The following is a 57,671-nucleotide window of genomic DNA, read 5'->3' as shown; positions in this document are numbered from 1 at the left end:
TCACAGGCTATTGATGCCATGAAGGCCGGTAAATACGTGGGCTGCGAAGTTATCGCAGGCCTTACAGTAGAAGATCATTGGGATATTGTGCACACTTCCGAAAAAACAGGCATGCCGTATATGACCCTTGAAAATGTTTGCTATCGCCGTGATGTGATGGCCGCGCTTAACATGGTACGGCAGGACCTTTTTGGTGAGATCATTCATTTGGAAGGTGGTTACCAGCATAATTTAAGATCGGTATTATTTAATGATGGTAAAGGTAGTTACGGCAATACCGGTGTGGAGTATGGCCCCAATGCGTTAAGCGAAGCCCAATGGCGTACCCAGTTTAATATAGATGTGGATGGCGATATTTATCCAACCCATGGAGTAGGTCCTTGTATGCATTATGCCAATATAAACGCGGGTAACCGTTTTACCAACCTGGTATCTTTTAGTTCGAAGGCGCGCGGTTTGGGCACCTACATAGAGGAATTATCGCCCGGCCACCCCAACGCGAAGATCAACTATAAAAATGGAGATGTAACTACCACCATGATCAACTGTTCAAATGGCGAAACGGTGATGCTAAGCCACGATACGCATTTGCCGCGCCCATATTCCTTAGGTTTTAGGGTGCAGGGCACCAAGGGCCTGTGGATGGATGTAAACAAAAGCGTTTATATCGACCATAAATCAAAAGAAGACGACGCCTGGGAGCCTGCACAGCAATGGTTTGATAAGTATGATCATCCACTATGGAAAAAGTACGAAAAACTGGCCCAGGGCGCCGGCCATGGCGGTATGGACTGGTTTGTATTTAACGCCTTTATCGAATCGGTAAAGCAAAAGAAACAAACACCCATTGATGTGTATGATTCTGTAACCATGAGTGTGATCACACCGCTATCAACGCAATCACTCAAAAAAGGAAATGCTTCTATTGAGTTCCCTGATTTTACCAAAGGTAAATGGAAGGATAGAAAAAATACCTTTGCTTTGGATGATAGCGGGTTTTAGATATAAGTTGATACCACGGTGAATCCACGGCCCATATAGCATCTGCTACATGGGCCGTGTTGTTTTTGGTAGCTGCCGCGGGTTTAGCAAAGCGCAACTCGTGGCACACATAATTTAAGTTTCCACAACCAGGGAAAAAGGCATCTGATTGGGTTAACATAACTTAACATATTTCAAAAATATATTTTATAAACATTTAATAATCAGTGTTTTATATTTTAACAAGGTTAACACTAAACTGATGTGTCGTGCAGTTTAGGGGCATCCAAATATTTGTGCCTGTTGGTGCCGAATACAGGTGCCGAATGAACCAGGATCGGGCGATAAAAACAAGGTATCGTTTGATGTTGATATATTCCGACGGTATAAGCTTATTCCGTTTGCTATTATTAAAAACAGCTTATCGCCGTTAACTATTTTGATGCGTTTGCATTGCATCTGTCCAAAACACGCAGAATCTTGGAATTATACATGTTAACAGGCTGTTAAATCGTCTCTAATCGTCATTAAATCACCCCGTTTAGTCAATTGTATAACATGCAATTTGTTATTTATCAAACGTTTGCGTAATGCTTGTTTAGGCTTATGCAAACGTTTGCGCTGTGTAAAAACAAGCCTTTTTAACCTTGTATATCTAACTTCCAATATTCAAACCAAGCACAGAACTAACAAAAATCTAACAATTAATTAATTGATACTAACACCAGAAACGTATGATTAAAGTTTACTCACACCTCGACCCAGGTTTCAGAAGCGTTTTAAAAAAGGGAGGCATTGGCCATTCTCTTTTTAAACTTGCCTGCTGTTTCCTGTTTTTATTGTTGCCTGCACTTGCAAGCGCGCAAACGGTGGTAACCGGTACCGTAAAAGATAAGGACGGGGCCATTATTGGCGCAACCGTAACCGAAAAGGGTATTAAAAATAACACCACAACAGATTTAAACGGAAAGTTTAAACTTACCCTTAAAGGTAGTACTCATGTTTTGGTTATATCTTATATAGGATACAAACCACAGGAAGTTACCGCAGGCAGTGGCGAGATAGCTGTAGTTTTACAGGAAGACCTTAATAAACTAAACGAAGTTGTAGTAGTAGGTTACGGCTCGGTTAAAAAGGGCGACCTTACCGGTTCTGTAAGTTCTATTAAAAGCGATAACCTAACCCTTGGTGGTACCAGTACCAATATTGGGCAAGCCATACAGGGTAAAGCGGCCGGTGTTCAGGTGCAACAAGCAAGCTCGGCTCCGGGTTCTGGCATCAACATTACTGTAAGGGGTGGCAACTCTATTAATACATCAACATCGCCATTGTATGTAATTGATGGTTTTATTAGTGATAATGGCAGCCAGATAAACCCTAATGATGTGGATGACATCCAGGTACTAAAAGATGCTGCCGCTACGGCTATTTATGGTGCAAGGGGTGGTAATGGTGTAGTTTTAATCACCACCAAAAAAGGTAAAAACGGCACGGTTTCTTTAGATGCTGATATTGCCGGAGGTACGCAGTATTTAACCTATAAACCAGGCTTACTAACCGGGCAGCAGTATACCGATATCCAAAACGCTACCGCGCTTGAAGATGGTAAACCACAACCATACCCAACAAGCTTTACGGTAGCCAATACCAATTGGTTAAAACTGGCAACTCAAAATGCAACCGTTCAAAACCGCAGCATTAGCTTAAGCGCGGGCGACCAAACTTCTAAGATATACGCATCTGGTAATTATATAAAACAGGTAGGTGTTTTACAGCACACCGGTTTTGAAAGATATACCGCAAGGATAGGTGCCGAAAAAACAATGAATGAGAATTTGAAGCTAAACGCTAACTTTTACGGCGCCAGTTCAACCTCAACGCTCCAAACATATACAGGCGATATCACCGCGCCGTTGTTTAGTTTGTTAACCGCACCACCAAATGTGCTGCCTTATAACGCCGATGGAACTTATAACTATTATGTTATACAAGGCGGCAAAAGCAATGCTTTGGCTGGTTTGTTGGAGCCAACCAATAATAGTGGCAACAAATTGGTAAACGCCAATATAGGTTTAGATTATAAATTGATAAAAGGCTTAACCTACCACCTAACCGCGGGCAGCGAGTATAGCCAAACTACTGCCGGCCAGTATTTGCCTCAAACAACTATTTCCGGGGCAAAGCAAGGTGGTGTTGCAAGCGAGAAAACTTCATCAACCTTTAGGTGGATAGTAGAGAATTATTTTACCTATAAGTTCAACATCAATAAAGATCATGACTTTACTGTTTTATTAGGTAACTCAAACCAAAAAGATGTTGCAGAATCATTAAACGCCGGTTCGAAAGGTTTTTCAACCGATGCTTTTCTCTACTATAATCTTAACGCCGGTTCATTAAGCAATGGTTATGGCAGCAGTAAAACAGAGGCCTTGCTTACTTCATATTTCACAAGGCTTAACTACAGCTATAAAGATAAGGTATTGGCTACTTTTTCTTACAGGGATGACAGGTCATCAAACTTTGGTGCAAACAAAAGAACAGGCTTTTTCCCATCGGGTGCCGTTGCTTACAAATTTACCGATGAAGACTTTATTAAAAACCTTAATACTTTCTCTAATTTAAAATTGAGGGTTAGTTACGGTATAACCGGTAACGATAGAATCCCGGCCAGTTTATACCTTTCTACTTTTGGTCCGTATAATACAGTTGTTAATACAAGCGGACAGTTACAGCCAGGTATCGAGCCGAAAAGTTTGGCCAACCCTAACCTGAAATGGGAAAGCACAGCGCAGTTTGACGCGGGCTTAGACATGGGATTTGCTAACGGCCGAATTAATGCCACCATTGATTATTATAGCAAAAAAACTACCGATCTTTTAATTCAGATCCCTATTGGGCAGGAGTGGGGCTTTAGCAGCCAGTATGTAAATGGTGGCGCTATCCAAAATAAAGGGATTGAGCTATCTGTAAATACAAACAACATTCACAGCAGCGACTTTTCATGGAATACTAATATAACTTTTGCTTATAATAAACAAAAAGCGCTGGATCTGGGTCGTGGAGTAAGTGTGATCAGCTCAAATACGGCTAATCCAAGCGGCACTGTATCTGCCCAGGAATTTACCAGGCTGGTGCCGGGTATTGAGCTTGGCGAACTTTATGGTTATGTTTATGAAGGTGTGGTTAAAACCGGCGAAAAATACGCGCCGCAACCAAATTCAAAAGCAGGTGATCCTAAATATAAAGATGTTAACGGCGACGGCGTGATCACCCCGGCCGATCGTACTTATCTTGGTAATTCAAACCCGCATTATATGGCTGGTTTTGGTAACGATTTTCATTATAAAGGTATTGATCTGGGCATCTTTTTCCAGGGCGCGTTTGATTATTACCTATACAATATGAATAACATGGTGCTGGAATCAACAACAGGGGTTGCTGCATTAAACAGGTTTGTTGCCGGCAAAAACGAAAATACATCAGTGCCACGTGAAGGTTATTACCTAAGCACCTACGGTAGTTATGTGAATTCACGCTTTGTTGAAAATGCCTCGTATGTACGTTTAAAATCGCTTACGCTGGCTTATAACTTCCCGTCGTCGCTGTTTCAACACATGAAAATAATACAGGGTATCCGGATCTATGGAGAAGCGCAAAATTTGTTTACCATAACCGGTTATAAAGGTACCGACCCGGAAGCGAACGCTCACCCGGTGGCGGGAGTTGATAACTCCACCAATAACCTTGGCGGCGGTTTGGATTTTAACTCTTTCCCTGCATTTAAAACGGTAACATTTGGTATCAAGGTTTCTGTTCATTAATGAAAATCATCCATCAAACGGATCAACAAAAAATAAAGCAAATGAAAAAATATAATATTATACTCCTGGCAGCGGCGGTATTTTCCGCATTTTCCTGCAACAAATCAAGCCTGGAGCCCAAGATCTATAGCAGCTTGACCAGCCAAAACGCTTTTTTAACAAAATCTGATGCTATCGCGGCGGTTAACGCCGTTTATGCCCGGCTTAAAGGTCCTTCGGTAGGCGATAACTTTGATTATTGGACAGTGCGCCACTTTGCGCTTACCGATCTTACAACAGATGTGGCCCATTGCAGTTACACGGGCGATCCTGGTCAGCTTTCCAATATTCAATGGAACTCGGCTAACGGACTTATAGGTGAGGATTACAGGCAGATATATAAACTGGTGGCCAACGCCAATAACGCTATATACAATATATCGGCCATGACCACTATTAGCGCTGCTCAAAAAAGCCAGTTTTTGGCCGAAATGAAATTTCTACGCGCCATCGCTTATTCCGATCTTACCGATTCGTGGGGCCCGGTAATTTTAAATACCGAAAAGGATATTGCCAATCCCAATTATACAGCTAAAACATCGCCATCTCCGGTTGCCGATGTTGATGCCCTGATGATTGCCGATTTGCAAAATGCCATTACCGTATTGCCTGTAGATTACAGCAAGAGCGATATTTACAGTACCAATGATGTTGGCCGGGCCACAAAAGGGGCAGCCACGTTTTTACTGGCAAAAATATACCTGCGTCAACACCAATGGCAAAAAGCGGCCGACTTAACCAAACAGGTAATAGATTTAAATATTTACCAGCTTTACCCAAGCTATGCCGGCTTATTTAAAGAAGCCAATACCTGGTGTTCTGAAAATATTTTTTCGGTATTGAGCGATGCGAATGTGAACGGTACCGAACTGTTAAATCACTTTGGTCCGCTTAGCCATCCCTATCTTACAGATAGGTGGCAGTATTATGCCGTAACCTGGGATTTTTATCACAGCTATGGTGATGAGGACGATCGTAAAAAAATGTTTTTTACCCAATATGATGGTGTGGATGGTTTAACCCATAAAGAAGAGCCATCACCGGGTGCTACAGCCCCTGCCGGTGTATTATATATGCCAGATGTGGCTACCATGAAATATGCCGATCCAAACGGTGCAAACACCTATTATGATGGCCACAGTGTTGATATTTTACGCTATGCCGATGTATTGCTAAGCAGGGCAGAAGCCCTGAACGAACTTGGCGGCCCAACTGCCGAAGCTGTTGCTTTAGTGAACCAGGTAAAAGCCCGCTCACATGCTAAACAACTGGTGGCTTCGACACTTACCCAATCAACATTCCGTGATGCATTGTTACAGGAACGTGGATGGGAGTTATACTATGAGGGTAAAAGAAGAGCCGATTTAAAAAGATTTGGTAAATATGATGTAGTTGTAAACGCCTATCTGAAACGCACAGGCCAAACGCAAACAGTACAACTGCCGCGCGATGAGTTTTTCCCTTATCCGCTTAGCCAAACTCAAATTAATCCTAATTTGAGTAACGCGGGCAGGCAGCAATAAGACTTTTTTGATTGATTGAGTTGTTTGTTAGCGATGGGTGTATGCCCATCGCTATTTTGGAGAGAAGGCATAAACACTATGTCATTGCGAGTTGTAAAATCCGGGGATTTTAAAGTTGTCATGGGTAGGCACGAAGCAAATATAAAACTATGTCATTGCGAGCGCAGCGCGGCAATCTCGTAGTACTACAGGGCGAATAAGCATAACTACGAGATTGCTTCGTTCCTCGCAATGACATAATTGGATTAAAATTAATAAAATGAGATATAGCTTCAGTTATTTTATAGTGTTACTTACTGCGGTGATATTGACAGGCTGTAACGCGCCGGTAACGGTTAAGGAGATCCACTTAGGCCTGCATAAAAATAACGACCTGAAAATCAGGATTGACGTTACCACCACCCGCAAGGCCGATGTTTATGCCGAATATTGGGCCGACAGCAGCGCGGGTAAAAAATACACTTCGGTGGTATCAAAAAACGCGGACGCCCATTCTTTCGTGCTATGCAACATCACCCCCAATACAGCTTACTCTTACGATATTGTAACGGTTGCCGATGGTAAAAAAACGATAAGCAAAATCTACACCTTTAAATCGCATGAGTTGCCGCTTTTTTTGCAGGATCAGTTTAATGCCAAAACAGCCGATAAGGCGGCATTGCCGCCTGTTTTTAAAGATGGTTTAATGCTCATCAACAAACGATATGCCCCCGGTGTTGCTTACCTGGTTGATTATAAAGGCCGCATCAGGTGGTACCATATGATTGACAGGCTCGGTTTTAAGGTGATCAACTTTACAAAAGACAACACCTTGTTATCCATACTTGGCCGTAATGACGAGCCTACCAGCTATGGCAGCGAGATATTAGAAATCGATTTAGCGGGTGATACTTTGTTACATCTCAAAAAGGGTGATGCCGATTTTAAACAAACCATTCACCACGAAATTCTGAAAAATAACAAAGGCCAGTTAGTCACTCTTTTTGTCGATCAAAAGATTATGGATTTAACCAAAGTTGGCGGTAGCAAAAAAGATACTGTTAATGGCGACGGCATTTTGGTGATGGATAAAACGGGTAAAGAAATTTACCGATGGAGTGTGTTCAATGTGCTCGATCCGTTAAAAGACCCACATCTGCTTAAAACAAAAAAAGACTGGATGCACGCCAACAGTCTTAATTATGATACAGACGGTAACTACCTCATGTCGTTTTACAATAACGGGCAGATCTGGAAAATTAATGCCACTACCGGTAAAGTGATCTACAAGTTTGGAAAAGGCGGTGATATTGCCCTGCCTGCCGAATGTAATTTTACCCAGGCGCACGCAGCCCATATTAACCAGCACGGCGACCTGATGTTTTTTGATAACGGTGTTGAAAAGCACCAGAGCGGTGTATTTGCCATGAAAGTGAATGAGCAGGCCAAAACCGCTCAGATAGCTATGCACTTTCAGCTCCCTAAACAGATCTTTAACGGAAGGATGGGGAGCGCATATTTAGTCAACGATACTACCACACTGGTTTGCTGCTCCAAAAGGCACATTATTGTACTGGCCAATACCAAGGGCGTTTTACAATGGACGATGGAAACATCGGTACCAACATATCGTGCCGGGTTTATCAGGTATGCCCAGCTTGATCCTTATTTAAAACCTTTAGCTGATTAACGAATGAAAAAGAGATATACCTATATATTTTTCCTGTTCGGGATATTTGTACTGGCCAACGCCATGCAGCTGTTAAGCTCCTGCAACGGCAACAAAGCCGAAGGGGTTGCAATAGACTCGTTAATTGCCCATGCTGATAGCGTGGTTAGTGTTGATACCTCAAAAATGCCTGGCGGCAAATATGGCGCAGCCGTTAAATATGGTCGCGAGCTGATGTTGCATACGGCGTATTACATTGGTCCGGATGGTATTAATGGTCATTACACAGGCAATAAAATGAATTGTACCAATTGCCACCGCGACGCCGGTGCAAGGCCGTACGCGTTTAACCTGGTGAGGGCGTTTAGGGATTATCCGCAATACCGTGCCCGTGAAGGCAGGATACTGTCATTGGCCGAGCGGATCAACAACTGCGTAATGCGCCCCAATTTAGGCCGGCCATTACCGTTGGATAGCAAGGAAATGATTTCCATTATGGCTTACCTGAAATTTCTGAGTGATTCTACCCAGATAGATGCAAAAACCAAAGGACTTAAAAATATGCTTGTTGAGTTGCCGGATCATGCGGCATCGCCGGAAAATGGCGAAAAACTGTATATTGAGCATTGCCAACGCTGCCATGCCGCCAATGGCGAAGGCAAAATGAGATTTGACCAGGTAACTTACAAGTATCCGCCGGTATGGGGTTTATTGGCTTACAGGCCGGGTTCAAGTATGCACCGTGTGGTTAAACTGGCACAGTGGTTAAAAGGCAACATGCCTTATGATAAAACAACACCGGGCAAACCATTCCTTACCGATGCCGAAGCTTTGGATATTGCCGCTTTTGTAAACGACGATAAAATACACAAACGCCCGGCTGCCAAAACAACCAAGGAGGAAGATTACCCTAATCACGAAGAAAAAGCGATAGATTACGATAAAGGGCCGTTTAAAGACCCTTTCTCAGAACAACAACATAAATACGGCCCATACAAACCCATTATTGATTACTGGGAAGGGAAGGGGATAACGCCGGCCATTTAGGCCAAATAATATGTCATTGCAAGTTGTAAAATCCGGTGGCCTTTGAAGGTGAAAATGACATGTCAAACTATCCTCTCCATCTTGTCATGCTGAGGAACGAAGCATCTATTCGCGAACTTCCAGGGCAAACAGGCATGGCGTAGAATAGATCCTTCGTTCCTCAGGATGACAAACATTTTTCACAAAACATCATAAGAACGAAGCAATGACATAATTGATATAGTAGTTATAAAACGGAAGCCATCCTGAACTTGTTTCAGGACCCTACATGCTAAATATGCGGCATGAAGTAAACCTGTCCTGTGAGATGCCGAAATAAATTCGGCATGACGCGGGTAGATGTAAATACAGAAGTACTGATTAAATTTATACCATGAAAAAACAATTTTTTGCCATCATTTTCCTGTTAGCCGGTTTTACTGCTTCGGCACAAAAAATACCGTATACCAATTGCGACAAATGCTGGCTGCCCGATTCATTAGGAAACCACCGTGTGATAGTGACCTTTAACGGCACAAGTAATATTGCCAAAGTGATCATCCCATGGAGAAGAAGGGATAACGATCCTGAAGGCAAAAGGATCATCATCCAGGATGCGCAAACAAAACGGAAGATCACCAACGTAAAAACGGTTACAATAAACCGCGAATCGGGCGAGATCGTTTTTGAGTCAACGTCGGGTAAGGGTACTTACTACGTGTATTATATGCCTTACAAAAATGAAGGCAGGTCTAATTATCCCAAGGGAGTTTATTTAAAACCCGAAAATACCGCGTCGCAGGACTGGTTGAGCAGAGTAAGCTCTGCCACTAATGTACAAACGGCAATGGTAAAAGAGTTTCAGTCCATAGATGCCTTCAATAGCTTTTACCCAATGGAAGTTATCGCCACAAAAGCAGAAACCGATGCGCTGATCAAAAAGAATAGCTCAACGGCATTCCTGGTTTTTCCGGAGGATAGGCTTAATTCTATCCGTATGACCAAAGACCTGCCACAACGATGGATAGAGCTTGGTCCGCAAGCTAAATATACAGGCACAGCCGCGCGCGGTGAAAACTTTGCTTTTCAGTTGGGTATTTACGCTTTGCAAAACATCCAGGATGTGAAGGTTACATTTAGCAACCTTACTTCGCCAACAGGTAAAACCATCCCGGCATCAGCTTTATTTTGTATTAATACTGGTGGTACTACCTATGATGCGAAACCATTAACCAAAACTGTAAACGTAGCGCAGGGCGAGATCCAGGCCTTATGGTGCGGCGTTGATGTGCCTTCATCTGCTTTGCCATCAACCTATACTGGTAAGGCTACCATCAGCGTAGTAGGACAGGCACCAAAGGTTGTATCAATTTCAATTAAAGTTAGTAGCAAGACATTAAAAGATGGCGGTGTAAGTGAACCCTATAAAATGACCCGCCTTGGCTGGCTTAACTCTACCATGGCACAGCAAAATACCGTTATTGCACCTTATACGCCGCTGGCTGTAAATGGTAATACCGTGAGTTTATTAGGCCGGAAAATAGAAGTTAATAGCGATGGTTTCCCTAAACAGATCCAAACCTACTTTACGCCCGAAATGACGGAATATGCAACGGTTCCTAATAACCTGTTAACAGAAGGTATCCACTTTCATTTTATAAATGCGGCCGGTAACAAAATTAACCTGAAAAGCCAGGGTGTACAGTTCACCAAAAAAGAAGCCGGAACCGTACAGTGGACAGCCATTAGCGCAAATGATTCCCTGCAAATGACGGTGACTGCTTCATTGGAGTTTGATGGGTTTATCGCCTACACTGTAAAAGTAAAAGCCCTGCAGGATGTGAGCTTAAAAGATATTACCATGCATATTCCCTTTAAAAAGGATTACGCTAAATACATGATTGGCCTTGGCCAAAAAGGGGGCTACCGGCCAGAGAATTTTGAATGGAAATGGGATGTTGCCCATAAAAACCAGGATGGTGCCTGGGTTGGTAATGTAAACGGTGGTTTGCAGTATTCGCTGCGCGATGAAAAATATGTTCGTCCGCTAAATACCAATTTCTACCTGCAAAAACCGTTGATATTGCCGTCATCATGGGGCAATGATAACAAAGGAGGCATCAAAATAGCCGATGACGGCAAAGCCGTATTGGTAAACAATTATAGCGGCGCAAGGGACTTGAAAAAAGGCGAGGAGTTGTATTATAATTTTACTTTGCTCGTTACGCCATTCCACACCATTAATACCGATTTTCAATGGGCTACCCGCTTTTATCACGCGTATAAGCCTATTGATACCATAAAGGATGCAGGTGCTACGTTAATCAATATTCACCATGCTACTGCTATCAATCCAACTATAAACTACCCGTTCATCGCCTGGCAAAAAATGAAGGCTTATGACGATTCGGCACACGCGGCAGGTTTAAAGGTGAAAATTTATAATACCATCCGTGAGTTATCAAACCATGCTTATGAAACTTTTGCTTTACGCAGCTTAGGTCATGAAATTTATTCACCAGGTAAAGGCGGCGGCTTTAGCTGGTTACAGGAGCACGTTGGCGACGACTACATTGCTGCCTGGTTTGTTCCCGAAATTAAGGATGCCGCCATCATTAACAGCGGTATGAACCGTTGGCATAATTACTATGTGGAAGGCATGAACTGGCTTACCCAAAACGTAGGTATTGATGGTATTTATTTAGATGACGTAGCCTTTGACCGTGTAACCATGAAACGTGTTAAACGCGTGTTGACTAAAGACGGGCACCCCGGGATTATCGATCTTCACTCGGCCAATCAATACAATAAAAGCGACGGTTTTAACAATAGCGCAAATCTGTACATGGAGCATTTCCCATACCTGAACCGCTTGTGGTTTGGTGAGTATTTTGATTACGAGAAGAACGATCCTGATTTCTTCCTGACCGAAGTAAGTGGAATCCCTTTTGGTTTAATGGGCGAAATGCTGCAGGGCGGCGGCAATAAATGGCGTGGTATGGTTTACGGAATGACTAACCGGATGCCATGGAGCGACGGTGCTGATCCGCGCCCGATATGGAAGGCCTGGGATAACTTTGGCATGAAGGGTACAAAGATGATTGGCTATTGGGTTGAGGATAATCCCGTAAAAACAGATAAAGCCAAAGTGATTGCAACTGTGTACAAAAAGGCAGGAGCAGTTATGGTTGCAATAGCAAGCTGGGAAGATGCCGATACCGATTTTAAACTGGCTATCGACTGGAATAAACTTGGTATTGATCCAACTAAAGCTACTATCACTGCACCCGAAATCAAAAGCTTTCAGTCGGCCAAAACATTCGGTTTGAATGACAGGATCCCGGTTGAAAAAGGAAAAGGTTGGTTATTGATCATTAAATAAGCTAAGCTGATGAAGAAACAATGGCTGATAGTCCTGTGCTTTTGCATGGGAGCAGGGCGGGCTTTGGCCCAACAGGAGGCAAGTGTTAAGGAGTATAACAAAACCATCACCAGTTATCCTTTTTCTGATCCTAACCCCATCCCCAATTTTACCAATGTTTATCCGTATTTCCGTTACGACGGATTTACGGATAAACCGGTACAAAAAGAGTGGAAGATAGTAGAGCTGGAAAACCAATACATCCGGCTTACCATTATGCCGCAGATAGGAGGAAAGATCTGGTCGGCCATTGAAAAATCGACAGGCAAACCTATTGTTTACGAAAACCACGTGATCAAATTCAGGGACATCGCCATGCGCGGCCCATGGACGAGCGGTGGCATTGAACCAAACTACGGTATCATCGGTCATACCCCAAATTCCGTAACCCCTGTTGATTATCTCACCCGCAAAAATGCCGATGGCAGCGTAAGCTGTATCATCAGCGTGCTTGACCTGCTTACCAGTACCACCTGGACAATGGAGGTTAATCTGCCTAAGGATAAAGCATACTTTACCACCAAATCTTTCTGGTATAACTCAACCCCGATTGAGGAACCGTACTACCATTGGATGAACACCGGGATAAAAACAAAGGATAACCTGCAATACATTTTCCCGGGTACCAATTACCTTGGCCACCAGGGCGAATACAGTGATTGGCCCATCAACAAACAAAACGGGAAGGACATCTCTTTTTATGATAACAATAACTTCGGCGGCTACAAATCATATCATGTGTTTGGCAAGTACACCGATTTTTTTGGCGCTTACTGGCACGATGATGATTTTGGGATGGCGCGTTATGGCGGCCATGAGGATAAAGCAGGTAAAAAGATCTGGATATGGGGATTGTCAAACCAGGGGATGATCTGGGAAAAACTGCTCACCGACAATGATGGGCAATACTCCGAAATCCAATCAGGCAGGTTATTCAACCAAACATCGCCAAAAAGTACTTTTACACCGTTTAAACACAAAAGCTTTGCACCCGGCGCATCAGATACCTGGACGGAATACTGGTACCCGGTAATGAAAACGAAAGGCTTTGTACAAGCTAATAACTATGGCGCTTTAAATGTGAAGGCTGCCGGCGGCTGGCTTAAATTATACTTTAACCCGGTACAACAAACAGATGATGTGTTGGAGGTAAAACAGGGGGATAAAGTCATCTACAGTAAAAAACTAACCTTAAACCCGCTACAAATCTTTACCGATTCTATCAAAGCCGATGCAAAAGATGTGGTGGTAACATTAGGTAGTAATAAGCTCATTTATAATAGTAAGCCTGATGCTGATAATTTAAATCGCCCGCTTGATTTGCCAAAAGATTTCGATTGGAACAGCGTCTATGGTTTATATACCCAGGGTAAAGAACTGATGGATCAGAAAATGTATCCCGAAGCGGAAACAAAGCTGAAGGAAGCATTAAGCAAAGATCCATATTACCTGCCGGCATTGGTGCAAACCGCTGTACTCTTGTACCACAACATGCGTTATACCGAAGCCTTAAGTTATGCTAAAACCGCTTTAAGCATCAATACCAATGATGGGGCTGCCAATTATTATTACGGTGTGAGCAATACACAATTAGGTAATATCACCGATGCCAAAGACGGCTTTGATATCGCGTCGTTATCGGTAGAGTACAGGAACACGGCTTATTCGGCTTTGGGAAGTTTATATCTTAAAGAAAAAAACTACCCAAAGGCATTGGAGTTTACTTCAAGAGCGTTGGATTTTAACAGGTACGATATAGGAGCATTGCAGGTGCAGGCCATTGCCTACCGGAGGTTAAAAGATGTTAAAAATGCCACGACGGTTTTGGATACGATATTGGCTTACGAGCCGCTTAGTCATTTTGTGGCATTTGAAAAGTATCTATTGCAGTCAACTGAAGCGAATAAAACCGCTTTCAATTCTATGGTTCGCAACGAGCAACCTATTGAGAGTTATTTAGATCTTGCCGATAGTTATTATAAAAACGGCTGTATTACCGAAAGCGAGCAGGTTTTACAATTATCGCCGGTCAATGTTTTGGTTAATTACAGGTTGGCATTTTTGGCACAGCAACAGGGAAAATCTTATAATGAATTACTAACCAAAGGCAATTCTTTAACAGCTGCTTTTGTATTCCCGTTTCGTAACAGTGATGAGGATGTATTACAGTGGGCAGTGCAGCAAAGCAATAGCTGGAAACCAAAATATTTCCTGGCGTTGTTGTATAAAGATCGTAACAGGATAGAGGAAAGTAAAAAGCTATTTGCCCAATGCGGCAATGAACCGGATTTTGCGCCCTTTTATGCTGCCCGTGCTGCTATGCAGATAGGAGCGACCGATTTAGCCGATTTGAACATGGCGGTAAAACTGGATAAAGGCTGGCGTTATAATAAATTGCTTGGCGAATATTATATAAATCATAACCAATATGCCGATGCTTTGGCCATTGTTGAGCCTTTTTATAAAACTCACGCCGATAATTATATCATCGGTATTTTGTATGCCAAAACTCTGCTATTGAATAAACGCTATAATGATTGTGGCAAACTATTATCCCGTATCAATATCCTGCCATTTGAAGGTGCTACCATTGGTAGGGAATTGTACCGGGAAACCGAACTGATGCAGGCTGCTCAAAAGATGAAGACTAAAAATTATGCCGCCGCGTTAACCTTCATCAAAGAAGCAAAAAACTGGCCTGCCAACCTCGGCGTAGGTAAACCGTATGCTGAAAACGTGGATGAACGCCTGGAGGATTGGATGAGCTATCAATGTTATCTCAAACAAGGCAACACCATTGAAGCCAACAAATTCTTGCAAAAGATCACTGACTTTAAACCTAAAATAGAGAATACCGTAAGCAATTTTTTACCGGCTAATGATTTGGTTACGGCCTGGGCTATTGAAAAACTACAGGATAAGGCGGCCGCAGTTAACTGGCTGAATGCCGAGGTTAAACAGTACCCTGATGATCAAGTATTGCAGTGGGTTAAAGCTGTATTTGAAAGTGGTAGGTATCAACAAACAGAGTTGAGCGATCCTGGGATTAGGATACTTAGAGAGTTAATTTAATTATTTTTGCAGCCGCTTCGCTCATGCTCAAGACCGACCGAAGAGCCCAGGACTTACGCAGTTTTCAAAACTTCGTAAGTCTTTTGTAGTCCACTTACAGGGTAAACGCATCTAAATTGGGTTAACATAACTTAACATATTTTAGATTTTTATTTTGTAAATATTTAATAATCAGCATTTTATATTTTTACAAGGTTAACATAAATTGATGCATCGCGCAAGTTAGGCGCTTCTAAATATTTGTGCCTGTTGATTTCATAAACCCATATATTTCAATAAGTTACCTAATTTTTAATTAATTTATTAATTAAAAAGAAATCCCAATGAGACTTAGCAGGAAAGGTTTTAAAGAGGGATCTACATTTTTTTATGTATTCCCGAGTGCGACCACCTTACAAACAGGTTGATAAGCCATAGGCCAACTAATAATACAACCAGGCCCACAACCAGGCCTGGTTCGTATTTCAATATCCAATCATAAACATGATCATATAGCTTGTTACAGCTATTTTAACCCTGTTAGCTATACTTTGTTTGTATTTCGGCTATTTACCGTTCAGTTTGAAGCTAAAACTAAGTTTTTCATCAGCCGAATTTTCGCCTATGATCAGCTTATAATCACCGGGGTAAAGCTTCCAGTTATGCTTGGTAAGGTCCCATTTCTGAAGTTCTTTAACAGGTATTTTTATGGTGATCAGTTGTTCGTTTCCTTTTGCAACAGAAACCCTTTTAAAACCTTTCAGCTCCTTCAAAGGCATCCTGTCAATTGCCGGGTATTTGATGTAGGCCTGTACAACGTCATCAGCATTGATGTTGCCGGTATTTTTAACTTTTACCTGTACGTTGATGGTGTCTTTAGCTGCATATTGCTTTGATGGGGTAGTGGTGGCCTCGTAGCCAAATGTGCTATAACTCATCCCAAATCCAAAAGGATATTGTACAGCTCCACCAAAATAGCGGTAGGTGCGGCCTTTCATACTATAGCTTTCATATTTGGGCAGATCATTAACCGAATTGTAAAAGGTAAGCGGGAGGTGTCCGGATGGACTTACCTTGCCGAAAACAATATCGGCCAGCGCGTTGCCGCCTTGTTCGCCGGGGTACCAGGCAAAAATTATGGCGTCTGCATAGGGCGCAATGGCCGATACGTCTACATCGCTACCCGCGGTAATTACCGCGATGATAGGTTTTTTAACACCCGCGCGTAGCGCTTTCATAAAAGCAATTTCGCTGGTAGGCAGGCTAAGGTTCTTTTTATCACCGCCCGATTCGGCAAGGAATGCATCGCCTGCTTCGCCTTCCAATACCGGCGACAGGCCCAATACCGCAATGGTAACATCGGCATTGCCCGCGCCCCAGATACCGCCGAAATGGGTGGTATCCCGGTAATCGCAACCCAAATCATACTCCACGCGGGTTGCAGGGTCAACAGCGGCGGTAATGCCTTCAACAAAGTTTACCACCTTGCTGCTTACGCCATGATAGCTGCCAATCATGGCATCCAAAGCTGCGGCATTGGGCCCCAAAACCATAAAGCTGGAGTACTGACCCTGTTTAAACGGTAGTATGTTACCGTCGTTTTTTAACAACACCATGCTCTGTTGCGCAGCCTTACGCGCCAGGTTAATATGTGTAGTATTGTGCAGGCTATCAGTCCCGTAAGTTTTATACGGACTTGCCGCCGCATCGTCAAAAAATCCCAGTTTAAACTGCGTTTTCAGTAAATGGCTAAGTGCAACGTCAACTTCTTTTTCTGTCAATAGTTTTAGCAGGATAGCTTTGATAATATCGTTTTGAAAAACCGACGAGCAATCCAAATCTATCCCCGCTTTAATTGCAGCAGCCGCTGCCTCTGGTGCAGTAGGGATAGTTTTGTGGGTTAAAAATACATCATCCAACGCGCCGCAGTCGGTTACTACGTGGCCTTTAAAGCCCCACTCGTTCCTTAATATATCTGTTACCAGGTTTTTGTTCACCGAATTAGGCACACCGTTGATACTGTTGTAGGCCGTCATTACCGATTCAACGCCATTACTTACCAGGGCGTGAAAGGCATACAGGTAAGTTTCGCGCATATCTTTTTCATCAACTATGGCATCAAAGTAATCACGGGTTGCTTCGGGTCCGCTATGGGCGGCAAAGTGTTTGGCCGTGGCCGATGCTTTTAAATGAAGTGGATCGGTACCCTGCATCCCCTTAACAAATGCCGAACCGATGTGCGCTGTTAAAAATGGGTCTTCGCCATAGGTTTCCTGTCCACGGCCCCAGCGTGGGTCACGGAAAATGTTGATGTTGGGTGTCCAAAAAGTTAAGCCCATGTATTGCAAATGGCGCCCCATCGCGGTAGATAGATTGTATTTTGCGCGTGCCTCGGTAGATATGGCGTCAGATACAGAATCAACCAGGTTTTCATTAAAAGTAGCTGCCAAACCAATAGCCTGCGGAAATATGGTAGCCTCGCCGGCTCTTGCTACACCGTGCAAACCTTCGTTCCACCAGTTATAGGCCGGGATGCCCAACCGCTCAACCGCTTTGCTACGGTAGCCCAATAAGGATACTTTTTCCTCTAAGGTCAGTTTTGACACCAGGTCTTTAATCCTTAATTCAATCGATTGCGAATTATCCCTGAAAATAGGTTTGTTTTGCGCAATAGCGGGTAGTGTAGTTAATAAACAAGCGCCGCCCAACAAGCAGGCTGCACTTGCTTTTATCATTTTTTGTGCGATAGATTTCATTAATGCGTGGAATGGGTGGTACAAATAAACAATTCTTATTTAATAAGCGGTGTAATGCCCGCTTTTTTTATTTTAGCTATAATGCCGCCTCCAACTTTTTGGCCTTGCACATTGCCATTTTCAATGCTTTGCATATAATGGATGCCACCATAAAAGCGCGACATCGAAGCCTCGGCTGCGGCTTGTCTGAATGATTTAAAATCGCGCTGGCTGCTGCCAAATGGGATCTCGGTATTATCGGTATAAGCAAAGTTATCGCCCAGGAGGTAGGTAAGCAACTCGGCCGATGCATTGGAGATCACCGCATGCCCGCTGGTATATTCAGGAAATGGGGGCGTTTGCAACACCGGCTGCCATTTTACATCCATGTAACGATTGATATACGTTTCGGGGCGGATGCGGTTGCTGGTAAACTTCTCTTCCCAGCAGCTGATAAAGGCATCCATCAATGTTAAACCCTCAAGGGCTATAACTACTGTTGAATGATCAAAATCAAGCCCGGCCTGTTTGGTAACCAGCCCGGCAATATGCATCCAGTGGCCACCCGGACTTATCTTTTTATAACCGATAGCCATATGGCCCGATGTGGTGATGGCAAACGGGTTACAATCCCAAAATAAAGCCATATTTAGTTGATCGGTAGTTAGGTGTTTGGATATGTCATACACCGCCTTAACCTGGCCATAAAATGCCGAGGTAGTATCTTTACTGAAAGGGATCAGCGCGGCAGGTTTATACTGCGTAGCCGAATCAATAACCATAGTGCGAATAGTGCGCCAGTTTGGTTCAACCGCTTCAAAGTATCCTGGTGGGGTAGGGTACCATTTGCTTTCGTCCTTAATAGGCGTATATCTTTTAAGCGCGCTCAGCCGACTGTAATGATCTGTTTTTGAAAAGGCTAACGCTATCTTGGATGCCATTTCGCCAACCTTAATCGAGTTAGCTATAATGGTTTTATCAACATTGGTTTTTTGCAGCAGTTGTACAAAGGCGTCTTCATCATCTTTCAGCATAAAGCCCGAAGGCAGCATCAGTTTGGCTGTTTCTAAAATGCTGTAAAAAGCGGCTACTTTATAGTCATACTTAAAGCTGATGGTATCTAAACTGGTGTTCGCTTTATAGTCTTTTACAACCTTTTGCAGTTGTGGAATGCTTTTGTTATTGGCTGCAACAATGTTATACGCCCCCATCATGGTATAGGCATAATAACGCGCTGCAACCGGCGGACTAACTACATCGTGCACCATTACCATAGTTACCGCGTTTACAGCATGATCTGGCTGTAAATAGTCGGGGTAATTATTGGCCGGGGTTTGCGCAAAACAATGCTGCGCTGTTATCGCGCAAAATACTATAAGCGATCTTTTAAAGTGGTTCATTATTCCTGGTAAAATTGAAGTGGCCCGTCACTTACGCCAATTAGTAAATATGGGATCTTATTAATGGTAACCTCAACAGCCGATTTTACATCGCCAATAACCGAGAGACCCGACGTAGGCTGAGGTATATACACAAAGCCCCCTTTGCCATCACCCTTTAACAGGCAGCCGTAATTGGCATCAATGCTGCCTATTTTAAGGCGGTTATCGGAGTGGTTCCCCAGTAGCAAAATATCTATAAGGCCATCATGATCGTAATCGCCGGTTAAAATTTGTGTAGCCGGTGCAAACTGGGCTTCGGTTGGTAACGCAGTTTCTACAAACTTGCCGCTCTGGTTAATATAAAGCGTTGTTTTGGTAGTGTTTACGGTTAGCTTTTGTGCTTTACTTAATTCTTCCGGTGTTAAAACCTCATTTATAGAGGCATCGGCATAAGCTTTATAAGAGCTAAAACGCCTGCGCATAGGGTAAATCTGTTCGTTGAGTTCGTCCCTGCTTACAAAAGGATAACTTTTGCCCTGGATGTAAAAATTAAAGAAGGGATCGATAGAACCATTGTTATCAAAATCGGCAAAATACATTTCACCAGGTTCTTTATCGGTGGCGCGGATTTGGGTGTTTAAACCCAGGTTACCGGCAATCAGGTCGGGTTTGCCATCGCCATTTACATCAGCAAACGTGATCTTGTTCCAGAACCCTTTTTGAGGCGTGGCAAAATAGTTGGCGGTTTTATCTTTAAAGCCATCTTTATCATTGATCAGGATGGTTATGGGCATCAGTTCGCCGCATAAAACCAGGTCTTTACGGCCATCGCCATTTAAATCTATCCATTGGGCATCTGTTACCATGCCGATTTTATTGAACGGGATAATTGCAGCTGTGAATTTACCTTTACCATCGTTAATCAACAGGTAGCTTTGTGGCGTAACCGGGTATTGGCCGGGGATCACCCTGCCGCCAATAAAAATGTCTATATCTCCGTCGCCATCAAAATCAAATGGTTTTACAACCGATTTACTGTTGGCGTTAAGCACCGGCAATGCATTAGGCGAAAGCACAAAACGACCGTTGCCTTCGTTTAGATAAAGTTCGTCCTGTAGTTCAGGTGTATTAGGTTCGTATAATGAGTAACCTCCTTTAGCAATATACAAATCGGGCTTGCCATCGCCATTGACATCAAAAAATGCTGCTGCCGATGTAGTGCCTATGTTATCGGGACTGCCGCGAATAATATCTTTAGCTACATATTTGCCATCTGGTTGTTGTAGGTAAATTTTACCCGGACTGTCTTTCTCGCCGCTTACAAACAAATCTTCCAGGCCATCACCGTTAACATCCGCTTTAACAATAACCGGAGCTGCTTTTGAATACATGAATAGCATCAGTAACTGGCGTTTGAAATCATTCAGGGTGATCTCTTCTGGTTTAAAATCGATGATCGGTTCGGCTCGTTTAAAAATGGGTTTAAGGGTTGCTGTCGACTTTGAAAAAGATTTTTCGGTAGGCTGATATTTGATGGTCAACAGCTGGTCGGCTTTAACATCCTTTAATACCTGCGATGAGTTATCGGGCCAAATGATAAGTACAGAATCAACCGATTTAGCATCGCCTAAACCAAAGTTTAACGTAGTTGATACGCAGGAAAGATAGCCACGATTAGGGTTTACTTCCTGGTATTGGATATTCTTGCCGTTGTACACGGTAACTTTTGCGCCAATCGCATTGGTGTTTTTACCCGTGCCCTTTAGTTTTACAGCAATGTATGAGGTATTGTTAACCTCGCGGCTGGTGTTCTGATAGATAGATGCCGGTTGGTTAATATTATTTACAACCAGGTCGAGGTCGCCGTCATTATCAAGATCGACATATACGGCACCGCTCGAAATGTTTTGCTGGTTTAAACCCCATTCTACCTGTTTATTGCTGAAGGTAAGGTCGTGGTTGTTTCTGAAAATATAATCGGGCACAGCTGTTGATGGCATGGCCATAATTAGGTCCATCAGGCGGAAAGGCTCGCCCGCCATAGCTTTTTTAATTTTGTAATCGCCCCAGTATCGTAAAAAATCTTTGTTGGTGTAATCTCTCAAATAGCCGTTGGTAATGAAAATATCTTTATAACCATCGTTGTCAAAGTCGGCAATAAGGGGGCACCAGCTCCAGTCTGTATTTGATAAGCCTGCAAGCTGCGCAATTTCGCTGAATGTGCCGTCGCCGTTGTTGAGCTGCAGCATGTTGCGCATATATTGTTTGTAAAGTCCCTGGTTTTGCATTAACGCGAAGGACTCGTAGTTTTCTTCTAATTGTAGTGATTTTTGCCGATGGTTATCCTCTGGCAACATATCAAGGGTTATAATATCGGGTAGGCCGTCATTATTAAAATCGGCAATATCAACACCCATCGAAAAGTGCGACATATGCCTCAGCATATCTTTTGATTTCTCTTTAAAAGTACCGTCGTGATTATTGATGTAGATATAATCCGGTTCGTTGTAATCGTTGGTTACATAAATATCGGGCCAGCCATCTTTGTTGATATCGGCAATGGCCACACCCAAACCAAAGGTGAGCGGATTTTGAACTATGCCTGCAACTTTTGATACATCGGTAAAATGACCACCATCGTTCCTGAATAATTTATTGCTGGCCAAATCATCTGTTTGATCTTTATAGCGGGCCAGCTCCATATTGTCAATCTTTTTGATGTTATGGTTAAGCAAGAACATATCCAGATCGCCGTCGTTGTCATAATCAAAAAATACAGCCTGAGTGCTGTATCCCGGGTCATCTAAACCGTAAGCGTTTGCTTCTTCTTTAAATTTATTATTACCCTGGTTTATAAATAGCTGGTTGCTGCGGGTAGCATTATCTGTTTTACCCGAGTAGCAAACGTATATATCCAGCAGGCCATCACCGTTGACATCTGCCATGGTAACGCCGGTTTTCCAGGAACCTGGTCGGCCGCCTAAATCAGGGCTTGCGCTGGCTGTAATATCCTTAAATTTCATGTGCCCCATGTTTAGATAAAGCTTATTGGGCTTCATATTACCGGTAAACATCAAATCGGGCAGGCCATCATTATTAATATCGCCAACGGCTACACCGCCACCATTGTAAAAATACTCGTAGGATAACACGTTGAGTGACTCCGTTTCGTTGATATCATTGCTGAATTTAATATTGGTTTCCTTACTGTTAAGCAAGTTAAACAGCGGCTGCTGCGCATAGGAGGGAAGCGCTGTAAAACAAAATGCCACTACAATTATAGCAGATGGTGCGGTTAAGCGTTTAACGAAAGAAAAAGTAAAAAGGGGCATAAGTACTTTAATAAAAACTCATGATCGGGGGCACGCAGTTTTAAAAACAAATTTTATAAAGGTGATAAAACTAACAAGGAGACAATATTGTCTCCTTGTTAGTTAATAAAGTAAGTATTATTTATCCCAATAAACCCGGGTAGCAAAATTATCTGCACCCTGACGCGTAACAGCAGCGGCATAATTTGTGCCGTTTGTTTGTATAAGCGTGGTAGGATAAGGCATTCTGCGTGGAACCTGGCCTGTTATGAACTGGCCAGTATAGGTAATTGGTGTTAATACAGGATACCCAGATCTTCTCCAGTTAGCAAATGTCTCGTTGAAATCGAATGTGGTTGAAGTAGCCACATAATACTCCATGTTAATTTGCTCTAAAGCGGTTGCTGCCACTAAAGGATGGGCTGCAACATAAGTAGTGATATCACCGGCGTTTACAGTAGCTGCCGCACTTGGGTTATATTGTGCAAGTGTAGCCATATCTGCCGTTAACGCGGCGGCATAATGTGTAGCCGCAACACCTGTGTTCCAACCTCTTGTAGCCGCTTCAGCTAACAATAATTCAGATTCGCCATATGTGTAAATGAAGTTAGCACTTATCCTGTCTGCATAAACAAACAGGCGCGGGCGGGAATATTTGCCCAACGGTGCAGGAGCATCCGTAGCCGATGCTGCAGGAGTTGCACCCGGGTAACCAGGGGCGCTGGCAATAGTACCTGTAGTATAGCCATTTGGCATACCAATTTGCAAACTTGCTGTAGTGATACCAGCTTTAGTGCGGTCTTCATTAGCGGCACGACCGTTACCATCAGTTATTTCAGCAATAGCCGAAATACGTGGGTCGTTAGTGGTTTTCATAAAATCAATTATGGTTTTTCCCCAACGAACTTCTCTGAAGTCATCAGTAACCAGTAAAGCATCAGAGTTGCTGCTGGTATTGCCGTTAGCATCTGTCATCACTTTAGCGTTATCTGCAATGGCAGACATGGTACCGCCGGCGTAAGCTTTTTCTGCATAAGTTTTGGCAGTAGCCGCATCAACTTTTGTTAAACGCATAGCTGCCTTTAACATTAAAGAGTACCCTAAACGTTTCCATTGAGGAATGTTACCACCGTAGAATAAATCAGCTGTTGGAGTTGCTTTTGATGCATCAAGCGCAGCAGTTGCCTGCTCAAGCTGGGTAAGTATTGCGGTATATATATCCTTTTGTGTGTCAAACACTGGTGAAAATACTCCGCTTTTAGCCTGGCCTTCCTGTGAATAAGGTACATCTCCGTATAAATCTGTTATACGTTGTATAAACATCGCACGTAAAATAGTACCACAAGCGTCAAGGTTGGCATATTCTGCCTTACCCTTCACCAGGCTTTTCATTTCGTCAACCAATGTAAGGGCACTGTATCCTCTGTTCCATGTGCGGTTGTAGTAACCTGTACCTCCGCCGCCAAAAACATACTTATCGCCATTGCTATAATAGCTGAACGTTGATGATAGTGACTGCATCCACATACTTTGGAAAAGCAACTGATCATAGCCGGTTTGTGAAAAAGTCATTTGCGCCTGCGACATGAAATAGTTTGGATCGATAAGCGTGGCCGTTGTTTTATCTGGTTGTGTGTTTATCTGTTCGAAATTTTTGGTACAGCTTACCATTAACGTAGCGCCCGCTAACAGGAAGTTAAAAATATATCGTTTTTTCATCTGTTTAGTTTTTGAATTTAAAGTTTAAGTTTAAACCATAAGTCCTGGCGAAAGGCAAACTGGCACCTTCTATACCTGCATATTTTGGATCGGCAGAGAAACCAGATTCAGGATCAATGTTGTTGGTATGTTTCATAATAGTCCAAAGATTACGACCAACTGCTGATACACCAATACTACTAAATGGTGTGCCCCTTAGGAAAGAAGAGTTGAAGGTATAACCAAAAGTTATCTGACGTAACTTAATAAAACTACCGTCTAAAACAGATACTGCACCAACATTGGTGGCTAAGGCCTGGTAGTAAGTTTGAGCTTGTGCATTTACTGTATTGGCTGTTCCTGCCGGGTTAACACCTATTCCAACTACACCTGTTTCACGGCCCGCAAGGGTAAGTTTATTCAAACCTCTGAAAATGCTGGCATTCTCAGTTGCTGAAAGTACTTTGTTACCAAAACGATAATCAACAAGGAAACCTAAATTAAATTGTTTGAAGTTGAACGTGTTGTTTAAACCACCATAAATTTTAGGAATGGTTGATCCCATTGGTTTTAAATCGCCACGTTGTGGAAGCCCAGAGGCATCATACATAATATTACCCGAAGCATCGCGCTTGTAGTCTGTAGCTAAAATCTGCGGGCCGGCTAAACCTACAACAAGTGCTGTAACCGCTATTCCTGAACTCGCCGCGGGGCGGAAGGTACCAAAGCCAATGTTATTATTGGTTATACCATCAGTTTGCAGAATTTTGTTTTTTACATAAGTAAAGTTGAATGAAGGAGTCCAGCTGAAACCTGATTTTTTAACCGGGGTTCCATGAACTTCAATCTCTACACCACGGTTTTGGGTAGAACCGGTGCCGATGTAGCGGTTAGTGTACCCGGTAGACCAATCCAGGTTACCATTGATGATTTCGTTATTTGTTTTACGAGAAAACACGGTAGCATCAAAACCAAACCTATCACCCCAGAATTTCATTTCTAAACCTGCTTCAATTTCTTTTAAAGTAAATGGTTTTAAAAATAAGTTAGGTAACTGGCTGCTGAAACCCGCCGCTGGTGTACCATTGATTGAGTTGTTTAGGCTGTAATAAACTGTGTTGGAATAAGCAGTCGCATCGTTACTGGTTTGTGCAAATGATAACCTTACTTTACCTAAATCCACACCATTCATGTGATATAGCTCAGAGAAGATAAAGCTACCAGAAACCGATGGCGAGAATATACCAGGACCAATAGCTTTTGAAATGGTGCTATAGTAATCATAACGACCGGTAGTGCTTAATACTAAGAAGTTTTTGATTGAAAAATCTGCTGAGTAGTAAGCTGAGTTAACTTGTTTTTTGCTTGCCGGATCAATCTGCGGACCTGAATCACGAGTTTTAAAGTTTGTTAAACTATAGAAATAAGGAATGATAAATCCGTTTTGGCCATTAATAAATGTACCTGTTAATTCGCTTTTACGGATGTTACCGCCAATAGACAAATCTAAGTTTAAAAGGTCTTCTACAAGAGAATGTTTAGCGTTAACCAAAACGTCGGTATTAAACTCCTTAATATGCGTTTGGGTGGTGTTCATGGTGCCGTTATCATTACGATAAGCTGTACCAGTAGGCTCAATGTTTACCCTGCTGTCATTGCTGTCATCATAACCCATACGTCCTTGCAGGTAAATCCAGTTAGTAATGTCATATTTAGCAGATATTGCAGAAATCAAACGAGTTCTGCTAACGTTGCTAATGAAATTATAGGCAGCAAAATATGGGTTAGTTACATAGCTGTCATCAGTAAATGTCAACTCTTTACCGTTAGCAGTTGTACCGGGTGCTAAAGTAGCCTGATCCTGGTTTGGTGCTAAAAATTGTACGTTGTTAGGGTTACCCGGGCCATCGCTTAAGCTCGATCTGTTTTTAGAGTTTTCTATTACATAGTTGGCTACAACGTTAACATTTAATTTTTTATTTATCTGTTCGCTGCCATTGAAGTTAAAAGTTTTTCTATCAAGGTAGCTATTTGGCACCATTGAATTAGCGCGCAGGTCAGAAGCTGACAAACGGAAGGCACCTGTTTCGTTACCACCTGTAAATGATGCTGTATTGGTAAAGCTTGGAGCTGTACGGTAAAAATCAATGTAATTACTTACCGGCGAATATTTATGCATTTTACCATCAATTTGCATAACATCAGATCCATCCATCTTAGTACCCCACGCAAGGTTACCTGATGCACGTGCTAAATCAAGTGTTGTAGGTTTTGCAGCCACACCTGTTGTTGGATCCAGTATACCCTGACCGTATACTTGTTGAAAATCAGTGTTATCCACCGGTTTATCAAATTGTATGTTGGTGTTAAACTCAACACCAAACGGAGAATTTTTTTTGCCCGTTTTGGTGGTGATCAAAATAACACCGTTTGCAGCACGTGAACCGTAAAGTGCAGAAGCGGACTGACCTTTAAGCACAGTCATTGATTCAATATCATCGGGGTTGATGTTAGAGATACCATCGCCATAATCGGCACCACCCCATTCGCCAGATGAACCGCGTTGTGTGTTATCCATTGGTACACCATTGATAACATACAGCGGACTGCTTGCAGTAAAGCTGGTTAAGCCACGTAATAATACCCTTGCAGATGAACCCGGGCCACCGTTTGAAGCACCAACGCTTAAACCGGCAACACGCCCCTGTAATGATAAGGCAACGTTACTTTCTTTTGCTTTATTTAAAGCATCGCCGTTAACTGTTGTTACCGAGTAGCCCAATTTTTTCTGTTCCTTACTGATACCCAATGCAGTTACAACAACTTCGTTTAAGCTTTTAGAAGCTACCACAAGTTTTACAGTAATGTCGGTTTTACCCGCAACTGAAACTTCTTGATTTTCAAACCCTAAAAATGAGAAAACAAGTACCGCGTTATCGGGAGCATTAATGGAGAAATTACCATTTGCATCTGTAGTGGTACCTGTAGAAGTACCTTTGATTCTTACAGACACGCCCGGGGCAGGCGTACCCTTTTCATCTAACACCTTACCTTTAACAACTGCGGCTGCTACCAAGGTTTCATTTTTGCCGGTAATTACTATCAGGTTGTTTTCAAGTTGAGTGTAAGTGAAATCGGTATTTGCCAACACTTTGTTCAATACCGAAGTAACATCTTCGTTTTGAACACTCAGTGTTATCTTTTGGGTCGACGGGATTTTACGTTCGCTGAAAACAAAATGATAGTTAGTCTGCTTTTGTATAGCAGAGATAACTTTCTTGAAATCAGCGGATTTCATATTAAAGGTGACTTTTTGTTGTGAGTACACCTTCGCCATGGTTTGCAGGCTAAAGAATACCGTTAAAATAAATGTCAATTTCATTATTATTATGGACTTAAATAGCCAATAGTTATCTCTTACACCCTTTGGGTGTTTAAAATATTTCATACTTTTACTTAATTAAAGGTGACTTGATTAAATGGCAATGTTCTGTTCGAGAGAGCATTGCGTGATTAACTAACAGATCTTCATCTTCGCGGGAGTTGCCACACTGGTAATTCCCGTTTTGTTTTTGGGTATGTAAAGCTTTCTTTATGTCATAGGCTTATTTAATAGCTGCGTTAGGTTAATAAATATATACGGTTTCGTTTTTGTACTTATATGAAAATGACTCTACGAGTTGCAAAGCACCAAGTGCCTGTGTAATGCTTTCTCTTTCAAAAACTCCCGTAAAGTGATAGTCTCTTACTGCCGGGTTTTTAAACTTTATCTTAACACCATACCAGCGCTCCATTTTGTTAGCTATCTCGGTAAAGTCCTCGTCTTTAAATATAAGCCTGTTGTTTACCCATGAAGTTTCAACAATGGTAGTATCGTTTGACCGCAGGTAAGTAAGGTTGGTTAAAGCATAGCTTGTTTTAGCACTATCAGGCGTTTGAGCTACCAGGTGTCTGTTTATAGTATGCCTTTTAAAAGTTGAACTTTTTAAAATAAGCTTTTCGTTGGGTTTTAGGATAATCCTGTCTGATGGCCTGTCGGCCAGGGTTACTTCAATCGCACCTCTTATCAACGTGGTTTCACTGGCAATGTCATTTTTGTATGATTTTACATTGAACGCTGTGCCTAAAACCCTGATGCTCATATTGCCGGCATGTACTATAAAAGGATGCAGGTGATCTTTGGCCACATCAAAAAAGGCTTCGCCGTTTAGGTAAACTTCACGTGTTGCTCCTTTAAAAGATGGCGGATATTTCAAAGTTGTTTCTGAATTTAAAGTAACAATTGATCCATCGCTTAAATAGATCTTGGATTTTACCCTGCTCGGCGTTTTTTTTTGCTGCAGATCGGCAATCTCATTTTTTTTTGAATTGCTGTTTATAAAGTAGTAGCCTGCAAATAAACTTAAACCAATTACAAAAAGTGCGGCTACGGCTGGCCATAAAACAGTAATACGATGACGTTTGAAAAAAGCAGGTTTTATTTCTGCCGATGCTTGTGCTGTTTCATCGCTTTGCGGAACTTCAATTTTACTCCTGATGCGTTGAAACATCATATCAGTATTTGAATATTGTTCTTCGTTTTTAATCCAGTAAGCTTTAAAGAAAGTATTTTGCTGTCTGCAATCCTCATCGTTTGCAATCAAAAAATTGAATTCCTCCAATTCCTGTGCATCGATCTCATCTGAGAGTTTTTTTGTAAGCAGTTCAATAAATCTTTCCGTAACCATTTATAAGCGTAAATAGAGCTTGTTTTTAGTTAGGACAATATTTTTTTTAAAATTGCCTACAACCTTTGAAAAAAAATTTAAAAAGAATGTTTATAACAACGGAAGCCCTATAGTCTGTTGACCAGAAGATGCCTTTTCGGCCGATTTTGAAGTTAATTGATGAGCAGACAGGATGATGCTCAATTTCTTCATCGCTCTAAAAAGCTGGGTTTGTACGGTACGTGGTGAGATATTTAAAATTTCGGCAACCTCTTTGTATTTCATACCATCTTCTTTAATGAGTTTAAAGATGATACAGGCTTGCTGAGGGAGTGAAGCGACAGCTTTATCCAATAAAAAATGAAGTTCTTTACGCTCCATTTCCTTTTCGGGATCAAATGTATTTACAAATTCTACTTCGTCTGAAGCTTCTATTTGTACAAGATGGATATTGGAGAATTTTTTTAGGTAATTGAAAGATTGATTTTTGACAGCTACAAAAAGGTAGGTTTCCAGATTAGCGATTTCAGTAAGATTTTTGCGCGATTCCCAGCACTTAATAAATACATCTGATACAATTTCTTCGGCTGCCTCTTTCTGGCGGATGTAAAACACGCAAAACTTAATGAGCCGGGTATTTAATGTGTGGAAAAGCATTTCAAATGCCTTGATATCATCATTAAAACATACCTGCATCCATAAATCCGAAGTGTCAGTTTTAGAAATTTTCAATAGCTTTTAATTAAGTGTCGCCAAAACAATAATATAATGCAATGTAACAATTTGATAACAAAAAGAAACATTTATTTTAAAGTTGTCAACTTTTTAATCGAAATTTAATGCTTCTCAAAATTTATTTACTTAGTGTGTAGGCAAATTGCCAATAAAAGTTGTCATTAGAGTGTTTGTGACGGTATTTAACGGCTTTTAAAGTGTAGTGTGGACATTTTTAATGCCATTATTGCATATAATTATACCAAAATAATTGAATTTGTTCATTTGGTGAATAAATTCAATTGTGAATCTATTAATGTATTGTATACACTAAGTATCTCTATTTATGAAAATTTATCGATATTATTTTCAATATTTTATCTTTTGCTTGCCGAAAATTACCTGAAATTAACACCAATACGTCTTTTGGACACAATAGTTTAAAAAATCGAACTCTAAAAAATATATAAATGAAAAAACTACCGTTTTTTTTGGCTTGTATCTTACTCGCAGGTAAAATAGCTGCTCAGGAACATAATATGTCTAAAGATTATGTTGTGCCTAATGATTCTTTGGTTCAAAAGAATCTGCATAAATGGCAAGGACTTAAATTTGGCTTATTTATGCACTGGGGTACCTACAGCCAATGGGGAGTAGTTGAAAGTTGGAGCATTTGCCCCGAGGATGAGGGATGGACACAACGTCGCGGACCTTACGGGGCCGACTATTATGGTTATAAAAAAGCGTATGAAAACTTACAAACTACCTTTAATCCTACAAAGTTTAGCCCAGAAAAATGGGTGGCCGCCGCAAAGTATGCCGGGATGAAGTATGTGGTATTTACAACTAAGCATCACGACGGTTTTACCATGTTTGATACCAAACAATCGGATTATAAAATTACCAGCCCTAAAACACCATTTTCAACCAATCCGCGAAGCAATGTGGCTAAGGAGGTTTTCAGCGCGTTTAGTAAAGAGAATTTTATGATTGGAGCCTATTTTTCAAAACCCGATTGGCATAACGAGAATTACTGGTGGCCATATTTTCCGCCAAAGGATAGAAATGTGAATTACGATCCGGCAAAATATCCTGAGCGCTGGCAAAAATTTAAAGATTTTACTTTTAACCAGATCCAGGAATTAATGACCGGTTATGGTAAGGTAGATATCTTATGGCTCGATGGCGGATGGGTAAGGCCTAAAAATACAATAGATGCCAGCGTTGACTGGCAAAAAACTATCCCGTATGATCAGGATATAGATATGACCAAAATAGCAACCGCCGCCAGGGTAAAACAACCGGGGCTTATCGTAGTAGATCGTACTGTTGCCGGCCAATATGAAAATTATACTACGCCAGAGCAACAAGTACCCGATGCGCCGCTTGATCACCCCTGGGAAAGTTGTATTACCATGGGCAATTCCTGGAGCTATGTTCCCGGCGATCACTATAAATCGGCAAACGAGATCGTAACCTTATTGGTAAAGATCGTTTCGCGGGGCGGTAACCTGTTAATGAATATTGGGCCCGGCCCAGATGGTGACTGGGATCCGGTAGCTTACAATCGCCTTAAGCAAATTGGCGATTGGATCAAGATCAATGGTGAAGGTATCTATAACTCAGAAGCCATAGCGCCTTATTCTGAAGGAAATACCTATTATACCAAAGTGGGCAAAAGCGTTTACGCATTTGTTTTGGCAGCAAAAGATAAAGATGCTGTAGTTTTGCCGGCTACGATATCACTCCATTTAAAAGATCAGGGTAAGGTGAAAAAAATAACGCTGCTGGGTATCAATCAAAAAATAAAATATACGGTAGTGCAAGGTGTAATTAATATAAATATACCTGCATCTTTACAAACGCAAAACGGCTTAAACCAAGCCGCGGTATTTAAAATTCAGTATTGATCATTTACACACATATACCATCTACAAAATAATCGCAATGTCCTTAAGATCATTATTTAGTTCTTACAAAATCAAAACGTTTTTTACGTTCGTCCTTCTTTTATCTGTTAGAAGCCTATCTGCGCAAAGCAGTTATGAGTTAAACTCAGGCTGGAAATGCGCGCCGATTGGCAGCGTTAAGGATAATGGTGCTATTCTTTCTACCACAGCTTTTAATACAGGTAGCTGGATGCCTGCAATCGTACCTGGTACAGTGTTAACCACATTGTTAAACAATCAAAAAATTCCAGATCCTTTCTGGGGAATGAATAACGAGCGCATTGCCGACATTTATAAAACTGGCTCCAACTATTATACCTATTGGTTCACCAAAGATTTTAAAGAATTGCCAACCCAAAATGGCGGGCAGGTTTACTTGAACTTTCGTGGCGTAAATTATAGCTGTGATATTTACTTAAACGGCCATAAACTGAATAAAACCATTCAAAAAGGCATGTTCTTACGCTTTAGCTATAATATAACTCCATTTTTAGCTAAAAACGGCGATAACCGTTTGGCCGTATTAGTACATCCGCCAGATGTTGTGGGTAACCCTAATGGAGGCCAGGGTGGTGATGGTACCATTGCACGTAATGTCGGTCTGCAGTACACCGCCGGCTGGGATTGGATTCAGCCGATGCGCGACCGCAACACCGGCATCTGGGATAAGGTAACCATTCAAAAAACAGGCGCTGTCCGTATCACGGATGAGCACATAGTAACAGTGGTGTCCGGCGTAAGACTGCCAGAAGGTGCCCAACAGCCTGCTATTATTAAGGTATCAGCTTCTTTAAGCAACCCAACCGCTGCCGCCGTTACAGGATTGTTAAGCTTTGAGTTGGATGGCAAAACCATTTCAAAAAGTGTAAGCCTTAAAGCAAATTCAATAGCCGACGTAAGCTTTAATGATTACAGTCTACTTAATCCTAAACTGTGGTGGCCAAATGGTTACGGGCCGCAAAACCTGTACAATTTTAAACTGAAGTTTGCTGTAAATGGAAAATCGGTTTCAGATCAGCAGGTGCTTAAAATAGGAGTGAGGCAGCTTACGAGTGATTATAACGAACATACCGGCAGCCGTCAAACTTATGTAAACGGACAAAAGATATTTATTAAAGGCGGTAACTGGGTAATTTCTGACGCCATGTTGCGCCTTTCAGATACGCGTTACGATGCCGAGGTACGCTACCATCGCGATATGAACCTGAACCTTATCAGGGTTTGGGGCGGTGCTATGATTGAAAGACCAGAGTTTTTTGAGGCCTGCGATAAATATGGCATCCTGGTATTCCAGGACCTTTGGGGATCTGGTGATTGTAACGGTCGCTGGCAGGACCCGCAGAAGTTTGACGACCAGTGGACCCGTCGTAAATACCCGGATGACCACGGTTTGTTCCTGCGCTCGGCAATTGATCAAATTAAAATGGTACGCAACTATGCCTCATTGGCTATTTGGTGCGGCGGTAATGAAATTACCCCGCCCGAAGATATCCTTACCGCTTTGCGTGATACCATTTTACCTAAATTAGATAACACCCGCTGGTTTGTTGATTATTCAAACTCGGATAGCATGTCGCATAATGAATTGGGCGGTAATGGCGATGGCCCTTATGGTATTCAGCCGCTATCGGTGTTTTGGGAGCATAAAACCTATCCCTTCAATTCCGAAGTCGGCTCAGTTGGTGTTGGCGATTACGAATCATTAAAAAGATTTATCCCTACTGCCAATATGGTGCCACCTGTTTATGACGAGGATACCCACAAATCAAAGGTGGATAGCGTTTGGGATTATCATAAATATATTGGGTATGATACCAGCATTAACAAATATGGCAAAGCCAAAAATGCGGCGGATTTTGCTTTAAAAGCGCAGTTGGTAAACTATGATCAATATCGCGGATTGGCCGAAGGTTTTACCTCGCACATGTGGGATTGGTATACCGGTTTCATTATCTGGAAAACCCAAAACCCATGGACTGCCATGCGCGGGCAGATGTATGACTACTATCTTGATCCCAATGCCTGCTTATACGGATTGCACAACGGCAGCGCGCCATTTCATATTATGTATAATCCTATTAATGGCATGGTGATGGTAGCCAACAATACGTTTAAAGCCCGCCGCAGCATGATGATGGTGGTTAAAACTTATGATATGGAAGGCAACGAAAAACTACTTACCCAGGTTTTTGCTGATATTAACGCTACAACCGTAAAAAAATACTTTTCGATAAAAGAAACCATTGATAAAGCTGCCGCTAAAGAGGGCGTTTTTCTTTCTCTGCAACTGCTGGATGAAAACAAAAAAGTGATCACCGATAACACTTACTGGATCCCTGATAGTAAAGGTGCTTTTTCCGGTCTGCAAAAAATGAAAACAGAAGATTTAACTGCAAGTGCAAGGTTCATAAAACCGGGCAAGGTAGAAGTTACGTTAGTTAATAAGGAACATAATCCGCTGGCATTTTTTAACCGGGTTTCGTTGATGGATGCCGATACCAAAACCAGGATATTGCCTGCATTTTATAGCGATAACTATGTTACTATTTTACCAGGTGAAGAAAAGAAGGTGATCATTGATTATAATCTGCCTACCGGTCAAAAGAAACTGGTTGTAGGTATTGATGGTTGGAACGGTCCTTTAACAAACCGCGTAATAACTATTGAACCATAATTTAATGAAATTCAGGACGATCATTTTTACATCGCTTTTTGTTTTAACCTTACTGATCGTCCTGAATTCTTTTATTGTCAAAAGCGCTGTAACTACAGCAAAGTCGTTAAAAACAGATGACGGCGGCAAAGCCCTATTTACAGTATATTGCGCCAGTTGCCACATGTTGCCCGATCCTGCAAGTTTAACCAAACAGGTTTGGAGTTTACATGTACTGCCTATTATGGCGGCCCGTATGGGCATCATTTATCCAAATTACGATCCTTTGCGTGGCTTATCGCCAGAGGAGCGGGCCATCGTTAAAAAAAATAACATCATACCCGAAAGCCCGGTGTTAACGCAGGACGAGTGGGATAAATTAACCAACTATATCATCAGCCTTGCACCCGATACCGTTGTTGAGGACGAAAGCAGACTAACCCGCAATAGTTTGCTAACCCAGTTTAAACGGGAAGATATACAGGTAAGTGCCGAAGGGCCATCTATGATCACAGGGCTGGAGTTTGATGATCAAACCAAAACCCTTTGGATAGGTAACTATTTTAAAGAAGTACTCACCTGGAAATATAATATTGGTGTAACCAAAACCATTCAAACCCAAAGCCCGGTGGTCGATTTCAATTTTTATAAAGGCGGCACCTATTTTACCGAAATTGGTAAACTATATCCTACCGAGCTAAGTTTAGGATCATATGTAAATTATAAGGATAGCACCAGTACAACGCTGCTTGAGCCCTTACATCGCCCTGTACATACCGAAATTGAAGATCTGAACAATGATGGCGTCCCCGAGATTATCGTATGCAATTTCGGCAATAAAACAGGTGGCTTATCGCTGTTTAAAAAAGACAAAGCCGGGAAATACACCGAAGATGTTTTACTACCGCTTGCCGGTGCCATTAAGTGTTATGTAAAGGATATGGACGGCGATGGCAAAAAAGATATCGTAGCCATGTTCTCCCAGGGCGATGAAAGCGTTTATGTTTTTTACCAGAAAGATAACCTCAAATTCAAAGCGAAAAGGGTGTTGCGTTTCCCACCTAACTATGGTACTACCGATATGACGCTGGTTGACTATAATCATGATGGGTTAACCGATATTATTACCGCGCACGGTGATAATGCCGATTATTCACAAATACTAAAACCCTACCACGGTATCAGGATCAACATAAACCAGGGGAACGGAATCTTTAAAGAACGTTTCTTTTACCCGATGTATGGGGTAACGCGCGTAGTAGCTGAGGATTTTGATAAAGACGGCGATGTTGACCTGGCCTGTAGTGCTTTCTTTCCCGATTTTGGTAAATTAATTGATGAATCTTTTGTATATCTTGAAAATACTGATCAAAACAAATTCATCTTTAAACCTTATATCCTCAAAAGCGATATCCCAATAAAATCCCTGACCTTAGAAGCTGCCGATATTGATGGTGATGGCGATATGGATATTATAGCCGGTAACTTTGCCCAAAGCCCAGGTGCGGTGCCAAAAGAGTTGGATGATAAATGGAAAAATGCCAAATATGGTATCTCCATATTTCTAAACCAGCTTTATCAGCCTAAAAAGTAAGCACAAAAAAACCGGCATCTACCTAAAGACAACCGGTTTTACTATATATTACTCGAAGAATTTTAATGAACAGCGAAGGCTTTTACAAAAGTCCCCGTGGCATCAAATACCACTACGTATTTGGTGTTATTTGATGAAATTAACACATCGTAACCTTTTACAACGCCGGCTACACTGTGTGAAAACGCCTTGTCAAATACATAACCCGGATAGGTTGTGGTTAAGTAAGTAGTAATTGCCGTTGGCAAGCTTGCTTCTGTAATGGCAGTATGTTTACCAACGTGTAAATCAATTTGGGTACGTTTTATTAAGGTACCGTTTGCCTTTATTGCAGTTGCAAACAAACCATTATTTTTGCTGATAAGCACATAAGCGCTATCTGGTGTTATTGATGCGTGCAGCAAGGTATCGGTAGGGTAAGTGGTTTTAAAATAGCTGCTCACAGCTGTTGGCAATGCCGATATAGCTATGGTATCCCGGTGCAGGCCATCCCTGTTATCAAAAGGACCACCATGGTGCCAGCCTGGTCCGCTGCCAAGGTCATGGCCATCTCTTTGCTCCAAAGCGCTAACAAAAACGCCTGCAGCTGTAAATTTCAGACCGATTAATGCGCTGTTATATTTTATAACAACGATGTAGTTAACAATGGCTTTTGAGCTATCTAAAATAGTGAAAGCCTTTTTAAAAGTATAACCGCTGTAATTTGCGGTTAAATAGGTGCCTATAGCCGTTGGTAGCGTGCTGAATGCAACGCTATCCGGCTGTTGGTGTTTGCCATAGCAGCCAACTATGTAAATAGTGTCTGTTGTGCTGCCCGATGCCAGGCTGATTGCCAACGCGCCGCTTGCATTAACGGTTGATGTGGTGCTGGATGTTGATTTAGTTCCGCTTTCTTTTTTGCATGATGCTAAAGCAATCATTGCTACCAGCATCAACAACCATGGATAAGTAAGTTTCATTTTCATCTGAATTTAATTTTGATTAATAATTAGCGCCCGTTTTGGTTGCCCGGGTTTGTTATTTAAAATTAATTCGGGTGTGGTGTTGATGGTGTTTTGTGTCGACGAATGGGGGTTTAAAATCGATGAATGAATTTATCGATTAATTATTCTTCAAACCAATCTGGTGATTGGTATAATCTGTCAGGTATTCGTTTTTGATAAAAAAATCCAAAGCTAAAATTGTACGGTAATCCTGTGTATTGCTGGGGTTTTGAACTTCGGTAAGGTTGCCTGTATTTGACGTTACATAAGTATAGGTAAAACCTTTAGTTGTTGTTAAGGTTACGGTGGTATTTGATGGAAGCTTCCCTACAGAGGCCAGCCTGTTTTCGATAACTGTTACAGATGGTGTACCTGTATCAAAAAGGAATTGGGCCGAAATTGTAGTGCCACCATAGGTTATCGTACCAGGTATGTTGGGCGAGTAACCATATAAAACTGTTGGTGTTAAGGGATGCATAATGAACCCTGCCGACGAAAGATCATCACTTGTTAAACCAACTGTGAGCAAACCTGCAACATAGGTTGGTGTGGTTAAAAAGCTGGCAGTTGGCAATGTAGCCAGCTTAAAGCCATTGGTAAGACCGGTGCCATATGTGAAAAAACGTAAAGGGCTTGATATGGCTGTGATAGTACTACTTAAACCCGGTCCTACACCAAAAACATCAGCTGAGTGAGCAGCTAACTGATTCTTTTTGCTGTCAATAATTTTATAATATAGAAAAAAAGGAACGCGCTTTAATTCGATACTGCCAAGTGAGTTACCCACAGTAACATTGGTGTATGCAAGATTGCCGTATTCTTTGGTGATACCGGTAGCATCGCCGTAGCTGATTGAATCCTTTTTTGATGTAATAGTAATGCCGTTTACAACAACCGAATCAGTAGTAAATACAAAGCCCGATGAGGTGATCATTGACGCGGGAATAATGCCATTGGCGTCCATGGTCATACCCGGTGATCCGGTGTCAAATATACTCCCGTAGTTTACGGTTTGCGTACCTATTTTTGTGATGGCTATAAGCACCCTTTTGTTAACATCGCTTGCATATTCATATAAACCCAGGGTTGTAGGGGTTGCATTTGCAGCAATAGGGGAAGTTTTATCTTTTTTGCAGGAAGCGGAAACTATCATCAGCAACAGACAGCCTGCCATTTGTACTTTAAAAAGTATATGTTTTATTTTCATATATAGCTTTATATACGGTTATAACTTTAATTGGGTTGGGTATTTAATAAATTGTGTCAAAATATATTATTTGTCCAATTAAAGGTAAAAATCAACGTGCTAAATTAAAGCAGGAATCGATAAACAGGGTTATTAAACCGATAAACATTTTTAATTGCAACGGTTTAACCCGTCTGTACTGGAAGCATCTGATGGTTTTATTACTAACGCTTTTTCAAAAAAGACTTTAGCGTCTGCTTTTTTTCCCGCCATTAAATTACTCCATCCCAGCATGTGGTTACCATCGTAATCAAATGGGTAAAGGGTAACTAAAACTTTAAAACATTTAATTGCCGCATCATATTGTTTGCGGTTATAATAAATTATACCTGCCCAGTAGTTTGCCTGCGTATTTTGCGGATCAATTTTCAAGATAGCCAGGTATTGTTCAATTACCCTATCCCAGCTTTGTAAAAATGAAAGCGGTTTAACATAGCCAAATTTGGCCTCGATAGACATTGGCTTTAAACTGATGGCTTTTTGATAATAGGACTGTGATGCGGTATAGTTTTTACTGAGATAATGCAGCCATCCCAAACGGATGTTGATTTCGTAATTGTTATCGTTTAGATAAGGGTATATATCATTAATTGCGGCAACATAGTTTTTGTTTTGCTCATCAGAGTAGCTATTGCGAAACGCTTTTTGCAGCGCCACGCCGGTTTGCGCCCGCAAGCCTATTGCCAGAAAAAATAAAAATGCTGTTATAAACGTCTTTTTTAAAATTTCCATGTTATACCTAACGTAACAGAATTTTGATTATAATTTATATCCCGATAAATGTCGGTTTTCTTTTCATAAAGATAGTTTAACCTCAACAGCGCGTGTTTGCTTACCTGGTAAAACAAGGTTTCGCCGGCTTTGAACTTAGTTGGGTCAATGGAGTTATAAACATACAAACCATCATTATCAAGGTAGTCATCCTCGTTACCGAAGGTTGCCGCTGTTTCGATCCATGTATTGTTTAATAGTTTAAACCCTATTGCCTGGTTGTAAATAAAGCTCTTAACTCCGCTTAAATCCAATACCGAAGCCCTGCTTGTTGTGTAAAAGTTAAGGTTGCCCAGTGGATAAAAATCCAATTTGGCATCATATTGTTTTAATGCTTTACCAATTAAATTGCCCCAGTTAATGTCTCCCTGCAAATTAACATATTGTCCGGTATATGTTATGCCAAGCAACCCTAAATTACTATAGTCTGTTTTGCCTCTAAAAGTTGTGTAAATGTAATGGTAGGATCCAATTGCACTCAACTTATCGTTAATTGTAAATTGCAGCCTGGCAAAGTATTCTTTTTGTTTATCTGTTTTACCGAATAAAAATTTATCACCATATCTATCCCTGTAAAACTCCCTGAATATTTTTTGGTCAAAGGAAATATATGACTGATCTAACTGAAACCGCCACCACAGCCTGGTGCTGATTCCGGCCCTTTCAAAAAAGCCGTTATCGCGTTCATTATTATTAGGTAGCTTAATACCACTTTCAACATCTGCCGTTACTAATCCAAACGGTGAAAGTTTTATAGAATGTAAGGTTTCTTTATCTAAATAGCCGGCCTGATAGGAGGCACCCGCGTTGTTATTTAAATAGTTGTTGCAGTAATATTGATAAAGCCGCGCTGTAGAGTTAGCGGGCTCTTTATTTAAAACAAAGTCAAATTGATTTATGGCCGCTTTATAATTGCCGGTCACCATATAGGCATAACCTATTTTAAAATGCAAGGCCGGGAAATCAGAGGTATCTGCCATGGGCTTATTTCCCCAGGTGATCAACTGTTTCCAGTCGCCGGCGTTATAAAGTTCTTCGGCAATGCTATCGGTCAGGATACGGTTATTCTCCTGCGCTTTGGCGGTCAGGAAAATAAATGGCAAAGCCAGCAATATGATTAGTTTTCTGTACTCCATGTTGCTTCAGTATGTTCGCCGTTTATAGTAATATTAAAGCTTTGCAGGCTACCATGATCTATATAGACCGAGGCCTCTGTTGTTTGTGTTTGCTTTTTGCCGATGATGGTATATTGTTTTGATATGATACTTAAACCGTTTTTTTTAGTTAAAACATTACCCCTGTAACTGATATCCATAAACCTGTAAAACGGAGCTATGATATCCTGCAACCAAAGAAGGGCTTTACTATGAGTTAAATGCAAGGGCAGATTATCATTAATCACCAGATCCTCTGCATCATTAAAAATAACTTTATAGGCTGCAAGATAAAATTTATACAGCAATGATTGCTTATCGCCATAAAAACTGGTAAAATAAAACATCGAACCGTTATTGATAAAATAAGCAGCAGCGCCTGTTGTTTTGCAATAAATATACAATTGCCCCAATGGATCTTTAAAAACCTCCCAGTACTGGCCTAAACTATTGCTATCAACAAGTTTGGCGGTATAGCCTGGTTGCAGGTCGAACGCTTTTTTTAACGGACTATTTACCTCGGCATTGCTTATCAACAAACCATCGGCTGGTATAGCATAGCTTTCTAACAGATTTTTACCATTGATCTTGTTAAAGTAACCAGCAAACGGATAACGTAAAGTTTTGGATCCGATATAAGGTGTAACCTGCAATTGAAAATGCAAATGTGGTTCTGGTGAACGACCGGAATTGCCACACTGAGCTAACAGGTCGCCCTGTTTCACTAATTCGCCCGGTTTTACTTTGATAGAGTTTTTTTTGAGGTGCGATACTTTAGAGTATAAGCCATTTAAGTGTTTTATTACGATGGTATTACCCCAGTTTTCCTTGAGGTTTTGTTTACCAATGGCGTTATCCTCTACGTGGCTAACAACCGCTTCTACAATACCATCCGCGCAGGCCAGTACAGGTTTATTAAAGCAGTAAAAATGCTCGGGTAAAGTGCCGGGGTATTGATAAGTATTTTGCTCGTCATCGGTTATCACAAAATCTAAGGCTTGCCCCCAGTCGCCTTTGTGGGTAATGTTGCCATCATAGCCTTGCGAAACCGTCCAATAGCCCATAAAAGGAAGGTTTAGGCGGATATATTTTAAATCGTTTAAACGTTGCTCCTGGTTTAAATACTGGTACAGGTTTCTTTCGGGCGAGTAATGCTGGATATGTGCTAATTGAAGCTTGCCAGTCCACTTGCGTTGCAACAACAGGCAAAGCATACCAATGTTTACAATGCAAAATGGCAATGAAAATATAGGCAGCGCGTGTACGCTCATAAAACCGGTGAGGCCATTAATGGTTATAAAGCCCAGCGGAATACTTAGCACAGCCAACAGATAGGAGCGCAGGGAGGGGATAGTAAAAAAGCTCCCGATAGCGACTGCGGCCATCATTAAGTTTGCACCCAGGTGATAGTAGCTGATGCCTTCGGGATAAGTGTGGGTAACGCTATTTAAAGCACAGGCCGTAATGAAACTGATAATTAACAAGCTAAACGCAATACGCGAGTGGATAAGCATGCCGATGCTGATTAAAATACCGGCGATGACACTGTGCAAAAAAAGAACGGCGCTTAAAGCGCGGAAGAACAAGCCAACCAGGTTAGGTAATGCTAAGGCCAGTGATGCTTCAATGCCGGCAATATTGCCGGTACCTGTATAAATTTCCTCTAAAAGGTAGCTGCTTTTTTGTTGCAGCCCGGTATTAAAAATACTATTTGCCGCCGATAAAACTATCCAAAAAAGCAGGATGAATGGCAGTGAAAGCATAGGGAGTTTTGATTTTGCAAGGTGATTTGAAATGATGACAGAGGTAAAAGTCACCATAACACAAGCTGTAATCAGCCAAATCACAAATAGGAAATTTACATGGTAAAAAGCACCAAACGCTATCCCCAGTAATAAGCTGTTAAAACTGTAGATACCCAATTGCAGGTTATCGCCATGAAACTTTAGCAGATGGCACACCAGCAAAGAAAGGATAACACAACTAAGCCCAGCCACACCAGAAATTGGATTGAAAAAAGAAACCAGCAGCAAAATGATCCCTAATACCCGGTTCTGTGAAAAAAACAGCACCGAATAGGAATTAACGATAGATTTTATAAAGGCTGATACTTGCTTCACTTATTGGCTTTTAAATGAATAGGTATAAATTCAGGCTCCTCGATATAACCCAATGTTTCGTTTGACCGGATGAGGTGGGGGCGCTGTTGCTCATCTATCAAAACTACGGCCGGCCTTAAGGTAATGAACTGCATCCATTGGGTCATGTTGTAAGCGCCAACCTTGTGCACTACTACCTGGTCGCCGGGATTAAGTAACGGGAGATTAATGCCTTCGCGAATCACATCGATATTCATGCAAAGCGGACCGTAAATTACCATATTTTCGTTATGGGGCATAAAATCCTGCGCGGGGCTAACCTGATGGTCATACCAAAAGGAGGTGAACAGGACGTTTACTCCAAAATCGACAATAAGCGCCCTTTTGCCCGTGCTTAAACGCTTATTTGCTATTATGGTACCCAGCAGGTAACCTGCATCGTCAATTAAAACGCGACCGCTTTCGAGGATGAGCATAGGCAGATCTTCGTTGGCAAAGCCAAAATTAAGCAGGGTAGAGGTAATAACCTCCGCAAAATCGTCAACCGATGGGACAGTATCCTGCCCGGGCAAATAAGCGCCTTTCAGCGTATTGGTTGACGGAAAACCACCGCCCATGTCAATATATTCAATTTTATGGTTCAGTTGGGTTTGGCAGTTCATAGCCAAATCACAAAGTTTGTTGGCGGCAATACCGTAGGCATCGGTAGTAAGCATATATGTACCAATATGGCAATGCAAACCGGCTAAATGTAATTTTCCCGAGTCGATAACCTTACTGAGAGCAGTCCAGGCCTCGCCGTTTTCGTAATTAAAACCAAAACGATCCCAAAGTGGGTATACACCGGTATCCATGTTTACACGGATAGCAACGCGCGGCTTACCGGTAAGCTCCTGGCTTAGGATAAGTAGCTGGTTTAGTTCTTCAAAATGATCTATATGGATAAGCGAGTCATTTTTGATGGCCGTTTTTAGTTCATCATTTGATTTGCCCGGGCCATTGAATATGATCTTATTACCGGGTACACCGTTGCCTACGGCTTTCTCATACTCAAAGCCCGATACTACCTCGGCCCAGCTGCCTTCCTGGTGAAATACCTGGCAAACAGCATTCAGGTAATTTGTTTTATAGCTCCAGGCAAACTGCACTTTGGGGTAACGGGTGCTAAACGCCCTATAGGCCGAGCGGTAGTTTTTGCGAATCTGCTTTTCTGATAACACAAATACAGGCGAACCGTAATTTTCAATTAATGTTTTAACCAAAACCCCATCAATGCTTTTAACAGGTTGTACGCCACTACGGGTGCCAAATTTGTTCATGACACCGGCGTGCAGTTTTTTTATATAGGGTTTTTCGTACGGCAGCTTTTCCATTATGCTTCAGTTATAATTCGCCAAATACCGAGATCTGCTGAAAATCGGTTATGTCGGCAATATGGTCCCAGGAATAGCGTACAAATAATTTGCCTGCCTGGTAATCTTCAAAGGGCGCAACATCATTGCCCAACGCCATTTTTACAAGTGCAGCCGGCTGGTTTTGCCCTGCTGCTGTTGTTAAGTAAATCCAGGCCGGGAAACGGGGGTTGATCTCTAAAATATATAAATGCCCCTTATCATTACTCATAATCTCCATTTCGTAGCCGCCTTTCCAGGCGGTTGTAATCGCGAATTTATTAGCCAGTTCAATTAGTTTATCATCTTTTATGGTAACGCCCGCCCAGGCTTTACCTTTTTCGGTGATGTAAAGCTTGCGCATGGCTACTACGCTAATATTATTGCCTCTGCCATCGCCAAGAGCAGCTATGTTGATTTCGGTGCCTTTAATGTACTGTTGCGCAATTACAGGAATACCCCAGCTTGCGTTAAGCTGGTGAAATGCTTTAAGCGCCTGGTCCATTGTATAAACGATATGTGCATCATAAAATTTCCCCTTAATCATCATCGGGAAATTGAATTCATCTACAGCTTTCCGCAGGTCATCAGCGTGGTATAGCTTTTGATCTGCAGGTACGTAGAAGCCGTTCTTTTCGCCAAACTCCTTTAAATGAACCTTATCCCGAAGACTTAGTTGCTGATGGCCCGGCAAAAAGGTTGTAATGCCCATAACCTGCAACTGCGGCGCTATTTTGATAAAATTAAACAACTCCGAATCAAAATTGGGGATCAACAGGTCAAGGTTTTCCTGCTGATGGATGTAAGCAAGACGATCGAGCAAAGCGGTTGTACCCTCTGTTGGGTAAGGTACCTGGTAGGTTTTGTTTACCTGGTCGCGCATGTAAATCCCCGGCTCCAATGATTCATATGACAAGCCAATTATTCTTAAACTATCTCCAAAACTTTCCTTTAAAGAACGGATCACTGCCATCCCCGGGCCTGGATTGTCATTGGCATTAAGCCCGGTAATGGCAATACATAAATTAGCGTATCTGTTGGCCATTATGCGTCAATTTCAAGCAGGTTGGCTTCCTTTAACTGCAACATCCAGTCTTCCCAGTCGCGGTTTAACTGATCGGCTTTAACATCATAGCGGTCAAGAATATCCTGTTTTATTTCCTGTTCGGTTTTGCCGCTTTTCATGGCCAGCAGCAAGGTTGCCGCTATGGCATTACCAGAAAAGGAATCGCCTGTGGCGGGATTAAAAATAAACCCGTTTTCGCTGGTGGCTATGTTACTTTTGATCTTCATTTAACTGTTTGCAGGTACCGTTAATAATAAAGGTTAAACTTAATTGGTTTATGCGGCTTTTACAAAACTGATGTTTTTTAATAATGCCTTAATTATGATGCCATTAAATATTCCATGCGTGATGCTAGCAATTCCATATCCAATGGTTTTACAAAAAGAGCGTCGCATTTGTAAGATTCTTCCAATCCTTTTTTTGTTTTGAAGGAGGTTACCACAATAATGGGTACCTCACGCAACTGGGCATCATCTTTAAAATCCTGACATACCAAAGCGCAGTCCACATCAAGCAGCAGGTAATCTAAAATGATCAGATCGGGATTTATCACCTTTGCTTTATCGTAAATGGCGTTAGGGTCATAGGTTAAATGAACGTCAAAATCGCCGTAATACATAATATCATCAATTACAGATAACATTCTACTGTTCTTATCCAAAATCAGGATCTTTTTTTTGCTGCTAAGGGGCTTCATTTGTTTAAAATTAGAGTCAAGAATTAAGAGTCAAGAATCAAGACAGAAGAAAAACTTCTTTGTGGGCATTTTTCAGCTTCATGCAAAAGTCTTGATTCTTGACTCTTGATTCTTTTCACTAATCTAAAGTTGGGCTAATTCCTTCAGGCATAAAACAATGTGTCGTTCAATACCTTGAATGTGCCGATGAACCGGCATTGAAGCATTATTTTGCCCAGTCTTTTATAAAATCGGCGTAGTTGGTACCCACAGGAAGCTCAATATTGCGCAGCTTCACCTTACGGTTGTATATCGATCTGATCTGTGCCCTGGATACCACAAAACTCCTGTGTATGCGGATAAACTGGCCCGCCGGGATCTTTTCTATCATGCTTTTTAATGACATCAGCGTAAGTACCGGTTTTTCGGCGCTTAACAGGTGTATTTTGATATAATCCTGCATGCTTTCAATATATTCAATATCCCGAATTCCTATCTTGATCACCCGGTATTCCGAGTGTACGTAGATGTGCTCGTCCTCGGCAGTATGGTCGGCATGTTTAAATTGGTACTGGTCAATTGCTTTATGCACAGCAGCGCCAAAGCGGGTGCTGTTAATGGGCTTCAGCAAATAATCCACAGCTTCCAGCTCAAAGCCCTCAAATGCAAATTTTTTATAGGCTGTGGTGAATATGATCATGGGCTTTTCGTCGAGCGAGCGTACCAGGTCTACCCCGGTAATATCTGGCATATTTATATCCAGGAAAAGCACATCTACCTTGTTTCTTTTTAAGTACTCGGCACCAGATATCGCGTCTTCAAAGGTGTTCACCATTTTAAGTGATGGATAATCTGATACATATTTTTTGATGATCTCCAGCGCCAGCGGTTCATCATCAATGGCTACACATTTTAACTGCATCTTGATGTTATTTAAATAAACAGAAATACCATGCAAGGCTAAGCTTGCACTCAACAATTAGTAAGGTTGTATCATTTAGCTTCGAATAGTTTAAATATCAATCTCTAACTCCACCCTAAACGTTGAATTATCCTGGGTGATGGTGAGCCGGTGTTTACCGGGATAGATGTGCTGGAGCCGTCGGCGTGTATTGCTGATGCCGATGCCCTTGCGGCCGCTTGCAGGGCGGTTGTCGAATATGGTATTTTCGCAGGCGAACAAAATTTTTCCGGGTGAAACATTGAGGGTTATGCCAATGGCCGAAGCCTCGTGTTTGCTCACCCCATATTTAAAAACGTTTTCAATAAAGGTCATTAACACCAGGGGAGGTACTTTTTGATGATTGATTTCGCCGGTAACATCAAAATCGAGCGTGGTTTTTTTACCCAGGCGAAGCTTTTGCAGGTCGATGTAATCATTGATACAATCAACCTCACTTTGCAGCAATACCAAATCTTCTGTAACCTCGTCGGTTACATAGCGCATGATGTTAGATAGCTTCATGATACTCTCTGACGTATGCTCACTGTCTGTAACCGATAGCGCGTAGATGTTATTGAGTGTGTTGAACAGGAAATGCGGGTTGATCTGCGCTTTGAGGAATGACAGTTCGGCATGCGCCTTTTCGGCTTCGGCCCTGATCACCATTTGCTCTGTAAGCTGCCATTTTTGCACAGTACTCATGGCAATGCCTAAACCTATCACAATAATAAAAATGAACAGGCCCACCATATCTATATTGCCCGATTGATGTATAAAGATCACCTGGTTGGATGGCTTTTTTAAGCTGGGGTCCTGCATCCGCAGGTCTTCATGAGGCAGCGGCCCGAAGGGTAGGTTTTTAGGGCCTACTGAACCACTATCTGCATTGGGTATCAACTGCGGCCCTATAGGCACAACAGTGGTTTGTTTCTCCTTAAGCAGGTTGTGCAGCAGTAAATTATCAAAAGGCTGCAAAAAGTACACACAGCCCGATAGCAGCAGCACAATAAGCCCGTATGCAAAATAGTTTTTTTTGAAAACAAACCTTGGCACCAGGAACCAGGCGTTAAAGTAAAACATGAAAATATAGGTGAGACAAAACAGCCAGTAGTATGGCGATTGAATAATAGTATACGTACTGCTGCTGCTTTGCTGTGTACGGTTCATAAATAACAGCGGGAAACCAAAAAATACCAACCAGCCTGCAGCGTGAATGAAAATATTGGTGGCTTTTTTGGAAACGATCATCTGGTAAAAAAATTTATTAAATATAGCAGTACGTCGCTAAATAAGACATCATCTTAAAATAATTACGTTTTCACTATAAAGGTGCCTGTTGTTATTTACCTGGTTTATAAATAAGCGCCCTGTTTTGCTGCAGGGCGCTTCAACCTTATGAAAAAAACAGAACATGGTGAACAGGATATGTCCCGATAGCCTGACCACTGGTTCAAAGGTGAGTAATAGGATTCTGTCAGACAATCGTTTATCGGTGAACCGAGGTTTTGTATAGATGAATTGGTAAATTGTGCTGATGTGAACATCAAACGGAACCTTGTTTTTATTGCATGGTCCCGGTTAAATGATCCGGGTGTCGAATGGACTTGTATTGGCCAACAACAGGCAAAATATTTGGATGCGCCTAAATTGCGCGATACATCAGTTTAGTGTTAACCATGCTAAAATGTAAAGTATTGATTATTAGGTATCTATATGGTGTTTTATCTGAAATGTGTTAAGTTATGTTAACCTTGGTTAGATACGTTTGCCCTGATGGCACAAGGAATAAAGCCTGCTGCAACTGTGCTAAATGTATTTTGAATGAAAGTATAGAATACTTTTTAAGACTTGATTACTCTTTGAGCGCGCTGTCCCAATGCTCGGCTATTTTGTTGTTTTCTATTCGCAACATATCAAACCAGGTTGTGGTATACCTTTTACCGGGAACTTTGGGGTCTGGATGCTCTACTTTAAAACTCAGTACAACCAGGTCCCCTTCGGCAACTATCGAAATCAGGTTTTCTTTAACCGTTGCGCTAACTGCCTTAGGTTTAGCAAACTTTGAGAAGAAGTTTATAAATCCCTGCCTGCCGGTTGGTACATTGGGGTTATGTTGAATATAAGTTGGTAACAGGTATTTTGAAGCCAGATCAAGGTGGCCGCCTTCCAGTACTTCACGCCAAAAATCATATACCAGTTTTTTATTTTTGGCCAGTTTAGGATCTTTGCTATACAACATCGCTTTTTGATCCTGGCTAAAAGAGTTAAAAGCGAACAGCAATATAAAACTAAATGCTAAACCGGTTTTTTTCATGATTTTAATAATAGGTAATTAAAGATACAGGTTTTTATTGAGCACGTAGTTGGTGTGTACTAAAAATTAAATCCCCTTGCCTTAGCTTGTTCATAAATCAAAGCACCTGCATCTGCATCCAAAAGAATTTCGCAATTAGGATGAAGTTGCACCACCGATGCAGGGATATCGGTACTAACCGGCCCTAAAATGGCTTGTTCAATAATGTTGGCTTTGTGTGCCCCCTTGGCTATCAGGATAAGTTTACGGGTGTGCATAATGTTTTTGATGCCACGGGTTAGTCCGCCCAAAACAACATCATCCTGTACCTGTGTTTCGCGGCGTACACGGGCCTCAAAATCCGGATCCATTGGCGATACCCACGTTTCGCTTTCCAATGGCGTACCGGGCTGGTTAATGCCTATATGGCCATTGCTGCCTATGCCAAGCATCTGCAAATCGGCTCCGCCGCGTTGGGCCAGGCGTTGTTCAAACAACACACTTTCGGCCTCAAAATCGTCGCTCATGGTAGGGGGCATAATAAAGTTTTCATCAGGTATGCCCAACGGACCAGCTATCTGGTTCAATATCATGGTATAGCAGCTACCCGAATACTCGCGGGGCAGGTTGGTTAATTCATCTACATTAAAAAGCGTAATGCGCGACACGTCAAATGGGTATTGGCTATAAATATCAGATACAATGCGGTGCATGTCCATGGTGGTTTGCCCGGTTGACAGGCCAATAACTGATGTTGGTTTTTCAAGCATCTGACCTATGATACGCCACGCGGCTGTTTCGTTAAATTCGCGCTCGTTTTTGGTGATCGTGATCTTCATTATAAGTGTTTTAGTTCGTCGTGAAAAAAAATGTCGATGGCTACCAAAGCGCCTACCTCGTCCTCGCCGTCGACAATAATGGTAATGGTATCGCCCCCTTTGGCTGCAAGCGAAAGAATGTTGAGCAGGCTGTTAATCTTAACCGTGCGCTCACCTTTTTTCATGCTGATGGTGGCCTTAAATCTTTTGGTGAGTTTTACCAATGCGGTAGCCGGGCGGGCGTGGATGCCATCGGCCGCCGTAATAATATAATTTTTGCTGATCATGTTGTTATCTCCTTTAAATAAGCGGCGATAAGTGTGGAGTTATCCATAGCCATTACCTGCCGGTAAATTTGATGAGCTAAATTCATATGGTTATTAATGATGATGTTTTTGATATGTGGGATAGACGTCGCGCTCATAGAAAATTCTGTCAATCCCATACCCATAAGCAACAGCGTGGCGTTGGGATCTGATGCCAGTTCGCCGCACATGCCTACTTCAATATTGTTTTTATGGGCTTGTTTAATCACGTTATCTATCAGCCGGAGTACGCCGGGATTGTAAGGATCATACAGGTGACTTATTTTTTCGTTCATCCTATCTACAGCCAGGGTATACTGGCAAAGATCATTGGTGCCGATGCTGAAAAAATCAACTTCTTTGGCCAGCAAATCGGCAGTAACAGCAGCTGATGGAATCTCTATCATGATACCTGTTTCAATAGCCCGGTCAAAACTGATCCCGGTATTACTTAATTCATCAATAGCCTGATTTAAAATAACTTTAGCCGCACGGATTTCCTGCACATTGGCAATCATCGGGAACATGATCTTCAGTTTGCCAAAAGCGCTGGCCCGTAAAATGGCGCGTAACTGGCTACTGAAAAGTTCCGGTCTGTCCAGGCAGATCCGGATGGCACGGTAACCTAAAAAAGGGTTCTGCTCGGCAGGGATATTGAAATAGGGCAGTTGTTTATCGCCACCGATGTCGAGTGTGCGTATTACAACTGGTTTTCCTTTCGCCTTTAGAGCTACCGCTTTGTAAAATTCAAATTGCTGGTCTTCGGTAGGCAGGGAGTCACGGTTCATAAACAATAGCTCGGTACGTAGCAGGCCGCTGCCTTCGGCACCAAAATCATGAGCCTGTTCCATTTCATTTGCATTGGCAATGTTAGCAAACAGTTGTATAGTTGTTCCATCGGTGGTAACAGTCGGTTTGTCTTTTTGCGATTTTAGCAATGCGGTTTCCACAAGCCAGCTCTCTCTTTTTAACCGGTATCCAAAAATAGTTTCCTTATCGGGATTAATCAGAATATCGCCCGTTTGCCCATCAAGGATCAATAGATCGCCGTTTTTGATTTTGTTTAATGATACACCACATCCCACAATAGCAGGAATGCCTCTTGATTTGGCAACAATAGCGGCATGTGATGTTTTGCCACCCATTTGCGTAGCAAAACCGGCCACGTTTTTAATATCCAGGCTGATAGTATCAGAGGGACTCAAATCTTCGGCAATGATAATGGTATCTGGTGAATAGGTTTGAGCCGATGATTTACCGGAGGCGTTTAAATTGCTAAGAATGCGCCTGCCGATATCGTGCACGTCTGCAGCGCGGGCCTGCATATATTCGTCGTCCATGCCCGCAAACATGGCTACGGCGGCGGCAATTACTTCTATGACAGCGTCGTTTACGTTTTTCTTTTCTGCCGATATTTTTTCGGTTACATCTTCTTTGATCTGCGGATCGCTTAATAGCTCAATGTGGGCTTCTAATATTTCCAGGCCCTCGTTACCGTTCGCTTCATCGTAGCTATCAATCAGGATATTTACTTCGATGAGTGCTTTATTTACGGCGGTATCAAATTTTTCAACTTCAATATCAATCAGCGAATCATCGGCTAATAAAACACCTGTTAAAGCATTAGCCTGCTTTTGCAGTATAAACGCTTTGCCAATGGCTATGCCAGTAGATACACCTATGCCGTTTATCATACAAACAAATGAATTATGCTACCCACAAAACCAAGTGTTAGCAAGCCCAATAATAACACGGTGGTTTTAACTTGTTTTTTTACAAAATAATATACCAAAAAGGTAAGCCCGAGCGGGATCATGGCAGGTACTACCTGATCTAAAATGGCCTGTACCTGTACGGCCGACGCGGCGCTGCCCATGCTGAGCGGGGTTTTAATATTCATAAGGGTGGCGGGCATGGCACCTACCACCATCAGTCCCAAAATGGCAGCACCGGCGGTAAGCCTGTCCATTACGTTATTTTGCGCCAGGTTTTGCAGAAATTTTGTGCCGGCGTTATAACCAATAAAAGTGAGGTTATAACGCAGCAGGAGGTGTGGCACGTTAAATATCAACAGGAACAGTATTGGCCCTAATATATTACCCTTAATAGCCAATGAGGTACCAACACCCGCGGCTATTACTTTAAACGTACCCCAAAAAAGGGAATCGAACACACCGGCCAACGGCCCCATCAAACCTAATTTTACCGAACTGATGGAATCCTCTTCAAAATCGTTGTCGGCTGCATTTTGCTCTTCCATAGCGGCAGTAATACCAATGATAAGCGTAGAGCCGTACGGACTGGTGTTAAACAATTGTAAATGCCTTTTTAAGGCCGATGCCATGGCTTCTTTGGTGTGGTATAGTTTTTTCAGCACCGGTATCATGGCAAAGGCAAAGCCTGTATTTTGCCAGGTTTCAAAGTTGAAGTTGGCCTCCAACGTTAACGATCGAAAAAACAATGCCCGTAATGTTCCTTTACTTAGTTTGTGTTGATTGTCTGCGGGTAAGGCTTCAACCGGGACATCGTCAAAATCGAAATCAGCATTAGATACAGCGGCAGGTTTAGGTGCGACTTGAGTAACTATCAATGCGATGATTACACCGAGCCCCCCAATGGCTATAATAGGCAGCTTCAAAAAAGCTGCCAGGATAAACCCGAGAAAAAAATAAGGGGCTACTTTTTTATTGAACATCAGGTTCATTAACAGCGCGAAACCCAGCGCCGGTAGCATGTTGCCTGCCACCTGTAAACCTGATTGTACCCATGTTGGGATCAAATCTAAAAATGATTTGATGGCTGTTGAACCAGCCTCTAAGGAGATAAAAACAATAATGCCCATCAGTACCGGCTTTAATAAGCCCGATAGGATATGTAACCGTTGGATACGTTTGTAATTGCCCTCTTCGGCGTATTGGTTGAATTTTTTGTTGAATACGGCACGGAAAACGAACAGACCACTGATCACTAATTCGGCCAAAATAGATATGGGTATTGCCAGCGCCAGTGCTATGGCCGGGCCTTTGTGCGATAATATGGCAAAGGCGGTACCCAGCACGCCCCCGGTGATAATATCGGGAGGTATGGCGGCACCCACTTTAATGTTGCCCATAAATATCAGCTCAAGTGTGGCACCAATTATTACACCCTGACTTACATCGCCCAAAACCAAACCCACCAGCGGACCCAATACCAAAGGACGGCTGAGCAGCGTAGTGCCCAGGAAATCTTCAAAATGCCCAAATACGGCTATCAGCGTAAGCAATAAAAATGTTAGCAGCACTTTGCAATAGTTTAAATTAAGGTTTCAATCAATACTTTTTTATCGGTAGGCACCTGTCTCACTTCAAGCTCAAGCCCTTTAGCCAACATCTCTTTAATAACAATAATATCATTATTAGTAAGGGCTATTGCTTTAGCTATCGGTTTCGATCCTTCCTGGGTGCGGATACCGCCAAAATTTATAGATGTTATTTCGCTCACTGTATCTGCCATTACGGCCGCGTCTTTTACCGAGCTCACGATCAGCAGGATCTTCATTTGTTGCGCTCTTGGGTCGTTTATAAACGTAGCAGCATCGGCCAGCGTTTTAATGATCAATCTTGCCGATGTTGGTTTGGCCAAACCTAAGGTCATTTTCATAAACTCATCTTTAGCAACCTTATCATTGGCAACCAACAGGCAATCGGCGCTGATGGCTGGGGTCCAGGTAAAGGCAACCTGTCCGTGAACCAGCCTGTCGTCTATCCGGGTAAGCTTAATCATTGTCGAAATCGTGTTGTTGTTGAATTTCTATCAGCTTATTCACGTAGGCCATTTGTTCCTTGGCGTTTATGATGGCGCTTGCTATTACCTCATCAACCGGGGTATCAGCATCGGCCAGGATGATCTCGATAAGCAGCGGCAGATTAAAACCAGATACCAGGTGTACATTTGGTCTGAGCGCTTCCCTGATCATAATATTGTTTACGCTGCCGCCCAACAAATCAGTAAAAATAATCAGTTCGTCATCGTCGGTAATCTGATCAAGCACAGGCATTAGTTCATCCTCAACCGAAATATTCTGATCTAAATAAGCCCCGATGAGGAATAGGTTTTCGGTTTCGCCAATAATAACATCGAGCGATGATCTTACGCCCTGCGCAAAGGCACCATGAGTGGCAATCAGAAACTTTCTCATACTTGTAATTTAGACCTTACCATATAATGATGAGTTTTAAATCCATCGTTATACTGGTAAGGATTTTGGGTTTATAATCCGTTACAAGTATGGTACAAAGTTGAACTAAATGAAATTTTACCCGCCCTACATTACCACTACTTAAAACTTAAAATACTTATTCAAAGCTGCTTAATGTAAATAAATGGCAGCTTTGCGCTACTACACAACAAAGTTTTAATGTAGAGGCCGACATCGGGATCTGCGCCGGTAATGATCCTGCTATAAGGAGTTATAACAAGCTGTGTAATATTTATATGGGTAGTGGTGATGTAGTGCTTTTAAAATAGCAGGGCAAAATTGTAATGATGATTTTTGATTCGAGGTTTATATTTAGGTATTTTAACAAAGAACAGGTATTAATTCCTCCAGGTATATGATTAACAAAACTTTCGGGCTTTTATTCATGGCGGTGATGCTGCTTCACGGTATCGCCATTGCCCAAAACATCAAAATAGTAACCAACCAGGTTGGCTACGAGGATACACAGGCAAAAAAGGCAGTCATAGTTACCGATAAACAGTACGCTATCAGCTCATTTACATTGCTAAACGAGGCTGATAAAATTGTTTATACTGGCAAGGCTGTTTACAGCGGTAAAGTGAACGGCTGGAAAGGGCGGGAGTTTTATACCCTTGATTTTAGCGGGTTTAATACCGATGGTACTTATAAAATTCAGTTAGATGTGCAGGGTAAAAAGATCAGTTCATACCCGTTTAAAATTGGTAAAAATGTGTTGGAGCAAGCTACTATGAGCGATGTGGTTTATTACTTTAAAGGCCAGCGTAGTGCCGGCGAAATTGACAAGGCCGATCATCATTTGCTATTAGCCGGCCTTACTAAAGACACCATTGATGCCCATGGCGGCTGGTATGACGCCACCGGCGATTATGGTAAACACCTGTCGCACTTATCTTTTTCATTGTATTTTAATCCGCAGCAAATTTCGCTGGTAGTTTGGAGTTTGTTTAAAACCAACGAATTGCTCAATAAAAAAACGGTTACCGATTTCAGGCAGATTAACCGCCGGGTATTGGATGAGGCCATTTACGGTGCCGATTATTTGGTAAGGATGCAAGCTAAAAATGGCTCCTTTTATCGCTCGGTATCGGCTCCAGGGCCGGGTAAGCTGGCTAAAGATAGGGTGATCCGTGCCGAGGATGCTTCTTATCGTATCAAACAAACTAAAGATCAAACCCTTAAAAACGACGCACAAAACAGCGATTGGCATCGCTACCAGGCAAGTTATCGCTCTGGCGGCGGTATTGCTATAGCAGCGCTTGCAATGGCTTCAATCGCAAAAGTAAGTGGTGATTTTACCAACGCTCAATATCTTCAGGCAGCTGAAAATGCCTTCAAATTCCTGGAAGCGAATAATAAGCTCATGACCTTTGATGGCAAAGAAAATATTCTGGATGATTATTGTGCTTTGAGTGCTGCCACCGAGTTGTATAAGGCCACTAAAAAGGCCGAATATTTAACCGTGGCTACCAAACGTGCCAATAACTTGTTGAGCAGGTTATCGTCCTGGAACAATTACAAAAATTATTGGCGGGCCGATAGTACCGATAGGCCATTTTTTCATCCATCTGATGCCGGTTTGCCGGTTACCAGTCTTGTTTATTATTATCCTTATGCCGATGCTGAGATGCAAGTAGCCATTAAGCAAGCCATTAAAAGTTCATTAGAGTTTGAATTGAAGGTAACACATGAGATAAACAACCCATTTGGCTACAGCCGCCAACTGGTACAGGATACTTTGGGTAAAAGGCGTACTTCATTCTTCTTCCCGCAGGGTAGCGATGCTTCGCCATGGTGGCAGGGCGAAAACGCCCGCCTGTCATCAATGGCTACAGCCGCACGCTTAGCGGCCGGTTTATTTACAGATGATAAACCTTTTCATGACCAACTGGAAATTTTTGCTATTGATCAACTCAACTGGGTTTTGGGTTTAAATCCTTTTGATGCCAGTATGTTGCAAGGCACAGGGCATAATAATCCGGCCTATGGTTTCTTTGGCACATTTGAGTATACCAATGCGCCAGGCGGTATTGTAAATGGTGTTACATCTGGCCTGAATGACGAGAACGATATCGACTTTAACCTCTCATACGCACAGATACATAAAGATTACGATTGGCGCTGGGCCGAGCAGTGGTTACCCCACACTGCATGGTACCTGTTGGCCGTTGCCCTGCATGAATAATAAAACCGGAATACTATGAAACTTACCCTGAAAATCTTTTTATTGTTTTGCCTGCTAAGTATAAATTATCCGGTATCGGCACAAGTAAACCGTACAACGCTTGCCATTGGAAGTGCGGCACCCGATTTTCGCTTGGGTGGTATCGATGGCAAAACCTATACGCTTCAATCTTTTAAAGATGCCAAAGTGCTGGCCATTGTATTTATCTGTAACCACTGCCCAACATCGCAGGCTTATGAGGATAGGCTGGTAAAACTCACCGATGACTATGCAGCAAAAGGTGTAAAAGTAGTAGCCATTGATCCCAATAACCCGGCATCGTTGCGCTTAGATGAATTGGGGTACAGTGATGTAGGTGATTCTTTTGAGGATATGAAGATCCGTGCCAAAGACCGGCACTTTAATTTTCCATACTTGTACGATGGCGAAACGGAAGTTACATCTACCCAATACGGCCCGGTGGCTACGCCGCATATCTTCATTTTTGACAAGGACAGAAAGTTGCGTTATAACGGCCGGATAGACGATATGGAAAATCCTGCTAAAACGCCAAAATCATTGGATGCACGTAATGCGATAGATGCCTTGCTGACAGGTAAAGAAGTCGCGGTGCCGGTTACTAAAACCTTTGGCTGCTCCATTAAATGGGCCGAAAAACAAGACTGGATAAAAAAGGCCGCCATTACCTGGGCAAATGAACCGGTGAAGCTGGATACTATCGATGCTGCGGGCATTGCTGATCTCATTAAAAATAAAACGGATAAACTGCGACTCATCAATCTATGGGCTACCTGGTGCGGGCCTTGCGTGGCAGAGTTTCCAGACCTGGTTACCGTTATGCATTTATACCGGGATCGTGGTTTGGAATTTGTAAGCATCAGTGCCGATGACCCTGCACGTAAAGATAAAGCGCTCAGCTTTCTCAAAAGCAAGCAGGCATCCGGCCCCAACTACCTGTACACCGGCGATGACAAATACAAAATGATCGAGGCCGTTGATCCCAAATGGGATGGTGCATTACCCTACACCATGCTGGTTGATCCGGATGGTAAAGTAGTTTACCGCCACCAGGGCGCTATTGATATAGAGGAATTGAAAAAAGTGGTCTTTGATGATGCTACGATGGGTAGGATATATAAATAGTTGCGTCTCATAGGAGGCCGTATCATAATTCAAATGATGCGGCCTCTATGTTTGCAACGTATTGGCTCCATGTTTATCTGTTTTCGTTGAATTTCTCAGCAAGGAG

Annotated in this window: 37 protein-coding genes (1 of these 37 running past the window's edge); 12 read left to right on the top strand and 25 right to left on the bottom strand. The window is 42.1% G+C overall.

What is annotated here, in order from left to right; all coding sequences use genetic code 11:
• From FHS10_RS22320 to FHS10_RS22290, 7 genes are all read left to right on the top strand, one after another.
• Nucleotides 1–1,002, top strand: partial view of a Gfo/Idh/MocA family protein gene (locus FHS10_RS22320; protein WP_259095236.1) — the 3' portion only. 351 nt of this gene lie to the left of the window's left edge; the window shows 1,002 of its 1,353 coding nt (coding positions 352–1,353); its start codon lies off the left edge, out of view; its stop codon occupies nucleotides 1,000–1,002.
• A gap of 713 nt (nucleotides 1,003–1,715) precedes the next feature.
• Nucleotides 1,716–4,802: a SusC/RagA family TonB-linked outer membrane protein gene (locus FHS10_RS22315; protein ID WP_259095232.1), complete on the top strand. Its 3,087-nt coding sequence runs from the start codon at nucleotides 1,716–1,718 to the stop codon at nucleotides 4,800–4,802.
• A gap of 41 nt (nucleotides 4,803–4,843) precedes the next feature.
• Nucleotides 4,844–6,364 carry a RagB/SusD family nutrient uptake outer membrane protein gene (locus tag FHS10_RS22310; RefSeq protein ID WP_259095230.1) on the top strand — a complete coding sequence of 507 codons (1,521 nt, stop codon included), beginning with the start codon at nucleotides 4,844–4,846 and terminating at the stop codon, nucleotides 6,362–6,364.
• A gap of 259 nt (nucleotides 6,365–6,623) precedes the next feature.
• Nucleotides 6,624–8,033, top strand: a complete 1,410-nt coding sequence (locus FHS10_RS22305) for an aryl-sulfate sulfotransferase (protein ID WP_259095228.1) — start codon at nucleotides 6,624–6,626, stop codon at nucleotides 8,031–8,033.
• Nucleotides 8,034–8,036: 3 nt separating this feature from the next.
• Nucleotides 8,037–9,059, top strand: coding sequence for a c-type cytochrome (locus FHS10_RS22300; protein WP_259095218.1), 1,023 nt, complete (start codon nucleotides 8,037–8,039; stop codon nucleotides 9,057–9,059).
• Nucleotides 9,060–9,432: 373 nt separating this feature from the next.
• Entirely contained in the window at nucleotides 9,433–12,420 is a 2,988-nt protein-coding gene (locus FHS10_RS22295) for a glycoside hydrolase domain-containing protein (protein ID WP_259095207.1), read from the top strand.
• Nucleotides 12,421–12,429: 9 nt separating this feature from the next.
• Nucleotides 12,430–15,531: a DUF5107 domain-containing protein gene (locus tag FHS10_RS22290; protein WP_259095205.1), complete on the top strand. Its 3,102-nt coding sequence runs from the start codon at nucleotides 12,430–12,432 to the stop codon at nucleotides 15,529–15,531.
• Nucleotides 15,532–16,076: 545 nt separating this feature from the next.
• On the opposite strand, the gene FHS10_RS22285 is transcribed toward FHS10_RS22290, so the two are convergent.
• The 7 genes from FHS10_RS22285 to FHS10_RS22255 form a co-directional block, all read right to left on the bottom strand.
• Nucleotides 16,077–18,266, bottom strand: a complete 2,190-nt coding sequence (locus FHS10_RS22285) for a glycoside hydrolase family 3 N-terminal domain-containing protein (RefSeq protein WP_259095203.1) — start codon at nucleotides 18,264–18,266, stop codon at nucleotides 16,077–16,079.
• Between the two features lie 35 nt (nucleotides 18,267–18,301).
• Entirely contained in the window at nucleotides 18,302–19,645 is a 1,344-nt protein-coding gene (locus FHS10_RS22280) for a vanadium-dependent haloperoxidase (protein ID WP_259095194.1), read from the bottom strand.
• Entirely contained in the window at nucleotides 19,645–22,959 is a 3,315-nt protein-coding gene (locus tag FHS10_RS22275) for a VCBS repeat-containing protein (RefSeq protein WP_259095191.1), read from the bottom strand. The genes FHS10_RS22280 and FHS10_RS22275 overlap by 1 nt, the downstream gene beginning before the upstream one ends.
• Before the next feature lie 117 nt (nucleotides 22,960–23,076).
• A complete protein-coding gene (locus FHS10_RS22270) occupies nucleotides 23,077–24,657 on the bottom strand; it encodes a SusD/RagB family nutrient-binding outer membrane lipoprotein (protein ID WP_259095189.1) in 1,581 nt (526 codons plus the stop codon).
• A 4-nt stretch (nucleotides 24,658–24,661) separates the two neighbouring features.
• Nucleotides 24,662–28,018, bottom strand: coding sequence for a SusC/RagA family TonB-linked outer membrane protein (locus FHS10_RS22265; protein ID WP_259095187.1), 3,357 nt, complete (start codon nucleotides 28,016–28,018; stop codon nucleotides 24,662–24,664).
• Nucleotides 28,019–28,262: 244 nt separating this feature from the next.
• Nucleotides 28,263–29,363 carry a FecR family protein gene (locus FHS10_RS22260; protein ID WP_259095183.1) on the bottom strand — a complete coding sequence of 367 codons (1,101 nt, stop codon included), beginning with the start codon at nucleotides 29,361–29,363 and terminating at the stop codon, nucleotides 28,263–28,265.
• 90 nt (nucleotides 29,364–29,453) lie between these two features.
• Nucleotides 29,454–30,074 (bottom strand): RNA polymerase sigma-70 factor, encoded by a 621-nt coding sequence (locus tag FHS10_RS22255; RefSeq protein ID WP_259095180.1) that lies wholly within the window; start codon nucleotides 30,072–30,074, stop codon nucleotides 29,454–29,456.
• 452 nt (nucleotides 30,075–30,526) lie between these two features.
• On the opposite strand from FHS10_RS22255, the gene FHS10_RS22250 reads away from it, so the two are divergent.
• From FHS10_RS22250 to FHS10_RS22240, 3 genes are read left to right on the top strand one after another with little or no spacing between them, the layout of a single operon-like run.
• Nucleotides 30,527–31,966, top strand: a complete 1,440-nt coding sequence (locus FHS10_RS22250) for an alpha-L-fucosidase (protein WP_259095178.1) — start codon at nucleotides 30,527–30,529, stop codon at nucleotides 31,964–31,966.
• Between the two features lie 37 nt (nucleotides 31,967–32,003).
• Complete coding sequence (locus FHS10_RS22245; RefSeq protein WP_259095176.1) at nucleotides 32,004–34,679, top strand: glycoside hydrolase family 2 protein; 2,676 nt, start codon at nucleotides 32,004–32,006, stop codon at nucleotides 34,677–34,679.
• 4 nt (nucleotides 34,680–34,683) lie between these two features.
• Nucleotides 34,684–36,252, top strand: a complete 1,569-nt coding sequence (locus FHS10_RS22240; RefSeq protein ID WP_259095174.1) for an FG-GAP repeat domain-containing protein — start codon at nucleotides 34,684–34,686, stop codon at nucleotides 36,250–36,252.
• 62 nt (nucleotides 36,253–36,314) lie between these two features.
• Here the strand turns inward: FHS10_RS22240 and FHS10_RS22235 are convergent, their stop codons facing one another.
• From FHS10_RS22235 to FHS10_RS22150, 18 genes are all read right to left on the bottom strand, one after another.
• Complete coding sequence (locus FHS10_RS22235; RefSeq protein ID WP_259095171.1) at nucleotides 36,315–37,217, bottom strand: PepSY-like domain-containing protein; 903 nt, start codon at nucleotides 37,215–37,217, stop codon at nucleotides 36,315–36,317.
• Nucleotides 37,218–37,353: 136 nt separating this feature from the next.
• Nucleotides 37,354–38,442 (bottom strand): pepsin/retropepsin-like aspartic protease family protein, encoded by a 1,089-nt coding sequence (locus tag FHS10_RS22230; protein ID WP_259095168.1) that lies wholly within the window; start codon nucleotides 38,440–38,442, stop codon nucleotides 37,354–37,356.
• Between the two features lie 150 nt (nucleotides 38,443–38,592).
• Nucleotides 38,593–39,213 (bottom strand): tetratricopeptide repeat protein, encoded by a 621-nt coding sequence (locus FHS10_RS22225; protein ID WP_259095166.1) that lies wholly within the window; start codon nucleotides 39,211–39,213, stop codon nucleotides 38,593–38,595.
• Nucleotides 39,201–40,388 (bottom strand): tetratricopeptide repeat protein, encoded by a 1,188-nt coding sequence (locus FHS10_RS22220; RefSeq protein ID WP_259095163.1) that lies wholly within the window; start codon nucleotides 40,386–40,388, stop codon nucleotides 39,201–39,203. Before FHS10_RS22220 ends, FHS10_RS22225 begins: the two co-directional genes overlap by 13 nt.
• Nucleotides 40,370–42,526: an urea transporter gene (locus tag FHS10_RS22215; protein WP_259095161.1), complete on the bottom strand. Its 2,157-nt coding sequence runs from the start codon at nucleotides 42,524–42,526 to the stop codon at nucleotides 40,370–40,372. Before FHS10_RS22215 ends, FHS10_RS22220 begins: the two co-directional genes overlap by 19 nt.
• Nucleotides 42,523–43,878, bottom strand: a complete 1,356-nt coding sequence (locus tag FHS10_RS22210; RefSeq protein ID WP_259095147.1) for a type III PLP-dependent enzyme domain-containing protein — start codon at nucleotides 43,876–43,878, stop codon at nucleotides 42,523–42,525. Before FHS10_RS22210 ends, FHS10_RS22215 begins: the two co-directional genes overlap by 4 nt.
• Before the next feature lie 10 nt (nucleotides 43,879–43,888).
• Nucleotides 43,889–44,941, bottom strand: coding sequence for an ATP-grasp domain-containing protein (locus tag FHS10_RS22205; RefSeq protein WP_259095145.1), 1,053 nt, complete (start codon nucleotides 44,939–44,941; stop codon nucleotides 43,889–43,891).
• Nucleotides 44,941–45,189, bottom strand: a complete 249-nt coding sequence (locus tag FHS10_RS22200) for a PqqD family protein (RefSeq protein ID WP_259095140.1) — start codon at nucleotides 45,187–45,189, stop codon at nucleotides 44,941–44,943. Before FHS10_RS22200 ends, FHS10_RS22205 begins: the two co-directional genes overlap by 1 nt.
• 92 nt (nucleotides 45,190–45,281) lie before the next feature.
• The gene (locus FHS10_RS22195; RefSeq protein WP_259095137.1) at nucleotides 45,282–45,659 is read right to left on the bottom strand and encodes a response regulator; all 378 of its coding nucleotides are present in this window, start codon (nucleotides 45,657–45,659) and stop codon (nucleotides 45,282–45,284) included.
• A 205-nt stretch (nucleotides 45,660–45,864) separates the two neighbouring features.
• Complete coding sequence (locus tag FHS10_RS22190; protein ID WP_259095128.1) at nucleotides 45,865–46,560, bottom strand: LytR/AlgR family response regulator transcription factor; 696 nt, start codon at nucleotides 46,558–46,560, stop codon at nucleotides 45,865–45,867.
• 90 nt (nucleotides 46,561–46,650) lie between these two features.
• Nucleotides 46,651–47,829, bottom strand: coding sequence for a sensor histidine kinase (locus FHS10_RS22185; protein ID WP_259095118.1), 1,179 nt, complete (start codon nucleotides 47,827–47,829; stop codon nucleotides 46,651–46,653).
• A gap of 604 nt (nucleotides 47,830–48,433) precedes the next feature.
• Nucleotides 48,434–48,895: a nuclear transport factor 2 family protein gene (locus tag FHS10_RS22180; protein WP_259095114.1), complete on the bottom strand. Its 462-nt coding sequence runs from the start codon at nucleotides 48,893–48,895 to the stop codon at nucleotides 48,434–48,436.
• Nucleotides 48,896–48,954: 59 nt separating this feature from the next.
• Complete coding sequence (locus FHS10_RS22175; protein ID WP_259095110.1) at nucleotides 48,955–49,713, bottom strand: 6-phosphogluconolactonase; 759 nt, start codon at nucleotides 49,711–49,713, stop codon at nucleotides 48,955–48,957.
• A complete protein-coding gene (locus FHS10_RS22170) occupies nucleotides 49,713–49,979 on the bottom strand; it encodes an HPr family phosphocarrier protein (protein WP_259095102.1) in 267 nt (88 codons plus the stop codon). The genes FHS10_RS22175 and FHS10_RS22170 overlap by 1 nt, the downstream gene beginning before the upstream one ends.
• The gene (gene ptsP / locus FHS10_RS22165; protein WP_259095100.1) at nucleotides 49,976–51,691 is read right to left on the bottom strand and encodes a phosphoenolpyruvate--protein phosphotransferase; all 1,716 of its coding nucleotides are present in this window, start codon (nucleotides 51,689–51,691) and stop codon (nucleotides 49,976–49,978) included. Before ptsP ends, FHS10_RS22170 begins: the two co-directional genes overlap by 4 nt.
• Entirely contained in the window at nucleotides 51,688–53,280 is a 1,593-nt protein-coding gene (locus FHS10_RS22160; RefSeq protein ID WP_259095094.1) for a PTS system mannose/fructose/sorbose family transporter subunit IID, read from the bottom strand. Before FHS10_RS22160 ends, ptsP begins: the two co-directional genes overlap by 4 nt.
• An 11-nt stretch (nucleotides 53,281–53,291) precedes the next feature.
• Nucleotides 53,292–53,762 (bottom strand): PTS sugar transporter subunit IIB, encoded by a 471-nt coding sequence (locus FHS10_RS22155; RefSeq protein ID WP_259095067.1) that lies wholly within the window; start codon nucleotides 53,760–53,762, stop codon nucleotides 53,292–53,294.
• The gene (locus FHS10_RS22150; RefSeq protein WP_259095066.1) at nucleotides 53,755–54,177 is read right to left on the bottom strand and encodes a PTS sugar transporter subunit IIA; all 423 of its coding nucleotides are present in this window, start codon (nucleotides 54,175–54,177) and stop codon (nucleotides 53,755–53,757) included. Before FHS10_RS22150 ends, FHS10_RS22155 begins: the two co-directional genes overlap by 8 nt.
• A gap of 415 nt (nucleotides 54,178–54,592) precedes the next feature.
• Here FHS10_RS22150 and FHS10_RS22145 point away from each other — a divergent pair, with 415 nt between their 5' ends.
• Both FHS10_RS22145 and FHS10_RS22140 read left to right on the top strand, forming a co-directional pair.
• Nucleotides 54,593–56,422, top strand: coding sequence for a glycoside hydrolase family 9 protein (locus FHS10_RS22145; RefSeq protein WP_259095056.1), 1,830 nt, complete (start codon nucleotides 54,593–54,595; stop codon nucleotides 56,420–56,422).
• A 15-nt stretch (nucleotides 56,423–56,437) separates the two neighbouring features.
• Complete coding sequence (locus FHS10_RS22140) at nucleotides 56,438–57,565, top strand: redoxin family protein (RefSeq protein WP_259095054.1); 1,128 nt, start codon at nucleotides 56,438–56,440, stop codon at nucleotides 57,563–57,565.
• Nucleotides 57,566–57,671 lie beyond the last annotated feature (106 nt).

Source organism: Mucilaginibacter dorajii, assembly GCF_024808255.1.
Lineage (GTDB): Bacteria > Bacteroidota > Bacteroidia > Sphingobacteriales > Sphingobacteriaceae > Mucilaginibacter > Mucilaginibacter dorajii.
Note: the sequence above shows the minus strand (reverse complement) of the source record. Positions and strands in the feature narration are given on the sequence as shown.

Bases quoted from the DNA above. Each gene is read 5' to 3' on its own strand.
- FHS10_RS22185 (WP_259095118.1), bottom strand. From the start codon at position 47,829: ATGATCGTTTCCAAAAAAGCCACCAATATTTTCATTCACGCTGCAGGC.
- FHS10_RS22275 (WP_259095191.1), bottom strand. From the start codon at position 22,959: ATGCCCCTTTTTACTTTTTCTTTCGTTAAACGCTTAACCGCACCATCT.
- FHS10_RS22145 (WP_259095056.1), top strand. From the start codon at position 54,593: ATGATTAACAAAACTTTCGGGCTTTTATTCATGGCGGTGATGCTGCTT.
- FHS10_RS22155 (WP_259095067.1), bottom strand. From the start codon at position 53,762: ATGATTAAGCTTACCCGGATAGACGACAGGCTGGTTCACGGACAGGTT.
- FHS10_RS22250 (WP_259095178.1), top strand. From the start codon at position 30,527: ATGAAAAAACTACCGTTTTTTTTGGCTTGTATCTTACTCGCAGGTAAA.
- FHS10_RS22285 (WP_259095203.1), bottom strand. From the start codon at position 18,266: ATGAAATCTATCGCACAAAAAATGATAAAAGCAAGTGCAGCCTGCTTG.
- FHS10_RS22295 (WP_259095207.1), top strand. From the start codon at position 9,433: ATGAAAAAACAATTTTTTGCCATCATTTTCCTGTTAGCCGGTTTTACT.
- FHS10_RS22175 (WP_259095110.1), bottom strand. From the start codon at position 49,713: ATGAAGATCACGATCACCAAAAACGAGCGCGAATTTAACGAAACAGCC.
- FHS10_RS22245 (WP_259095176.1), top strand. From the start codon at position 32,004: ATGTCCTTAAGATCATTATTTAGTTCTTACAAAATCAAAACGTTTTTT.
- FHS10_RS22260 (WP_259095183.1), bottom strand. From the start codon at position 29,363: ATGGTTACGGAAAGATTTATTGAACTGCTTACAAAAAAACTCTCAGAT.
- FHS10_RS22300 (WP_259095218.1), top strand. From the start codon at position 8,037: ATGAAAAAGAGATATACCTATATATTTTTCCTGTTCGGGATATTTGTA.
- ptsP (WP_259095100.1), bottom strand. From the start codon at position 51,691: ATGATAAACGGCATAGGTGTATCTACTGGCATAGCCATTGGCAAAGCG.
- FHS10_RS22205 (WP_259095145.1), bottom strand. From the start codon at position 44,941: ATGGCCAACAGATACGCTAATTTATGTATTGCCATTACCGGGCTTAAT.
- FHS10_RS22315 (WP_259095232.1), top strand. From the start codon at position 1,716: ATGATTAAAGTTTACTCACACCTCGACCCAGGTTTCAGAAGCGTTTTA.
- FHS10_RS22210 (WP_259095147.1), bottom strand. From the start codon at position 43,878: ATGGAAAAGCTGCCGTACGAAAAACCCTATATAAAAAAACTGCACGCC.
- FHS10_RS22140 (WP_259095054.1), top strand. From the start codon at position 56,438: ATGAAACTTACCCTGAAAATCTTTTTATTGTTTTGCCTGCTAAGTATA.
- FHS10_RS22180 (WP_259095114.1), bottom strand. From the start codon at position 48,895: ATGAAAAAAACCGGTTTAGCATTTAGTTTTATATTGCTGTTCGCTTTT.
- FHS10_RS22195 (WP_259095137.1), bottom strand. From the start codon at position 45,659: ATGAAGCCCCTTAGCAGCAAAAAAAAGATCCTGATTTTGGATAAGAAC.
- FHS10_RS22265 (WP_259095187.1), bottom strand. From the start codon at position 28,018: ATGAAATTGACATTTATTTTAACGGTATTCTTTAGCCTGCAAACCATG.
- FHS10_RS22290 (WP_259095205.1), top strand. From the start codon at position 12,430: ATGAAGAAACAATGGCTGATAGTCCTGTGCTTTTGCATGGGAGCAGGG.
- FHS10_RS22230 (WP_259095168.1), bottom strand. From the start codon at position 38,442: ATGAAAATAAAACATATACTTTTTAAAGTACAAATGGCAGGCTGTCTG.
- FHS10_RS22280 (WP_259095194.1), bottom strand. From the start codon at position 19,645: ATGAACCACTTTAAAAGATCGCTTATAGTATTTTGCGCGATAACAGCG.
- FHS10_RS22170 (WP_259095102.1), bottom strand. From the start codon at position 49,979: ATGATCAGCAAAAATTATATTATTACGGCGGCCGATGGCATCCACGCC.
- FHS10_RS22190 (WP_259095128.1), bottom strand. From the start codon at position 46,560: ATGCAGTTAAAATGTGTAGCCATTGATGATGAACCGCTGGCGCTGGAG.
- FHS10_RS22235 (WP_259095171.1), bottom strand. From the start codon at position 37,217: ATGAAAATGAAACTTACTTATCCATGGTTGTTGATGCTGGTAGCAATG.
- FHS10_RS22305 (WP_259095228.1), top strand. From the start codon at position 6,624: ATGAGATATAGCTTCAGTTATTTTATAGTGTTACTTACTGCGGTGATA.
- FHS10_RS22200 (WP_259095140.1), bottom strand. From the start codon at position 45,189: ATGAAGATCAAAAGTAACATAGCCACCAGCGAAAACGGGTTTATTTTT.
- FHS10_RS22225 (WP_259095166.1), bottom strand. From the start codon at position 39,213: ATGGAAATTTTAAAAAAGACGTTTATAACAGCATTTTTATTTTTTCTG.
- FHS10_RS22150 (WP_259095066.1), bottom strand. From the start codon at position 54,177: ATGAGAAAGTTTCTGATTGCCACTCATGGTGCCTTTGCGCAGGGCGTA.
- FHS10_RS22270 (WP_259095189.1), bottom strand. From the start codon at position 24,657: ATGAAAAAACGATATATTTTTAACTTCCTGTTAGCGGGCGCTACGTTA.
- FHS10_RS22240 (WP_259095174.1), top strand. From the start codon at position 34,684: ATGAAATTCAGGACGATCATTTTTACATCGCTTTTTGTTTTAACCTTA.
- FHS10_RS22310 (WP_259095230.1), top strand. From the start codon at position 4,844: ATGAAAAAATATAATATTATACTCCTGGCAGCGGCGGTATTTTCCGCA.
- FHS10_RS22220 (WP_259095163.1), bottom strand. From the start codon at position 40,388: ATGGAGTACAGAAAACTAATCATATTGCTGGCTTTGCCATTTATTTTC.